54 protein-coding genes and 1 pseudogene (2 of these 55 cut by a window edge) are annotated in these 55,897 nt (G+C 62.1%); 25 read left to right on the forward strand and 30 right to left on the reverse strand.

What is annotated here, in order from left to right; translation table 11 throughout:
• A protein-coding gene (locus LUA85_RS07470) for a rod shape-determining protein (protein ID WP_231471796.1) crosses the window boundary here: on the reverse strand, positions 1-467 show its beginning. The gene continues 580 nt to the left of window position 1, outside the view; only the first 467 of its 1,047 coding nucleotides appear in the window; its start codon is at positions 465-467; the stop codon falls past the left edge of the window.
• Positions 468-656: 189 nt separating this feature from the next.
• On the opposite strand from LUA85_RS07470, the gene mutL reads away from it, so the two are divergent.
• Together mutL and LUA85_RS07480 are read left to right on the forward strand one after the other, a co-directional pair.
• The gene (gene mutL, locus LUA85_RS07475; RefSeq protein ID WP_231468365.1) at positions 657-2,444 is read left to right on the forward strand and encodes a DNA mismatch repair endonuclease MutL; all 1,788 of its coding nucleotides are present in this window, start codon (positions 657-659) and stop codon (positions 2,442-2,444) included.
• Positions 2,444-2,932, forward strand: coding sequence for a hypothetical protein (locus LUA85_RS07480; RefSeq protein WP_231468366.1), 489 nt, complete (start codon positions 2,444-2,446; stop codon positions 2,930-2,932). Before mutL ends, LUA85_RS07480 begins: the two co-directional genes overlap by 1 nt.
• 6 nt (positions 2,933-2,938) lie before the next feature.
• Here the strand turns inward: LUA85_RS07480 and LUA85_RS07485 are convergent, their stop codons facing one another.
• A complete protein-coding gene (locus LUA85_RS07485) occupies positions 2,939-3,730 on the reverse strand; it encodes a DUF1206 domain-containing protein (protein WP_231468368.1) in 792 nt (263 codons plus the stop codon).
• An 83-nt stretch (positions 3,731-3,813) separates the two neighbouring features.
• Positions 3,814-4,914 carry a redox-regulated ATPase YchF gene (gene ychF / locus LUA85_RS07490; protein WP_231468370.1) on the reverse strand — a complete coding sequence of 367 codons (1,101 nt, stop codon included), beginning with the start codon at positions 4,912-4,914 and terminating at the stop codon, positions 3,814-3,816.
• Between the two features lie 116 nt (positions 4,915-5,030).
• On the opposite strand from ychF, the gene LUA85_RS07495 reads away from it, so the two are divergent.
• A complete protein-coding gene (locus tag LUA85_RS07495; protein WP_231468372.1) occupies positions 5,031-6,548 on the forward strand; it encodes a tetratricopeptide repeat protein in 1,518 nt (505 codons plus the stop codon).
• 257 nt (positions 6,549-6,805) lie between these two features.
• The gene (locus LUA85_RS07500; protein WP_231468374.1) at positions 6,806-7,735 is read left to right on the forward strand and encodes an IS110 family transposase; all 930 of its coding nucleotides are present in this window, start codon (positions 6,806-6,808) and stop codon (positions 7,733-7,735) included.
• A 168-nt stretch (positions 7,736-7,903) separates the two neighbouring features.
• Here the strand turns inward: LUA85_RS07500 and LUA85_RS07505 are convergent, their stop codons facing one another.
• Positions 7,904-8,620 carry a cistern family PEP-CTERM protein gene (locus LUA85_RS07505; RefSeq protein ID WP_231468376.1) on the reverse strand — a complete coding sequence of 239 codons (717 nt, stop codon included), beginning with the start codon at positions 8,618-8,620 and terminating at the stop codon, positions 7,904-7,906.
• Between the two features lie 182 nt (positions 8,621-8,802).
• Here LUA85_RS07505 and LUA85_RS07510 point away from each other — a divergent pair, with 182 nt between their 5' ends.
• The gene (locus LUA85_RS07510; RefSeq protein ID WP_231468378.1) at positions 8,803-10,317 is read left to right on the forward strand and encodes a tetratricopeptide repeat protein; all 1,515 of its coding nucleotides are present in this window, start codon (positions 8,803-8,805) and stop codon (positions 10,315-10,317) included.
• 14 nt (positions 10,318-10,331) lie between these two features.
• On the opposite strand, the gene LUA85_RS07515 is transcribed toward LUA85_RS07510, so the two are convergent.
• The 3 genes from LUA85_RS07515 to LUA85_RS07525 form a co-directional block, all read right to left on the reverse strand.
• Entirely contained in the window at positions 10,332-10,712 is a 381-nt protein-coding gene (locus LUA85_RS07515; RefSeq protein ID WP_231468380.1) for a PEP-CTERM sorting domain-containing protein, read from the reverse strand.
• A gap of 154 nt (positions 10,713-10,866) precedes the next feature.
• Positions 10,867-11,436, reverse strand: coding sequence for an aminoacyl-tRNA hydrolase (pth, locus tag LUA85_RS07520; protein ID WP_231468383.1), 570 nt, complete (start codon positions 11,434-11,436; stop codon positions 10,867-10,869).
• Positions 11,437-11,698: 262 nt separating this feature from the next.
• Positions 11,699-12,304, reverse strand: coding sequence for a 50S ribosomal protein L25/general stress protein Ctc (locus LUA85_RS07525; protein WP_231468385.1), 606 nt, complete (start codon positions 12,302-12,304; stop codon positions 11,699-11,701).
• Positions 12,305-12,536: 232 nt separating this feature from the next.
• On the opposite strand from LUA85_RS07525, the gene LUA85_RS07530 reads away from it, so the two are divergent.
• The gene (locus LUA85_RS07530) at positions 12,537-13,793 is read left to right on the forward strand and encodes a tetratricopeptide repeat protein (protein WP_231468386.1); all 1,257 of its coding nucleotides are present in this window, start codon (positions 12,537-12,539) and stop codon (positions 13,791-13,793) included.
• Between the two features lie 36 nt (positions 13,794-13,829).
• Here the strand turns inward: LUA85_RS07530 and LUA85_RS07535 are convergent, their stop codons facing one another.
• Both LUA85_RS07535 and LUA85_RS07540 read right to left on the reverse strand, forming a co-directional pair.
• Positions 13,830-14,723 carry a TraB/GumN family protein gene (locus LUA85_RS07535; RefSeq protein ID WP_231468388.1) on the reverse strand — a complete coding sequence of 298 codons (894 nt, stop codon included), beginning with the start codon at positions 14,721-14,723 and terminating at the stop codon, positions 13,830-13,832.
• Positions 14,720-15,637, reverse strand: a complete 918-nt coding sequence (locus tag LUA85_RS07540; protein WP_231468390.1) for a TraB/GumN family protein — start codon at positions 15,635-15,637, stop codon at positions 14,720-14,722. Before LUA85_RS07540 ends, LUA85_RS07535 begins: the two co-directional genes overlap by 4 nt.
• Before the next feature lie 114 nt (positions 15,638-15,751).
• Between LUA85_RS07540 and LUA85_RS07545 the strand changes: the two genes are divergently transcribed.
• The 3 genes from LUA85_RS07545 (at position 15,752) to ppdK (ending at position 21,939) form a co-directional block, all read left to right on the forward strand.
• Complete coding sequence (locus LUA85_RS07545) at positions 15,752-16,669, forward strand: glycine--tRNA ligase subunit alpha (RefSeq protein ID WP_231468392.1); 918 nt, start codon at positions 15,752-15,754, stop codon at positions 16,667-16,669.
• Entirely contained in the window at positions 16,666-19,212 is a 2,547-nt protein-coding gene (locus LUA85_RS07550) for a glycine--tRNA ligase subunit beta (RefSeq protein ID WP_231468394.1), read from the forward strand. Before LUA85_RS07545 ends, LUA85_RS07550 begins: the two co-directional genes overlap by 4 nt.
• A 63-nt stretch (positions 19,213-19,275) precedes the next feature.
• Positions 19,276-21,939, forward strand: a complete 2,664-nt coding sequence (ppdK, locus tag LUA85_RS07555; protein ID WP_231468396.1) for a pyruvate, phosphate dikinase — start codon at positions 19,276-19,278, stop codon at positions 21,937-21,939.
• A gap of 4 nt (positions 21,940-21,943) precedes the next feature.
• Here the strand turns inward: ppdK and LUA85_RS07560 are convergent, their stop codons facing one another.
• Positions 21,944-22,735 carry a class I SAM-dependent methyltransferase gene (locus tag LUA85_RS07560; protein ID WP_231468399.1) on the reverse strand — a complete coding sequence of 264 codons (792 nt, stop codon included), beginning with the start codon at positions 22,733-22,735 and terminating at the stop codon, positions 21,944-21,946.
• 64 nt (positions 22,736-22,799) lie between these two features.
• On the opposite strand from LUA85_RS07560, the pseudogene LUA85_RS21700 reads away from it, so the two are divergent.
• From LUA85_RS21700 to LUA85_RS07580, 5 genes and pseudogenes are all read left to right on the forward strand, one after another.
• Positions 22,800-22,952 (forward strand): annotated as a pseudogene (locus LUA85_RS21700) (double zinc ribbon domain-containing protein); the annotation flags it as partial.
• Between the two features lie 475 nt (positions 22,953-23,427).
• Positions 23,428-23,568 carry a hypothetical protein gene (locus tag LUA85_RS21705; protein ID WP_371823712.1) on the forward strand — a complete coding sequence of 47 codons (141 nt, stop codon included), beginning with the start codon at positions 23,428-23,430 and terminating at the stop codon, positions 23,566-23,568.
• A gap of 423 nt (positions 23,569-23,991) precedes the next feature.
• Complete coding sequence (hisI, locus tag LUA85_RS07570; protein ID WP_231471797.1) at positions 23,992-24,327, forward strand: phosphoribosyl-AMP cyclohydrolase; 336 nt, start codon at positions 23,992-23,994, stop codon at positions 24,325-24,327.
• A 31-nt stretch (positions 24,328-24,358) separates the two neighbouring features.
• Positions 24,359-24,823 (forward strand): MerR family DNA-binding transcriptional regulator, encoded by a 465-nt coding sequence (locus LUA85_RS07575; RefSeq protein WP_231468401.1) that lies wholly within the window; start codon positions 24,359-24,361, stop codon positions 24,821-24,823.
• Positions 24,824-24,835: 12 nt separating this feature from the next.
• A complete protein-coding gene (locus tag LUA85_RS07580) occupies positions 24,836-26,638 on the forward strand; it encodes an acyl-CoA dehydrogenase C-terminal domain-containing protein (protein WP_231468402.1) in 1,803 nt (600 codons plus the stop codon).
• Positions 26,639-26,673: 35 nt separating this feature from the next.
• Here LUA85_RS07580 and LUA85_RS07585 read toward each other — a convergent pair whose 3' ends face one another.
• The 5 genes from LUA85_RS07585 to tyrS form a co-directional block, all read right to left on the reverse strand.
• Positions 26,674-27,378, reverse strand: a complete 705-nt coding sequence (locus LUA85_RS07585; RefSeq protein WP_231468404.1) for a dienelactone hydrolase family protein — start codon at positions 27,376-27,378, stop codon at positions 26,674-26,676.
• Positions 27,379-27,383: 5 nt separating this feature from the next.
• The gene (cysK, locus tag LUA85_RS07590; protein WP_231468406.1) at positions 27,384-28,301 is read right to left on the reverse strand and encodes a cysteine synthase A; all 918 of its coding nucleotides are present in this window, start codon (positions 28,299-28,301) and stop codon (positions 27,384-27,386) included.
• Positions 28,302-28,335: 34 nt separating this feature from the next.
• A complete protein-coding gene (locus tag LUA85_RS07595) occupies positions 28,336-29,661 on the reverse strand; it encodes an MFS transporter (RefSeq protein WP_371823658.1) in 1,326 nt (441 codons plus the stop codon).
• Positions 29,662-29,712: 51 nt separating this feature from the next.
• Positions 29,713-30,060 carry a PilZ domain-containing protein gene (locus tag LUA85_RS07600; protein ID WP_231468410.1) on the reverse strand — a complete coding sequence of 116 codons (348 nt, stop codon included), beginning with the start codon at positions 30,058-30,060 and terminating at the stop codon, positions 29,713-29,715.
• Positions 30,061-30,199: 139 nt separating this feature from the next.
• Positions 30,200-31,429, reverse strand: a complete 1,230-nt coding sequence (gene tyrS / locus LUA85_RS07605; RefSeq protein WP_231468412.1) for a tyrosine--tRNA ligase — start codon at positions 31,427-31,429, stop codon at positions 30,200-30,202.
• A gap of 47 nt (positions 31,430-31,476) precedes the next feature.
• Here tyrS and LUA85_RS07610 point away from each other — a divergent pair, with 47 nt between their 5' ends.
• Together LUA85_RS07610 and LUA85_RS07615 are read left to right on the forward strand one after the other, a co-directional pair.
• A complete protein-coding gene (locus LUA85_RS07610; protein ID WP_231468414.1) occupies positions 31,477-32,019 on the forward strand; it encodes a DOMON-like domain-containing protein in 543 nt (180 codons plus the stop codon).
• Positions 32,016-33,218, forward strand: coding sequence for an exo-beta-N-acetylmuramidase NamZ domain-containing protein (locus LUA85_RS07615; RefSeq protein ID WP_231468416.1), 1,203 nt, complete (start codon positions 32,016-32,018; stop codon positions 33,216-33,218). Before LUA85_RS07610 ends, LUA85_RS07615 begins: the two co-directional genes overlap by 4 nt.
• 62 nt (positions 33,219-33,280) lie before the next feature.
• Here LUA85_RS07615 and LUA85_RS07620 read toward each other — a convergent pair whose 3' ends face one another.
• Positions 33,281-34,462: a VWA domain-containing protein gene (locus LUA85_RS07620; RefSeq protein ID WP_231468418.1), complete on the reverse strand. Its 1,182-nt coding sequence runs from the start codon at positions 34,460-34,462 to the stop codon at positions 33,281-33,283.
• A 138-nt stretch (positions 34,463-34,600) separates the two neighbouring features.
• On the opposite strand from LUA85_RS07620, the gene LUA85_RS07625 reads away from it, so the two are divergent.
• The gene (locus LUA85_RS07625; protein ID WP_371823659.1) at positions 34,601-35,521 is read left to right on the forward strand and encodes a L,D-transpeptidase family protein; all 921 of its coding nucleotides are present in this window, start codon (positions 34,601-34,603) and stop codon (positions 35,519-35,521) included.
• A gap of 7 nt (positions 35,522-35,528) precedes the next feature.
• Here LUA85_RS07625 and LUA85_RS07630 read toward each other — a convergent pair whose 3' ends face one another.
• Positions 35,529-35,954 (reverse strand): GFA family protein, encoded by a 426-nt coding sequence (locus tag LUA85_RS07630; protein WP_231468420.1) that lies wholly within the window; start codon positions 35,952-35,954, stop codon positions 35,529-35,531.
• 77 nt (positions 35,955-36,031) lie between these two features.
• Between LUA85_RS07630 and LUA85_RS07635 the strand changes: the two genes are divergently transcribed.
• Positions 36,032-36,775 (forward strand): glutathione S-transferase family protein, encoded by a 744-nt coding sequence (locus LUA85_RS07635; protein ID WP_231468422.1) that lies wholly within the window; start codon positions 36,032-36,034, stop codon positions 36,773-36,775.
• A 132-nt stretch (positions 36,776-36,907) separates the two neighbouring features.
• Here LUA85_RS07635 and LUA85_RS07640 read toward each other — a convergent pair whose 3' ends face one another.
• Positions 36,908-37,753 (reverse strand): MoxR family ATPase, encoded by an 846-nt coding sequence (locus tag LUA85_RS07640; RefSeq protein ID WP_231468425.1) that lies wholly within the window; start codon positions 37,751-37,753, stop codon positions 36,908-36,910.
• Between the two features lie 244 nt (positions 37,754-37,997).
• Here LUA85_RS07640 and LUA85_RS07645 point away from each other — a divergent pair, with 244 nt between their 5' ends.
• Complete coding sequence (locus LUA85_RS07645) at positions 37,998-38,771, forward strand: hypothetical protein (RefSeq protein WP_231468427.1); 774 nt, start codon at positions 37,998-38,000, stop codon at positions 38,769-38,771.
• 294 nt (positions 38,772-39,065) lie between these two features.
• Here the strand turns inward: LUA85_RS07645 and LUA85_RS07650 are convergent, their stop codons facing one another.
• The 4 genes from LUA85_RS07650 to LUA85_RS07660 form a co-directional block, all read right to left on the reverse strand.
• A complete protein-coding gene (locus LUA85_RS07650) occupies positions 39,066-39,290 on the reverse strand; it encodes a hypothetical protein (RefSeq protein ID WP_231468430.1) in 225 nt (74 codons plus the stop codon).
• 35 nt (positions 39,291-39,325) lie between these two features.
• On the reverse strand, positions 39,326-39,544 hold the full coding sequence (locus LUA85_RS21590; protein ID WP_371823713.1) for a restriction endonuclease: 219 nt from the start codon (positions 39,542-39,544) through the stop codon (positions 39,326-39,328).
• A gap of 8 nt (positions 39,545-39,552) precedes the next feature.
• The gene (gene parE, locus LUA85_RS07655) at positions 39,553-41,565 is read right to left on the reverse strand and encodes a DNA topoisomerase IV subunit B (protein ID WP_231468432.1); all 2,013 of its coding nucleotides are present in this window, start codon (positions 41,563-41,565) and stop codon (positions 39,553-39,555) included.
• A 281-nt stretch (positions 41,566-41,846) separates the two neighbouring features.
• On the reverse strand, positions 41,847-43,028 hold the full coding sequence (locus LUA85_RS07660) for a penicillin-binding protein activator (protein ID WP_231468434.1): 1,182 nt from the start codon (positions 43,026-43,028) through the stop codon (positions 41,847-41,849).
• A gap of 50 nt (positions 43,029-43,078) precedes the next feature.
• Between LUA85_RS07660 and rsmI the strand changes: the two genes are divergently transcribed.
• Together rsmI and LUA85_RS07670 are read left to right on the forward strand one after the other, a co-directional pair.
• Positions 43,079-43,912 (forward strand): 16S rRNA (cytidine(1402)-2'-O)-methyltransferase, encoded by an 834-nt coding sequence (rsmI, locus tag LUA85_RS07665; RefSeq protein WP_231468436.1) that lies wholly within the window; start codon positions 43,079-43,081, stop codon positions 43,910-43,912.
• 8 nt (positions 43,913-43,920) lie between these two features.
• On the forward strand, positions 43,921-44,277 hold the full coding sequence (locus LUA85_RS07670) for a YraN family protein (RefSeq protein ID WP_231471799.1): 357 nt from the start codon (positions 43,921-43,923) through the stop codon (positions 44,275-44,277).
• A 10-nt stretch (positions 44,278-44,287) separates the two neighbouring features.
• Here LUA85_RS07670 and LUA85_RS07675 read toward each other — a convergent pair whose 3' ends face one another.
• Entirely contained in the window at positions 44,288-44,473 is a 186-nt protein-coding gene (locus tag LUA85_RS07675) for a hypothetical protein (protein WP_231468438.1), read from the reverse strand.
• Between the two features lie 122 nt (positions 44,474-44,595).
• Between LUA85_RS07675 and gshB the strand changes: the two genes are divergently transcribed.
• From gshB to LUA85_RS07690, 3 genes are read left to right on the forward strand one after another with little or no spacing between them, the layout of a single operon-like run.
• The gene (gene gshB, locus LUA85_RS07680; protein ID WP_231468440.1) at positions 44,596-45,543 is read left to right on the forward strand and encodes a glutathione synthase; all 948 of its coding nucleotides are present in this window, start codon (positions 44,596-44,598) and stop codon (positions 45,541-45,543) included.
• Positions 45,544-45,567: 24 nt separating this feature from the next.
• Positions 45,568-46,167, forward strand: a complete 600-nt coding sequence (locus tag LUA85_RS07685; protein ID WP_231468442.1) for a DedA family protein — start codon at positions 45,568-45,570, stop codon at positions 46,165-46,167.
• A gap of 58 nt (positions 46,168-46,225) precedes the next feature.
• Positions 46,226-46,462 carry a hypothetical protein gene (locus LUA85_RS07690; RefSeq protein ID WP_231468444.1) on the forward strand — a complete coding sequence of 79 codons (237 nt, stop codon included), beginning with the start codon at positions 46,226-46,228 and terminating at the stop codon, positions 46,460-46,462.
• Between the two features lie 59 nt (positions 46,463-46,521).
• Here LUA85_RS07690 and accC read toward each other — a convergent pair whose 3' ends face one another.
• The 7 genes from accC to LUA85_RS07725 all read right to left on the reverse strand — a co-directional run bounded on the left by accC (position 46,522) and on the right by LUA85_RS07725 (position 54,600).
• Positions 46,522-47,868 (reverse strand): acetyl-CoA carboxylase biotin carboxylase subunit, encoded by a 1,347-nt coding sequence (accC, locus tag LUA85_RS07695; protein WP_231468447.1) that lies wholly within the window; start codon positions 47,866-47,868, stop codon positions 46,522-46,524.
• A 9-nt stretch (positions 47,869-47,877) separates the two neighbouring features.
• The gene (accB, locus tag LUA85_RS07700; RefSeq protein ID WP_231468449.1) at positions 47,878-48,363 is read right to left on the reverse strand and encodes an acetyl-CoA carboxylase biotin carboxyl carrier protein; all 486 of its coding nucleotides are present in this window, start codon (positions 48,361-48,363) and stop codon (positions 47,878-47,880) included.
• Between the two features lie 102 nt (positions 48,364-48,465).
• The gene (gene aroQ / locus LUA85_RS07705; protein ID WP_231468451.1) at positions 48,466-48,933 is read right to left on the reverse strand and encodes a type II 3-dehydroquinate dehydratase; all 468 of its coding nucleotides are present in this window, start codon (positions 48,931-48,933) and stop codon (positions 48,466-48,468) included.
• Positions 48,934-49,017: 84 nt separating this feature from the next.
• Positions 49,018-49,380 (reverse strand): hypothetical protein, encoded by a 363-nt coding sequence (locus tag LUA85_RS07710; protein WP_231468453.1) that lies wholly within the window; start codon positions 49,378-49,380, stop codon positions 49,018-49,020.
• A gap of 93 nt (positions 49,381-49,473) precedes the next feature.
• A complete protein-coding gene (locus tag LUA85_RS07715; protein WP_231468455.1) occupies positions 49,474-49,887 on the reverse strand; it encodes a holin family protein in 414 nt (137 codons plus the stop codon).
• A 116-nt stretch (positions 49,888-50,003) separates the two neighbouring features.
• The gene (locus tag LUA85_RS07720; protein WP_231468458.1) at positions 50,004-51,590 is read right to left on the reverse strand and encodes an amidohydrolase; all 1,587 of its coding nucleotides are present in this window, start codon (positions 51,588-51,590) and stop codon (positions 50,004-50,006) included.
• 82 nt (positions 51,591-51,672) lie between these two features.
• On the reverse strand, positions 51,673-54,600 hold the full coding sequence (locus LUA85_RS07725) for a TonB-dependent receptor domain-containing protein (RefSeq protein ID WP_231468460.1): 2,928 nt from the start codon (positions 54,598-54,600) through the stop codon (positions 51,673-51,675).
• A 290-nt stretch (positions 54,601-54,890) separates the two neighbouring features.
• Here LUA85_RS07725 and LUA85_RS07730 point away from each other — a divergent pair, with 290 nt between their 5' ends.
• Positions 54,891-55,897 carry the 5' end (the start) of a zinc-dependent metalloprotease gene (locus LUA85_RS07730; protein ID WP_231468461.1) on the forward strand. 1,489 nt of this gene lie beyond the right edge of the window, so only the first 1,007 of its 2,496 coding nucleotides appear in the window; it begins with the start codon at positions 54,891-54,893; the stop codon falls past the right edge of the window.

Raw genomic sequence — 55,897 nt, forward strand, 5'->3', positions numbered from 1 at the left:
ACGGGCATGTCTGCACCGATTGCCGCCGCCATCGGTTCGAGGATGAGATAGACTTGGCTGGCGCCGGCATTGCTGGCCGCATCGCGAATCGCGCGCTTTTCAACCGACGTCGCGCCCGATGGTACGCAAATCACGATTTCGGGATAGCGCAGCAGGCTTTTCGATCCGTTCACCTTGCGGATGAAATGCTTGATCATTTCCTCGGCAACTTCGATGTCGGCGATCACGCCATCGCGCAAGGGGCGGATCGCTTCGATGTTGTCGGGCGTCTTGCCCATCATCATCTTGGCATCATCGCCCACGGCTTTGACACGCTTGATTCCGTTGATTGTTTCGATGGCGACGACGGAAGGTTCGTTCAGAACGATGCCGCGGTCCTGGACATATACCAGGGTATTGGCCGTTCCAAGGTCGATCGCGATATTCTGGGTGCCGAACTTGAAGAATCGGGAAAAGATCGAAGCCATCAGGAAATCCGTAAATAAACTGCGGCCTGGCGCACGGGCACGCGCCAGACCCCTCCAGAATGTGCGCCCGGGAAGGCGGCTCATTAGCAGGGGTGATTGGCAAAACCCATAGCCTTGTGCCGGATTGGATGGATAACTTCACCGCTTGTCTCGAAATAACGCGGGTTCGGCGCTAGGCTGGGTCGGACCATGCCCATGATCCGCCGCCTTCCTGAAACTTTGATCAACCGCATCGCCGCTGGCGAGGTGGTGGAACGGCCTGCCAGTGCGCTGAAGGAACTGGTTGAAAACGCCGTCGATGCGGGCGCAACGCACATCCATGTGCGCCTTTCCGAAGGCGGTCTGGCGATGATCGAGGTGTCTGACGATGGGTGCGGCATGCGGCCGGACGAGATCGAACTGGCGCTGGAGCGCCATGCCACATCGAAACTGCCTGACGAGGCGATCGAAGAGGTCGAAACGCTCGGCTTCCGCGGAGAGGCCCTGCCGTCGATTGCATCGGTCGCGCGGGTAACCATCGAGAGTCGCCCCCAGGGAATCGCTGATGGATGGAAGCGCGTCGTCGACAATGGCGCATTGCTGTCCGAAGGCCCTGCCGCCTTGCCGCCGGGCACCCGCGTCCGCGTTGAGCAGCTCTTCGAGAAGATACCCGCCCGCCGCAAGTTCCTGAGAAGCCCTCGCTCCGAATGGGCGGCGGCGCTGGACGTGGTGCGCCGTCTTGCCATGGCACGGCCCGATCTGGGTTTCACGCTGGAGCATGATGGCCGCCGCGCTTTGCACGTCCAGCCCGACGAGACACTGGAGGCGCGCGTGGCGCAACTGGTGGCGCGTGAACTGGCGGGCAATTCGGTCAAGGTCGATCTGGTGCGCGGCGATTATCACCTGACCGGTGTGGCAGGCCTGCCCACGTTCAATCGCGGCGTGGCCGATCACCAGTACCTGTTCGTCAATGGCCGGCCGGTGAAGGACCGCCTGCTGATCGGCGCGGTGCGCGGTGCCTATGCCGATATGCTGGCGCGCGATCGTCATGCGGTGCTGGCGCTGTTTCTGCAGGTTCCGGGCAGCGAAGTGGACGTCAATGTCCATCCGGCCAAGACCGAAGTGCGCTTTCGCGATCCGCAACTGGTGCGCGGCATGGTTGTTTCCGGCCTGCGCCATGCCTTGTCGAGCGGCGACCGGCGTTCAGCGCAAGCCCCATCCGCCAGCGCCATGGCAGCGTGGCAGGCAGAACCGATCGCGCCACCGCAGCAGGCGTCAATCTTTGCGCAACCGTGGAGGCCCGAAGCGCGCGTTGCCGATGCCGGGCAGGCATGGCGCGGTTATGAGCAATCGGTGATGGCACCGATGGCGGCGCGGGCGGAGGAGGCTTCGGAGCCGGTCGTGGCAGCGGCGCAGCATCCGTTGGGCGTGGCGCGCGGGCAGGTGGCCAACACCTATATCGTGGCAGAGGCCGAGGACGGGCTGGTGATCGTCGATCAGCACGCCGCGCACGAACGGCTGGTGCTGGAACGGTTGCGCGCGGGCGGGGCGGGGCAGGGGACTGCACCCAGCCAGGCACTGCTGATCGGCGAAGTCGTCGAACTTGAGGAAGTCGCCTGCGACCGGCTTGAGGAAGCGGCGGGCAAGCTGGCGGAATTCGGGCTGGTGCTGGAGCGCTTCGGCCCCGGCGCCATGCTGGTCCGCGCTATTCCCGCAGCGCTGACCAAGGGCGATCCGGCCAAACTGGTCGCCGATGTGGCAGACGATCTTGCGTTGCACGGCGATGCGCTGTTGCTGGGCGAGAAGCTCGATCTGATCCTGGCCACGATGGCCTGCCATGGGTCTGTGCGGGCAGGGCGGGTGCTGTCGGTGGCCGAGATGAACGCCCTGCTACGCGAAATGGAAGTGACGCCACGCTCCGGCCAGTGCAATCACGGACGCCCGACGTGGATCAAGCTGGCCCACGGCGATATCGAGAAACTGTTCGGGAGGAAGTGATGAAGGCTTTTGTTCGCAGTGCTTTGATCTGCCTCTGTCTTGCCGGGTGCGAGGAGAAGGCGCCGACCGACGCAGAGGCGATTGCGGCAGTGGAAGCCGCGCAGGACATCAAGCCGCCGGTCCAGCCGATGGCTCCGCAGCCGATCCTCTATCCCGATATCACCCAACACAAGCTGCACGGCACCGGCTGCGCATTTGTGGCGGATGGCGGCGGGATTGGCGCGGTGCTGCTGGCGCAGGACAAGCGCGGGGTGATCAAGGTTGAGGACGCGGTGATCGTCCTTGCCCCCGATACCGGCAGCGCCCGCATGCCGCTGGGCAGTTGGTCGCGCTATACCGGCAAGGAGAATGCGCTGACCCTTACTGCCTCCGGTCCGATTACACCGCTCGGCACCGGACAGCAGTTCAAGGGCAAGCTGGTGATCACCGACGCGTTCGAGAGGCCCGTCTATGAAGCATCCGGCGATGTGCAGTGCCGTTCCATCTGATGCCGATCACCTGAACGACCTGTCTGGCGATGGATCGGGGATCGTCCGATAGCGCGCAAGAATGATGCTGAACACGCCGAACAGCAATAGCCCTGCCGCTACCAGCGTGAACGTCCAGCCGGTGCCGCGCAAATCGTTGATCGCACCGCCCAGAGACAGCACTTCGCTGCTGCGTTCGAACCATGCTGAGCGGAGCAGCGACCAGCCGATCACCGCGAATACCACAGATCTTGCGGCATGTCCGGCGCGGCCGATCCAGCATGTTGCCTGCGGTGCGCGCGATGACACGTGCTTCATGAAATCGGCAGTGACAGCGTTCCTCGCCTGAAGCGCGGCTGCAATTATCAGCGCGATTCCGACAATGCCCAACGCCGTTGAGCCAAGGGAATATCCGAGGGCACTTTCGGCCCACCGTGCCGATTGGTCCTCGCCCGCGTGTCTGGCGCCACCGGCGAATTTTGCCGCTGTCCATGCCATACCCGTGTGGACCACGGCGCTAGCGAAGTAGCCAGCCCGGTGTGCCAAACCCTTCGCGCCGGTTCCCTTGCGTTCAATGTCGAACAGGGCCGCGGAAAAGCGGTAAAGCGCATAGCCCAGAAGCCCTGCCGCAGCGATGTAGAGCACGGCCCAGCCGACGGGCACTTCAGCCATCATCGCAAAAGCATCACCTGCCCCGTCATCAACCGTTTGATACTTTGCGGTGGTAAGAGCAAGGTATCCCAGCAGGACATAGACAACCCCGCGCGTGGCAAACCCTATACGCGCCAGCCACACGACTTTTTCCGACTTGTCGACCATGACCGTTCAGCGCCCCTCATAGCTGGTTGAGCCACGGGAACGTGCCGCGTCGAAAATCGTGCCCGGCTATTGCGGCCCGCAGATCAGACGTTGAACTTGAAGTGCAGGACGTCGCCATCCCGGATGACGTATTCCTTGCCTTCCTGGCGCAGCTTGCCCGCATCGCGCGCGGCTGATTCTCCGCCGAGTGAGACGAAATCGTCATAGGCGATGGTTTCGGCGCGGATGAAACCGCGCTGCATGTCGGAATGGATTTCGCCAGCAGCTTCAGGAGCCTTCGCGCCCTGATGCGTGGTCCACGCGCGCGCTTCCTTGGGACCTACGGTGAAGAACGTGATCAGGTGCAGCAGTTCGTAGCCTGAGCGGATCACGCGGGCGAGGCCCGTTTCGTGGAGGCCCATTTCTTCAAGGAACACGGTGCGTTCTTCGGGGTCCATGCCGACCAGTTCGGATTCGATGGCTGCTGAAACGATGACCGCGTTCGCGCCCTCTGCCTTGGCCTTTTCGAACACGCGGGCGGAGAAGGCGTTGCCGTTTGCTGCGCTTTCCTCATCGACATTGCAGACATACAGGACCGGCTTGGCGGTGAGCAATTGCGCCTGCTTGAACACGCGCTCCTCTTCCTCGTCCCTGGGCTTGGTCAGCCGAGCAGGCTTGCCTTCCCGCAGCAGGTCGAGTGCCTGACCGAGCACCGAGGCGATCAGCTTGTTTTCCTTGTCGCCCTGGGCAGCCTTTTTCTGCGCTGCCGGGACCCGCTTTTCGAGGCTTTCGAGATCGGAGAGCATCAGTTCGGTTTCGACCGTATCGGCATCGGATACCGGATCGACCTTGTTGTCGACATGCTGGATATCGTCATTCTCGAAACAGCGCAGGACGTGAACGATGGCATCCACTTCGCGGATATTGCCAAGGAACTGGTTGCCAAGGCCCTCTCCCTTGGAGGCGCCGCGCACCAGTCCGGCAATGTCGACAAAACCCAACTGCGTGGGGATGATCTTCTGGCTGCCGGCGATGCGCGCCAGTTCGTCAAGGCGCGGGTCGGGCACGCCGACATTGCCGACGTTGGGTTCGATCGTGCAGAACGGGTAGTTCGCCGCCTGTGCCGCCTGTGTTTCGGTCAGTGCGTTGAACAGCGTCGACTTGCCGACATTGGGAAGACCGACGATCCCGCAACGAAAACCCATTATCCACACTCCTTGTCTGGCTCGCGCCCTTAGCGATGGTTGGAGGTTTTGGAAACCTTCACGGAAGATTCAACACTTCACGGCAGAAAGCTCCGCAATGGAGGAGTGTTGCCGCAATGCTTAAGTACGCCGCGATTGTCGCCGCATTGACCCTGCTGGGGTGCAGCGAAAGCCCGCAGGAGCGTGTCGAGCGCGCGCGCAAGGCTTTCGGTGAGCATGATTATCGGGCAGCGCAAGTTGATCTGGCGGCGGCCTTGGCGACCAGTCCCGACGATCCCGCCCTGCTGGAACTCCATGCGCGCAATGCGCTGGCAATGGGCGATGGCATTGCCGCAGATGCTTCCCTGAACAGGATTGCCGCCGCGCGCCGACCGGCGGATTTCGGGCTGCTGCTGGCCGAAGCGGCGCTGCTGCGCAACCGCGCGGATGAGGCGCTGGCCGCGCTGGGATCGGATGCATCCTCGGCGGCACAGCGGTTGCGGGCTTTGGCCCTGCTGGCCAATGATGATCGCGAAGGGGCGGGGCAAGCCTTTGCCAAGGGCGCCCAAGGCGGTGTCAAAGGCAGGGCCGACGCACGGCAGCTGGCGGACTTTGCACGCTTCAGCCTGATGAACGGCAATACCGCGCAGGCGCGCGATCTGGTCAACCGGGCCAAAGCCGCCGATCGCGGCCTGATTGATACGCGGCTGGCCGATGCCGAAGTTTTCATAGCCGAAGGTCGCCTTGCCGAAGCGCTTGATGCTTATGATGGGGCCACCAGCGCCTATCCGGGCAATCTTGCGGCGCTTGCCGGAAAGGCGGCAGTGCTGGGCGATCTTGGGCGTATAAAGGAGATGGATGCAGTTCTGGCGAGCCTTGCCGATGTGCGCGGCGGTGCCAAGGTTGCCTATCTTCAGGCGCAAAGCGCTGCCGGGCGCAAGGACTGGAAGACCGTACGCAGCATCCTTCAGGCAAATGAGAAGGCGCTGGAAGGCAATGACCAGTCGAGTGTGCTTTATGCTCAGTCCCTTGTCGCCCTTGGACAGCCGGAGCAGGCCCGCGCAAGGCTCCAGCCGTTGCTGACCCGCAACCCGCAAAGTGCGCTGGTCCGCCGGGAACTCGGAAAGGCGCAACTGGCAGCAGGCGATGCCGCCGGAGCGCTTGAGACGCTGCGCCCATTCGGTAGTGCGCTGACCAGCGATCCAGCAGATCTGCGGCTGCTGGCGAGCGCTGCAACAGCCGCAGGCGATTCACAGGCCGCGCAGCTTGCCGAAAAGGCGAGGTATCCCACCCCGCAAGCGCTCGCGGCAACGCTGGCCGAGGCCGACACGGCGATGCGCCGCGAGAACTGGGGCAATGCGATCGCAGCTTATGAGCGGATTCTCGCCGTTACGGATGGCCGCAATCCGTTGGTGTTGAACAACATGGCGGTAGCGCAGGGCAAGGTCGGCAATACGCGCGTGGCCATCGATTTCGGCAACAGGGCACTGAAACAGGCACCTGGCAATGCGTCGGTAATGGATACCCTGGGCTGGTTGCTGATACAAAGCGGCGTGGACCGTGACCGCGGGCTGGCCTTGCTTACCGAAGCCGCACGAAAGGCCCCGGACAACGCAACGATCCGGGACCATCTCGATCAGGCACGGAAAGGCTAGGCGATTAAATCTTTTACATCTGTTGCAAATACAGCGGTCGTAAACCCACCCCCCGCCCCTTGTATCTGGACGTTGTTGGTTGATTGCGATGTAATCGGCTGATCGCCGGGGTGGGTGGCCACCCACCCCGGCGCTGCGGTGCTGTCGCCCGTCACCCCTCAGGCAGTAACCGTAAGGGAGCCTGGGACCAGCACCGCTTGTCACGCACGACCGAATAGTCGGCAGGTGTCTCAACCGTACGGACAAGGCAGGTTACCGTGATCGAAACGATTTGTGGAGTGGATGTTAGCAAGGCCTGGCTTGATGGCTGGATCGAGGCCGGCGGCTATCGCCGGTTCGCCAATGATGAGGCGGGAATTGCTGCGTTGGCGGACTGGGCCGGTCGCCATGGCGCGGGACTGGTGGTGATGGAATCCAGTGGCGGGCTCGAACAGGACGCATTCCTGGCGCTGTGGCGCGCAGGCATGCCCTGTGCCCTGACCAATCCCAGAGCGGTACGGCATTTTGCCGAGGCGATGGGGCGGCTGGAGAAGACCGACCGTATCGATGCAGAGGTCATCGCCTGCTTTGCTGCGGCACGGCGGCTACGGCCAACGCCGCCACCTTGCGACGAACAACAAAGGCTTAGCGCGCTTTCTGCCCGGTTGCGGCAAGTGACAGGCGACCTCACAGTGCAGAAGCAGCGGCTTCATTCTACCCGCGATCCGCTTGCCCTTGCCAGCTTGAAAGAGACTATCGCCTTCTTCAATACCCAAGCCAAAGCGCTGGCCCGTGAAATCGCAGGCCTGATCGAACACGATCCCGTCTGGACCGCGCTTGATCGCACACTGCGCTCGGTCAAGGGCGTGGCAGATCGCACCGTTGCCACCCTGCTGGCCGAACTGCCCGAAATCGGAACCCTGTCGAACAAGGCCATCGCCAAACTTGCAGGCCTTGCGCCCATCGCGAACGACAGCGGCAAACGATCCGGTGCCCGATCTATCCGTGGTGGAAGAAGCTCTGTCCGCTCGATCCTCTTCCTCGTCGCCGACATCGTGCGAAAATTCGATCCGGCCATGGCAGAGTTCCGCCAACGCCTGCTCGACCAAGGTAAACCCAAAATGGTCGTCCGCATCGCCCTCGCCCGAAAACTGCTCGTCCGACTCAACGCAAAAGCACGCGAAACAAGAGCTGAAATTGGTCAGTGACACTTGACCTGTCAGATAGTCGCTCTCTTAAGGGAGGGAGCGCGACTTATTGAGCCGACGGCGAAATTAGTGCAGCGGGGAGGGTGTGCTGCGCTCGTGTTTACAAGCGACATGACTGGCAAAGGCTGAACGCCGTGGGAGCGCAGCGGCCCCCACGGACGCGAGGCATCAGGCTGCGAGCGTGTGCCTTGCCGTTGTGCGACGGCGCGCCATCGCAAGGCCGATAAGTCCCGCGCCGAGCAGACCCAGCATGCCCGGTTCAGGCACTGGCGTACCGCCGGTCGAGCCGCCGCCGCTAGTCGAACTGATCGTGCCGGCACCGCTGGCTGACGAAATCCCCGGAACCCCGGCAATCGACTGATAACGCACGTAGAAGTCGCTCAGGGTCAGCGCGCTGACAGGGGATGAGAAGCTGAGCGTGAACGCGCCGGTTCCGCTCTCCCCAAGGGTCAAGCCTCCGCTGCCGCCGCCCGCACAGCTGCCGGTCGATGCGTCCTTGAAGCACACGTCCACCGTGCCGATGCCGTTGGGATAATTGGACGACAGCGTCGTATAGGCAAACGCGCCCGTGCTGGTGGCCGACGAAATGTTCGGATCGGTGTTGAACGCAAAGCTGGAAATGCGCGAACCCGTCACCGGCGCGGAGCTGGTGTTCGCCACGGCGTAATCGAAGGTATAATCGTTGCCCGACACGCCGGTCAGCGTGAAGGTGGTCGATCCGGTCAGGCCGGAAATCGCCGTGCCGTCAGAGAAGCCATCATAGTTGAGCGAAAAGCTCTTGCCGATGTCGGTCGATCCAAGCGTGATCGAATCCGCGAACGCCGGAGCGGCAAACGCGAGCGAGGCAGAAGCTGCAATTCCCGTAAGCATTTTCAAGGCGTTCATGGCTGGTCCCCTGTCTACTGTGACGTCTGGATATGGTTGACAGAAAGTTCAGCAAATATCGTGCCAATGGCGGATAACCGCCATTACGGATGATTAACAAAGTTGTGTTCGTAAACTTTTCCGACGCTTTTGGTGGCGCGGCGCTTCACCAAAATTTCAGGGGTTTTTGCGAGAATTGCCGCATGAAGAAGGCCCTGATTCTACCGCTCGCCCTGTTGATCGCATCATGCGGCGATGATCCTGCGGAGCGCATTGCGCGGGCGCGCGCGGAAATTGCCGCGATGGAACTGGGCGCGGCGCGTGTCGATCTGGCGGCAGCGCTGGCGGACAAGGGCGACGATGTCGAACTGCTGAAGCTGCTGGCCAGGGTGCAATTGCGGCTGGGTGATGGTGATGGCGCGCAAGCGAGTGCCGACCGGCTTGAACGGCTGGGCCTGAAGGGCGCAGAACTGGCGCGGATCAAGGCCGAGGCGGCGCTGTTGCGCGGCCATGCCGATGAGGCGCTGGCCTTGCTTGGTGCCGACGATGCTCCGTCTGCCTGGCGGGTGCGGGCGGCGGCAAAGATTGCGCTCAAGGACACGCAGGGCGGGCTTGAGGCGCTGAAACGTGGTGCTGCGGCGGGCGGCGATCCGCTGTTGCTGCGCGATTATGCCCGGTTCCTGATCGACGCGCAGGATCTTGACGGTGCGGACCGGCAGGTGGCTGCGCTTGCGCGTTTGCAGCCCGACAATTTCGACGCCCTGATGCTGGGCGCTGATATCGCGGTCCGGCGCGGCAAACTGGCCGATGCCCATGCCATGCTTGAACGTGCGGCAAAGCGCTATCCCAAAGTGCCCGATCCGTGGATCGCGCGCGCCACTGCCTATGACATCGAAGGCAAGTTGGACGATGCTGTCGCGATGACCGGGCGCGCCGCTGCCATCGCACCCGACGATCCGCGCGTGATCGACCTCAAGGTGCAGTTCGCTGCGATGAAGGGCGAATGGGATCAGGTGCGATCCGTGCTGGCAAAGCAGGAAAGCACACTCGATCCGGTCTCTGCCAATGGGCTGACCTATGCCGAGGCGATGTTGCGCACCGGCCATCCCGAACAGGCGCGGGCGATGTTCCAGCGCGCGCTCACGCGGTCGCCCAACAATCCCTATTCGCGGTTGATGCTGGCGCAGGCGCAACTCGCCACCGGCGATGCCGCTGCGGCCTATGCCACGGTGCGCCCGCTTTCGGACAGCATGCTGGCAGGGCCGCGTGAACTGGAACTGGCGGAAAAGGCAGCCCGCGCCATGGGCAGCGCCGATGCCGATCCCTTGCGTACAAGGCTGGCCTCTGCGCGAAACGGACAGGCGGCTGACCTGAACCGCAAGGGGCAGGCAGCGCTGGAACGCGAAGACTGGAACGGCGCGATTGCAGCCTATGGCCAGCTTGCGCAACAGGGCAAGGATGCTGAAGTGCTCAAGCGGCTGGCCCTTGCGTTGAGCCATGCTCGCCGGACCGACGAGGCCATTGCCGCCGCCGATCAGGCGAGGGCGCTTCGGCCCGAAGACCCGGACACCACCTATATGGCAGGCTATGTCCGGGCAGCGGGGGGCAAGGATCGCGCGACCGGCCTTGCGCTGTTGAAGCAGGCCAGTGACGCCGATCCGGGCAACGCCTTGTTCAAGCGCAGCCTGGCGAGGTTTTCTGCCGCACAGGGCGGCTGAGAACCTCGCGTCGTTCAGGCGCGCGGCTTGACCTTGCGCAAACGGGCAAAGCCGACGCCGAGCAGGCCGAGCGCCATCATGCCGAGCATGCCGGGTTCAGGAACCGAGGTGCCGCCCGAAGACGTGGTGGTGCCGCCCGACGTTGTGGTTCCGCCGGAAGTGGTGGTGCCACCCGAAGTGGTCGTGCCGCCAGAAGTGGTGGTTCCGCCCGAAGTCGTCGTGCCGCCCGATGTGGTGGAGCTGCTGGTGCTGGTGCCGCCGCACGACTTGGAACCGCCGCTGTGGCCGCAGTTGCAATAGTGCGTGTGGGTCGTCCACCAGGTTGCATGAGCCGGCGTGGCAGCGGCTGCGCCCAGAGCGGCGGTTGCGGCAATAGCGAGAGTGCGGATCTTCATAATAACCCCCATTGGTTAACTCGGTTCTGCCACTCTCTAAGCAAAAGTGGTGCCAGTTGTTATAAATCAATGAATTGGGTGGTTAATGATCGTGAAGATTTGGGGCCGTGTAAATCGCGCCGACAGTTTTTGATTGCTCGTTTGTTTCCGGCAGTCAGCCTTGCTGGCGCAAGGCCACATCGTTCATGAACCGCACACCATCGCCCCGCGCCAGCCATTCGGCCTCCGAAGCGACCGCGCCGAGCATGTCGACCAGATCGTCCTGTTCGGCCTTGGCGAAATTGCCCAGCACATACCCCGTCACGCGGTCCTTGTGGCCGGGATGGCCGATGCCCAGCCGCACGCGCTGGAAATCGGCACCGAGATGCTGGTCTATGGAGCGCAAGCCGTTGTGTCCCGCCGTGCCGCCGCCATGCTTCACCTTGACCTTGAACGGGGCAAGATCGAGTTCGTCATGGAACACCGTCAGCGCGTCCATGCCCAGCTTGTAGAAGCGCATCGCCTCGCCCACCGCGCGGCCGCTTTCGTTCATGAAGGTGGCGGGCTTGAGCAGCAGCACTTTGGTTGTGCCGATCCGCCCTTCCTGCAGCCAGCCCTGGAACTTCTTCTGGACCGGGCCGAAGCGGTGCACTTCGGCAATGGTATCGAGCGCCATGAACCCGACATTGTGCCGGTGAAGCGCATATTGCGGTCCGGGATTTCCGAGGCCGACCCAGAGTTGCATTGCGACGGGTTCCTTTGATTGGCGGGCGGGGGCGGTGATATAGCGCCCACCCCGCTGCGACTAGGGCTACTGCGTGCCCCAAGTCTCGCGGCCCTCCCGCAGGCGGGAGGGCGAAGTACAGCGCCTGTTCCCCCCTCCCGCTTGCGGGAGGGGTCGGGGGTGGGCATTGCGCAACGCTCAACCCAAAAAAGAACCCCTCCCGCGCGGGGCGGAAGGGGTATCCTTTCGCTCACCGCCGGGGCGGGAGCCGAACGTCAGGCGATCAGCCTGCGGTCGCCGTGTCGCCTTCTTCGCTCTTCAGCGCGGAAGGAGCAACGATCGTCGCGATGGTGAAATCGCGGTCGCTGATCGCGGGCTTCACGCCAGCGGGCAGGGTGACGGCGCTGATGTGGATCGAATCGCCCACTTCATAACCCGCAACGTCGACGATGATGTCGTCGGGGATCGAATCCGGTGCGCAGATCATTTCCAGCTCGTGGCGAACCACGTTGAGGATGCCGCCCTTCTTGAGGCCGGGCGACTTTTCTTCGTTGATGAAGACCACGGGCACATCGACGTGCACGACCGAATCCTTCGACACGCGGAAGAAATCGGCGTGGAGCGGACGGTCGGAAACCGGGTGGAACGCAACGTCCTTGGGCAGGGTGCGAACGGTCTGGCCGCCCACGGTCAGCTCGACGACGGAATTGAAGAAGTGGCCGGTGCCCAGCGCCTTGTTGAGCGCCTTTTCTTCCAGATGGATCGCAACCGGAGCTTCGTTGCCGCCATAGATGACAGCGGGGGTGCGGCCTTCGCGACGCAGTGCACGGGAGGCTCCCTTGCCTGCCCGATCGCGCGTCTCAGCCGACAGCGTAAGCGTTTCGCTCATGTGTCAGTACCTTTTCAAGATTTCTGTTTCAAAACTTCCTCCGCCACGCCTCCAGGGATGACCATGACAGGGAAGCGGCGGCCCTTAGCGGGTTTGCCGGGAAATGCAAGGGTTGTGGGGGTGGGCGTGTAGCGCTGATCCTACACGCAAAGACCGCAGACAGTGTGAGTATCCCCATATTGAGACAATACGGCACTTTACACGGAATGAAGGTCAGACCCATATGTGGAGGATGTTGCTTGCTCTTCTTCTCGCCAGTGCAGTTCCTGCGCCGAACGTCATCGTAAACCCTGCTGATCCTACAGCGCCGTTTCAGGGCGATGGCAAGGCGTTGAAATTTGACCCAGCATGCCGGGATTATACTGTCGAGTCAGTTCACGCCAATCCGGACTGTGCGGCAAGGGTGGAAAATGGCGAAGCTGGGCCTTCTTTGGCAATTGCAGCTTTGACGTTGGAGACCTTGCCCGCAAAAGCTGCCGAGGCTGTTAAAATTCTACGACGCTCGGCAGGTGTGACCGACAGCCCTGCCGTGCATTACTTTCTCGGCTCCGTACTTGGTACTGCTGAGCGATTTCAGCCAAACCATAAAGAAGCGGTTCAGCACCTCGAAGTTGCGGCTAGGCGTGGGAACCCGGCGGCGGCAGACCTGTTAGCGAATCTGTTGATCGCCGGGAAAGGTACATCGCGTGACGTGCCGCGCGCGGTGCAGCTTTTTGAACAGGCTGCTACTGGCGGGTTTCCATCTGCAGCGGTCAGCTTGGGCAAGCTTTATCTGGCTGGAAAGTATGTTCCCAAAGACGCAGCCAGAGGGCAGGCTTGGCTGGATGCGGCAGCATCAGTGAATGCCCCTGCGGCTGTAAAGCTTTCAGCGTTGGCGAGAAATCAATCCAAGGTCGAAAATTTCCAGATCATTCCTTCCGTTGATCCCGCTAAAGTGAAGGCTGTGTCATACGGTACATTTGACAATCCAGATATTCCGCCGAACTTCGGCTTCGACACTGATTTTCAAGCTGTGTTTGACAAACCTTACGATGATCCGGCCACCTTGGATTGGCTTGAGCGAAATGCCGCGACGCTGCCCACGCCGTACCTCTATGAACTTGCTAGGCGTTTGGCGGTAATTGACGGGCCTAGAAGCCTGAGAACCTTCCTCGTGGCACGCACGCGAATGGCCTATGATGCGAGCAGGTGCCTCGATCAGGCAAGCCTTGAGAGCTTGCGTGCATGGGATATGCTCATCATACCCGATTTGCGCTTTCTTTTTGCTTCCGGGCGGCTTCCTCCTGCTATCGCAATCGACGCATTGGCTGAAGAACAGAAACTTTCCGGTGAATTGGAGCCTTGGTGGGTTTGCAGGTCCGGAATGATCGCAATGACCAAAGCGCTGAGTGGAAACGCCGGGGCACTGCAGTTGAAACCCACAACCGAATGGCCAGCACTTCGCAAAGCCGCCCAGATGCGATTGGCTAGGCTAGCCGGAAATCCCTGAATCAGGGCATGGCACGAAAGGGGGGAACATTCCCCCTCAAGGCACCCGCTTGATCGTCCAACCCCGCGCCATCATCAGGCGTTGCAGGCTGTCCGACCCCGCGAGATGCGCGGCGCCCACGGCCACGAACGGTTTCGCGCCCGCCTTGAGCATCGCGTCAAGCTGATCGGCCCAGGCGCGGTTGCGGTTGGTCAGCAGGGCTTCGTGCAGACCGGAATCCGCGAGGAAACCGCGGCTTGCCTCGCGCGACAGGCCGAGGTCGTCGCCGCGCAGCCACATGGCGACCATGTCGGCTTCCTCGTCGCTGTTGCTCGATGCCTCGACGGCCACTTCCTGCAGCAGCACTTGCTGCTGGCGGGCGGGAAGGGTGTCGAAGATGCCGAACTGGCTGTTTATGGTTTCGAACCCGGCAATCGGTTTTGCGCCCGCCAGTGCGCGCAGCTTCGGCTCGACCCCGCTTTGTGGGTCGGCCCCGGCCTTTTGCCCGGCTATGGCTGCCAGTTGCAGCGCCACCGCCCAGCTTTCGGTATCGGCAAAATCCGCGTCCGAAAGGCCGAGTTTTCTGTAAACGGCGGCCAGTTCGTCGCGATAGGCCACCGGCAGGCGTTGCGATGGCGGGGGCAGGCCAGCCGTGCCCGCCAGCCGCGCCAGCGCCTCGCCCGCCACCGTCTGGTTCAGCGGTTCGGCGATTTCCAGCACCAGCCGGTCAGACTTTGCCAGCGCATCGGTGATCGCGGGGCGCAGCCACTGCGTGCCCGGCGGCAGCGCGTGGACCGTGCCGAACAGGTAACCGCGCACCGTCCCGGCCTTGTCCATCACCTGCCACAGCGCCACCCGCGCATCGACCTTGGGCTTGTCGTCATCCTTGCCCATGCAGGTGACGAGCATGCCCAGTGCAGCGAACAGTGCGAGGCGCAGGAGAAGCTTCACTGCACGCGCACCGTGGCAACGCCCTGACGCTTCAGCACATCCTGCACACTGTTGGTGCCCGCAAGGTGCCCCGCGCCGACCGCGACGAATACCTGTCCTGGTTGCTCCAGCCGCTTGCGCACCCAGACCGCCCAGTTGCGGTTGCGCTGGTACAGCAGCGTTTCGGCAAGGTCCGGGTCGTCCATTTCATCGTTGAGCAGTTTGGCCAGCGCATCGGGATCGCCCGCGCCCCACAGCCCGGTCATCGTCGCGATCAACGTAAACGATTCATCAAAACCGCTGACAGCTTCGCGCAGGAACCTGAGTTGCGCCTCGCGCGGCAGGCTGTCGAACAGCCCAAGCTGGAACTCGATGGTTTCCAGCGCGCCAGTCTGCTTGGCCTTGGCCGCCGCAGCCTTGCGCAGCACGCTTTCCGCGCCATCGCCCGTGCCGTATCCCGCCATCGCATAGGGCATCGTGCCGATGGTGATGCCGGCCAGCCACGGTTCTGCCCGGTCGAACGCCTCAGGCGAAATCTTCAGCCGCGCCAGCAGAGCTTCATAGGCAGCGCGGTCCTCGTCGGTCATCAGAGACCGCAGCGTTTCGCCTTCCAGCAAGCCGATGGCCTGCACCACTTTCTGCTGTTGCGCGGCGGGCACATCGGGAATTTCGGTTATGAGTTGATCCGATGCATTCAATGCATCGCCAACCGGGCCATCCAGCCACGCAAGGTTCTTCGGCAGGGCGTGGACGGTGCCGAACAGGTAGATCGTGGTATCCTCGTCCGCCACTTTCCACAGCGCGGGCTTCATCTGTCGCGCCGGGGCGGGGGCCGCAACCGCAGGCTTCGGTGCAGGAGCGCGGGCCTGCGCAGCGCCGCTCAGGGCGATGGCGGCAATGGCGATGGCCGTGGCAAAGGTCTGTCTGATCGTCATGGCCCTGTCCTTACCCGCCGGGCATGAACGAAGCCTTTTCACGATGCAACGGCGCAGTGAATTGCGCCCGAAAAGGTTGATTTGGCGCGCCCTATCGGCCAAAGCCGCGCGACCATGGTCGATACACTGAACACGCCGCCCAAAGCGCCCTTGTGCCTGCAGGACATGATCCTGCGCCTTCATGCGTTCTGGAGCGAGCAGGGCTGCCTGATCCTTCAGCCTCACGATATGCGGATGGGGGCGGGCACGTTCCACCCCGCCACCACGCTGCGCGCGCTGGGACCTGAACCGTGGAATGCCGCGTTCGTGCAGCCCTGCCGCCGCCCCACCGACGGCCGCTATGGTGAAAACCCCAACCGGTTGCAGCACTATTATCAGTATCAGGTGATCCTGAAGCCCAGCCCGGCGAACCTGCAGGAGCTTTACCTGCAATCGCTGGGCGTGATCGGCATCGATCCGCTGGTTCACGACATCCGCTTTGTCGAGGACGACTGGGAATCGCCCACGCTGGGCGCCTGGGGCCTCGGCTGGGAAGTGTGGTGCGACGGGATGGAAGTCACCCAGTTCACCTATTTCCAGCAGATGGGCGGGTTCGATTGCAAGCCTGTGGCCGGCGAACTGACTTACGGACTGGAACGTCTGGCGATGTATATCCAGGGCGTCGACAACGTCTATGACCTCGCGTTCAACAATCACGGAGTCACTTACGGCGATGTGTTTCTCGAAAACGAGAAGCAGATGTCGAAGTGGAACTTCGAAGTGGCCGATACCGAAAGCCTGTTCGAAGGCTTCCGCCGGGCCGAGGCCGAATGCCAGCTTTCTTTGGCGAACGATGTGCCGATTGCCGCCTATGAGCAGGCGATCGAGGCCAGCCACCTGTTCAACCTGTTGCAGGCGCGCGGTGTGATCTCGGTGCAGGAACGCGCCAGCTATATGGGCCGTGTGCGCGATCTTGCGCGCGGATCGTGCGAGGCATGGATGGCGAAGTTCGAAGACCAGTGGGCTGCCAAATACCCGGAGTGGACCAAGTGACCGATTTCCTGCTGGAACTTCTCTGCGAGGAAATCCCGGCGCGCATGCAGGCCGGTGCCCGTGCCGATCTGGAAAAGCTGTTCGTGAAAGAGCTTGCCGCTGCCGGGCTGAAGGCGGGCGAGGTGACGGTATGGTCTACCCCGCGCCGCCTTGCCCTGATCGCGCGCGACCTGCCTCTGGCGACGCAGGCTGTGTCTGAAGAGACCAAGGGGCCAAAGACCTCTGCGCCCGAACAGGCGCTCGATGGCTTCCTGCGCAAGACCGGGCTGACGAAGGACCAGTTGACCGAGCGCGGCGGCGTATGGTTTGCCGTGACCGAAAAGCCGGGCCGCGCGACGAAGGATGTGATGGCAGAGGCGATCCCGGCCATCATCCGCGCTTTCCCCTGGCCCAAGAGCCAGCGGTGGGGCGCGGCCTCGCTCGCTTCGGAATCGCTGCGCTGGGTGCGCCCGCTTTCCGGGATTGTCGCGATTCTGGGCGAAGACCTTGTCGAATGCGAACTGGGCGGCGTGAAATCCGGCTACGCCACGCGTGGCCATCGGTTTCACCACGATGGCGAAATCACCATCGGCGGGGCGAGCGACTACGCCGAAAAGCTGCGCGCCTGCCATGTGATCGTCGATCACGCCGAACGCGAAGCCCTGATCCGCGAAAAGGCCAAGGCCGTGGCGCAGGCCGCTGGCCTGGTGCTGGTCGAGGATGAAGGACTGGTGATCGAGAACACGGGCCTTACCGAATGGCCGGTGCCCTTGCTTGGCCGTTTCGATGAGACGTTTCTTGAGGTTCCGCCTGAAGTTATCCAGCTTACCGCACGGATAAACCAGAAATATTTCGTGTGCACGTATCCTCCCCAGAATGGGGAGGGGGACCATGCGCAGCATGGTGGAGGGGACTCTCCTTCCACGCAGCGCCATGACGATAGCCCCCTCCACCACCCTGCGCCGAAGGCGCAGTTTACCCAGAGCGACGCCGCAGGTGGCGTCGAAGGGGGCGGTCCCCCTCCACGTGCCGGGGAGGATGCGCGGCTGGCCAACGCTTTTGTGTGCACAGCCAATATCGAGGCGACAGACGGCGGCGCGGCAATCGTCGACGGCAACCGCAAGGTGCTGGCCGCGCGGCTTTCGGATGCCCGCTTTTTCTGGGAGCAGGACAAGAAGAAGCCGCTCTCGGTCCACGCCGAGAAGCTGGCGCGGATTACCTTTCACGAGAAGCTGGGCACGGTTGCCGATAAAGTCGAGCGCGTCGCCAAACTCGCCCGCTGGCTGGTGGAAGAGGGCATCGTAAATCCCTCTCCCCTTCAGGGGAGAGGGTTGGGTGTGGGGGCGGCAAGCGCTGTGCCCGGTGCCCCCCACACCCCGACCCTCTCCCCTGAAGGGGAGAGGGAGATTCTCGCCGATCAGGCCGAACTCGCCGCGCGGCTGTGCAAGGCCGATCTCGTCACCGAGATGGTCGGAGAATTCCCCGAACTTCAAGGCCTTATGGGCGGTTATTACGCCCGCGCCGAAGGTCTGCCCAACGCCGTAGCCGACGCCATCCGCGATCACTACAAGCCGGTCGGACAGGGCGATGATGTGCCGACCGCGCCGGTGACAGTGGCCGTGGCGCTGGCTGATAAGCTGGACACGCTTGCTGCGTTTTTCTGCATTTCGGAGAAGCCAACCGGGTCGAAGGACCCATTTGCACTTCGCCGTGCGGCAATTGCGGTTCTGCAACTGATCATATCTAACAGATTGAGGGTTTCGCTTACACAGCTTTTGCTCTCAGCGACCCACGGTTGGTATATTCAGGAAACAAGCCGCGAGGGCCAACAAGTTTACGCAGACGTCTATTTTGGTTTGGAATTGGTTGACGGCAAGGTGCCTAACTTAACCGAAGTCGAGCGAATTGCTAAAGAGCGGCTTCCTGTTTCTGACGAAATTCGAGAAAAAGCGTTTTCGGCGGTCCGTGACCTTCTTGCCTTCTTCGCCGACCGCCTCAAAGTCCAGCAACGTGAAGCAGGCGTCCGCCATGACCTGATCGACGCCGTGTTCGCGCTTGGCGGCGAGGACGATCTCGTCCGTCTGCTCGCCCGCGTTCATGCGCTTCAGGCGTTTGTCGGCACCGAGGATGGCGCCAACCTGCTCGCCGGGTACAAGCGCGCGGCGAATATCCTCAAAAAGGAGGGCTTCTCCGCCACTGACATCATCCCCGCCGATGGCGAGGAAGACCCGTTGGTGATGGTGGACGATCCGGCGTTCGAGGGCATTGCCGACCAGATGGCCAGCGCGCCATCTGTGCCGGCCTATGCGCCCGAACCGGCGGAGGCGGCGCTGATTGCCGCGCTTGAAAGCGCAGGCCCGCAAGCCGACAGCGCCATTGCCGCCGAGGACTTCACTGCCGCCATGGCGGCGCTGGCGAGCCTGCGCGCGCCGATCGATGCCTTTTTCGAATCCGTTACGGTAAATGACGCAGACGCTAACAAGCGATCCAATCGCCTTGCATTGCTTGACCGTTTCCGTGCTGCGGTGCACAAAGTGGCGGACTTTTCACGTATCGAAGGGTAAGGGACGGCCCGAATCCGGGCCGCACCCGGAAGAAGCGACACACGCAGGGAGCCTTGTTCGGGCATGAGCGCATACGTATTCCATTTCGGCGGTGGTGCAGTTTCAACCGAAGCGCGCGCCAAGGACAAGACAATTGTCGGTGGCAAGGGATCGAACCTTGCCGAAATGGCCGGGATCGGACTGCCGGTGCCACCGGGGTTCACCATCACGACTGAAGTCTGCACCTATTACAACGCCAATGGAAAGACGTTTGATGATGCATTGCGCGCGGGCGTTGCCGATGGCGTGAAGCATGTCGAGGCGGCAACGGGCCGCGTGTTCGGCGATCCGGTCAATCCGTTGCTGGTTTCCGTCCGTTCGGGCGCGCGCGTTTCGATGCCGGGCATGATGGACACTGTGCTCAACCTTGGCCTGAACGATCAGACGGTTGAAGGCCTTGCCGCCGGATCGGGCGATGCCCGCTTTGCCTGGGACAGTTACCGCCGCTTTGTGCAGATGTATTCGGACGTGGTGCTGGGTCTCGATCATCACAGGTTTGAAGATGCGCTCGAAATCGTCAAGGAAGACAATGGCTTCTTCAACGACGTTGAGCTTGGTGCCGAGCATTGGCAGGCGCTGGTCGGCGAATACAAGGCGATTGTCGAGGAGCAGCTTGGCCGCCCGTTCCCGCAGGACGTTCACGAACAGTTGTGGGGCGCCATCGGTGCGGTTTTCGATTCATGGGAATCGGACCGCGCGAAGGTCTATCGCCGGTTGAACGATATTCCCGCCGATTGGGGCACCGCTGTCAACGTGCAGGCCATGGTCTTCGGCAACATGGGCGAAACTTCGGCCACTGGCGTTGCCTTCACCCGCGATCCGGCGACGGGCGAGCGCGCCTACTATGGCGAATGGCTGGTCAATGCGCAGGGCGAGGACGTGGTTGCCGGCATCCGCACCCCGCAATACCTGACCAAGGCCGCACGAGACCGCGCCGGGGCCAAGCAATTGTCGATGGAAGAGGCAATGCCTGCCGCCTACGGTGAACTGGCCGCGGTTTTCGACCTGCTGGAAAAGCACTACACCGACATGCAGGACATCGAATTCACCGTTGAGCAGGGCAAGCTGTGGATGCTGCAAACCCGCGCGGGCAAGCGCACCGCCAAGGCTGCGCTGAAGATGGCGGTGGACATGGTGGGCGAAGGCCTGATCGACGAGGCAACCGCGATCCGTCGGATCGATCCGATGGCGCTCGACCAGCTGCTTCATCCCACGCTCGATCCCAGGGCTGTACGCGATGTGCTGACCAAAGGCCTGCCAGCCTCGCCCGGCGCAGCATCGGGCGCGGTGGTGTTCGATGCGGATACCGCACAAACGCTGGCCGAACGCGGCGATGCCGTGATCCTCGTCCGAGTTGAGACTTCACCTGAAGATATCCACGGAATGCACGCTGCGCGCGGCATTCTTACCGCGCGTGGCGGGATGACCAGTCACGCTGCCGTGGTGGCGCGCGGCATGGGTCGTCCGTGCGTTTCGGGTGCGTCGGCGCTGTCGATCGACATGGCCAGCCGCACCGCGCGCATCGGCAATCGCGAGATCAGGGAGGGCGACGTAATCACGCTCGACGGATCGAACGGCGATGTGATGGCGGGCAAGGTCGCAACGGTAGAGCCTGAACTTGTCGGCGATTTCGGAACGCTGATGGTCTGGGCAGACAAGCACCGCCGCATGAAAGTGCGTACCAACGCCGAAACCCCGCTCGATTGCCAGGTTGCGCGCCAGTTTGGCGCAGAGGGCATCGGCCTTTGCCGCACCGAGCACATGTTCTTCGATGCGGGCCGCATTTCGGCTGTGCGCGAGATGATCCTTGCCGACGATGAAGCGGGCCGCCGCAAGGCGCTCGCCAAGCTGCTGCCCGAACAGCGCAGTGATTTCCAGTCAATCTTCGAGGTCATGGCCGGGCTTCCGGTAACGATCCGCCTGCTCGATCCGCCGCTGCATGAATTCCTTCCCCATGCCGACGCTGAATTTGCAGACCTTGCCGCGGTAACCGGGCTGGGGGTCGATCACCTCAAGCGTCGCGCCGGGGAACTGCATGAATTCAATCCCATGCTGGGTCATCGCGGATGCCGTCTGGGGATCACCTTCCCGGAAATTTATGAGATGCAGGCGCGCGCCATTTTCGAAGCGGCGTGTGACGTGGCTGAAAAGAGCGGTGATGCGCCGATCCCCGAAGTGATGATTCCGCTTGTCGCCACGCGCAAGGAACTGGAAATCCTGCGCGCGCTGGTGGACCGCGTTGCGCTGGAAGTGTTTGCCGAGAAGGGCCGGACGCTCGAATACATGGTCGGCACCATGATCGAACTGCCGCGCGCTGCGTTGATGGCGGGCGAAATTGCCGAAGAGGCAAAGTTCTTTTCGTTTGGCACCAATGATTTGACGCAGACAACTCTTGGCGTTTCGAGGGATGATGCCGCCCGCTTCCTTAACCCTTACGTCGATCAGGGCATCTATCCGCGCGATCCGTTCGTCAGCCTTGACATCGAAGGGGTAGGCCAACTGGTTGAACTGGCGGCAGAGCGCGGCCGCAAGACGCGGCCTGACCTGAAACTGGGCATCTGCGGCGAACACGGCGGCGATCCCGCCTCGATCGCATTCTGTGAGAAGACCGGTCTCGATTACGTGTCGGCCAGCCCCTATCGCGTACCGATTGCGCGCCTTGCGGCGGCGCAGGCCGCACTGGGCTGACGCATCAGAACTTGGGTGGGCGAAGCGGCTTTGCCCACCCGCTCAGCGTCAGGATTTCGAACCGTTCGGTTACTTTGCCATCGGCGTCGGCGCGGGCGGCAAACGCTGCTCTGGCGCGGGCGAGGGCGGCCTTGCCCAAGGGTGCACCTGGCCGGGCAAGGCAATTGCCAAGACCTTGCGCGCGCAGATCGCCGATCATCCGGTCTAACGAACTGAAGCGCACATCGATGTGATGGCTGTCGATCACCGGATCGGCAAAGCCGCACCGCTGAAGCAGTTGTCCGCCGGCGCGAACATCGACTTGCGGGTGAATACGCGGGGATGGGCGGTCGGCATCGGCTTCCAGCATGATCGCGCGCAACGCGCCAAGCGAGCCTGCGCCCATGAAACAGGCAATCATCAGTCCGCCGTCGGCAAGTGCGCGGCGCAGATGAACCAGCGCTCCGGGCAGGTCGTTGACCGTATCCAGCGTCCCCAGGCTTGCGATAAAATCGTATCCAATACTGTGAGTTAGTGGTGCTTCTTCATCGATGGTTGAAGCTCCAAGAGCCGGATCGCGCCGATCAACTGCCGTGCCTGTCTGCGTCAATGTGCGACCGACCGCACCGGTCCAGTCACCAATCAGCAGCGCCGATTTAGGGTCATGGCGGAGGAAGGACAGGCGGTCGATGACATCATCAGCCATATCGTCGGCGATGTAGCGCGGCGCCTGTGAGTCTGCCTGCAGGCGCTCCATCCGGCGACGGATTGCATTGCGCCGTTTTGGCGCGAAAATTTCAGGGGGCGAAGTGACCATTCCCCGCCACTGCCCTTCCATGAGGCTCTTGCCAAGAGGGCGGGCGCACCGGACAAGCAAAGCCATGCGAGGTACTGCCGCTCTCACGCCGATCCTGGACTTCGTGTTCCCTCCACGCTGTCCGCTGTGCGGTGTGCCCGTGGCACAGCATGGCGGCTTGTGCCTTGATTGCTGGGGAAAGCTGGCGGTCCCATCGGGCACATGCTGCACCTTGTGCCAGCGCCCACTGGGTGAGGGGTATGATCCCGGTGCGGAACTGGTGTGCGCGCCGTGCATGGCAGAGCCTCCGCGCCATTCCGGCATCGCTGCGGCAACGCTCTATAACGATACGTCGCGCGCGCTGGTGCTGGCGCTGAAGCATGGGCGGCGAATCGGGCTTGCGCCGATGATGGCGCGCATGATCGCTCCGCGTCTTCCCGCGCTGGATGGCGATTGGCTGGTGGTGCCGGTTCCGCTGCACCGATGGCGCATTCTTTCGCGGGGTTACAACCAGTCGGCGTTGCTCGCCGATGGAATCGCCCGCGCCACCGGACAGAGGCTTGTCGTCGACGGGCTGGTACGGCGCAAGCCGACGCCGTCACTGGGCGGATTGAACCGAAAGGCGCGCGCGCGCGCTGGCCGGCGCAATCGCCCCACATCCGCGAAGGCTGGCTGCGCTGCAGAACGCAAACGTCCTGCTGGTCGACGATGTGATGACCAGTGGTGCGACGACAAATGCCTGCATCGTCGCCCTGCGCAAAGCGGGAGTGGCGCAAGTGCATATCGCCTGCTTTGCGCGGGTGCTGGACGAAGCGCTGGGGGCGGTGCGGGGTTCGCAGGGCATACCTGCCTGAAAATGAAACGCCCGGAACCAGAAGTTCCGGGCGTCCATCGTGACGAATGTCAGTGGCGTTCGCGTGTTCCGCGATAGCGATGGCCCCCCGACCATCTCGCCGTTTCCCTCACCAACCGGGCAGGTTTTCCACGCGGCCCTTTCGGCCTGCTGCAGATGGCCCGCCGGCCCCTCATGTATGTCCCTGAACATTGGCGCTTATGCACTGCCTTGCGGCTGCTCAGTCTGCGATTCCCTCAAACCGCACAGGCTTAATCGTTCATTCACGCTGTCTGCGGAAGTCGATTGTTTCACGATCGTGGATTTTGCCGCCTATTGTGGTTATCATGCAACAAGATCCGCTGTCTCGCAGGCGCAAGGAAAGGCCGATAATCCGTTGAGCAATACCCAGGAAACTGCCCGCCGTGAGCAGGGCACGGAGTTCATGCCCAAGTTCGATGGAAATGGATTGCTGACTGCCGTGGCGATCGATCACCGCAACGGTGCGCTTTTGATGCTGGCGCACATGAATGCCGAGGCTTTCGCAAAGACACGTGAAACCGGGTTTGCGCACTTCCATTCCCGTTCGCGCGGCAAGCTGTGGATGAAAGGCGAAAGTTCCGGCCACGTCCTCAAGGTCATCGAAATCCGCGTGGACTGCGATCAGGATGCGGTTGAACTGCGGGTCGAACCTGCTGGACCGGCATGCCACACCCTCGCCGCCACATGCTTCTATCGGCGCATCGCCGATGACGGAACGCTGGAACGGATCATCGATTGACGTTTACGTAAAGGTTAGGTAATTTGAGGGAATGTCACATGGCAATCCCGCAACGAATCGCGATCATACGGGGCATCTCGATCAACCCGATGTGCTCAAGCGTGACCAGTTCACCATTTCCGACCTTTCCGGCGAATTCGGCGTAACGGCGCGCGCCTTGCGTTTTTACGAGGACGAGGGGCTGATTTCGCCAACGCGGGTCGGGCTTTCCCGCCTCTATTCACGGCGGGATCGCGCGCGCCTTGCGTGGATCATGCGCGCCAAGAACGTCGGGTTCAGCCTGTCGGAAATCCGCGACATGATCGACCTTTACGACATGGACGATGGCCGTGCCGAGCAGCGTCGGGTCACCATCCTGAAGTGCCGTGAAAGGATCGAAAACCTTCGCCGTCAACAGGCGGACATTGCCGCAACTATCGATGAACTGACAAGTTTTGTCGAACTCGTCATCCAGAAAGAGCGGTCGGAAGGCCGCGAGCCAGACCCAAGCCGATAAGGGACAAGAGAGATGCCCGTTTACAACGCCCCGACGCGCGACACGCGTTTCGTCATCAATGAAGTCTTGCAGCTTGCGTCCTATGGTCATCTGGCCGGATTCGAGAATGCAACGCAGGAAATGACCGACACCATCGTGGAAGAAGCCGGGCGCTTCGTTTCCGAAGTGGTCGCGCCGCTCAACCTGTCGGGCGACAAGGAAGGGTGCACCCGCCATCCCGATGGCAGCGTCACCACACCGGCCGGTTTCAAGGAAGCCTACCGCCAGTATGTCGATGGTGGCTGGGGTACATTGTCCGCGCCAGAGGCGTTTGGCGGGCAGGGCCTGCCGCATGTGCTGGGCTTCACGATGGAAAGCTATCTCGCTTCGGCCAACCAGGCATTCGCGATGTACCCCGGCCTTGCCAACGGCGCAATTTCGGCAATCCGGGAAAAGGGTTCTCCCGAACAGCAGGCGATGTACCTGCCCAAGATGGTCAGCGGCGAATGGCTGGGCACCATGAATCTGACCGAGCCGCACTGTGGCACCGATCTTGGCATGATCCGCACCCGCGCCGTGCCAGCCGCCGATGGGTCCTATGCGATCACCGGCACCAAGATATTCATTTCGGCAGGTGATCATGACCTGACCGAGAACATCATCCACCTCGTGCTTGCCAAAACGCCGGGCGCGCCGGAATCGAGCAAGGGCATTTCGCTGTTCATCGTGCCCAAGTTCATCGTCGGCGCCGATGGTTCGCTGGGTGAAAGGAATGCGGTGTCGGTTGGTTCCATCGAGGAAAAGATGGGCATCCACGGCAATGCCACCTGCGTGATGAATTATGACGGTGCCAAAGGCTGGATGGTCGGCGAGGAGAACAAGGGTCTGGCCGCGATGTTCATCATGATGAACGCGGCCCGCCTTGGCGTGGGCATGCAAGGACTGGCGCAGGCCGATGTCGCTTACCAGAACGGGCTCGCCTATGCGCTGGATCGCCGTCAGGGCCGCGCCTTGACCGGGCCTGCCGAGCCGCAGGAGCGCGCCGACCCGATCATCGTGCACCCGGACGTGCGCCGTATGCTGATGGATGCCAAGACCTTCATCGAGGGCATGCGCGCATTGTGCCTGTGGGGCGCCTTGCAGGTGGACCTGACGCACAAGGCCGCAACCGAGGCGGAACGCCAGGAAGCCGATGACCTGATCAGCCTGCTGACCCCTGTGATCAAGGGTTATGGCACCGATATGGGTTACAAGGTTGCCACGAACATGCAGCAGATCTGGGGTGGCCACGGCTATATTGCCGAAAACGGCATGGACCAGTTCGTGCGCGATGCCCGCATCGCGATGATCTATGAAGGTGCCAACGGCGTCCAGGCGATGGACCTTGCCGGGCGCAAGCTGGCGCTTAATGGCGGCCGGGCGGTGCAGCGCTTCTTTGCACTGGTGGATGGCGAATGTGCGCAGCCATCTGATGATGAAACCGTGACGCTGGTGGCCGGACGCTTGTCAAAGGCGGTGGGCGAAATGAAGGCGGCGACCATGTGGTTCATGCAGAATGCGCCTGCCAATCCCAACAATCTTGGGGTGGGGGCCTATGCCTACATGACCCTTACCGGCATCGTCTCGCTTGGCCTGATGTGGTTGCGTATGGCGAAAGTCGCGAGTGCGGCAATTGCCGCCGAAGCCGGCGACACGCCATTTTATGAAGCCAAGCTGGCTTGTGCGCGCCACTGGGCGACGCGCTATACCACCGAGGCCGGAGCGCTGCGTCGCGAGGTCGAGGCTGGCAGCGAGACGATCATGGCGCTGACACCGGAACAACTCGCGATTGCATGATGCAGGAATGCCGGGGGAGGGCCGCTTCCCCGGCGTCACCCGACAACTTCGTCCAGCAATCCAAGAAGCGCCGCCCAGCTTTGCCGGTCGGCGCTTTCGTCAAAACCGATGGCGGGCATACCGCGTGAATCGCTTTCCGGGTCAGTGAACCCGTGCTTCACGCCGCTATAGGCATGGAAGTGCCAGTTTGCTCCCGCTGCGTCCATTTCCTCCCAGAAGGCCATGACCTGCGTTCGCGGGACCAGCGGGTCGGCATCTCCGTGACACACCAGAATACGGGTTCTGACCGCTCCATTTTGCGCCGGTGCCTGAGTGTCGAGCAGGCCGTGGAAGCTGGCGGCAAGCACCAGATCGGCGCCATCACGCGCCAGTTCGAGCGCAGCCTGCCCGCCCATGCAATAGCCGACGACTGCGACCGGCAGGCCGTGGGCTTGCGGAAGGCCGGTCAGCGCCGCAAGGCCTGCGCGCAAACGCTGGCGATAACCGCCAACGGTCGATCGCAATGGTCCCGCCAGTTCCAGCGCATGGTCGAAATCGCGGACTTGCACACCATAGAAGTCTGCGATCATTACCAGATATCCTTCCTGCGCCAGCATATGCGCGCGGCGGATCATCGGCGAATTGCAGTTGGCAATGGTCGGCAGGATCAGGATTGCCGCACGAGGAGCCACTGCCGGCTTCGCGAGGAAGCCGGTGAGAGCCACGTCGCCATCGGCATAATCGACTTGTTCGATGGGCATCGCGCTCACTCCGGCAGGAAGTCCGGCACTGAAAGGTAGCGCTCGCCCGTATCGTAATTGAAGCCCAGAACCCTGCTTCCTGCGGGCAGGTCAGGCAGCTTCTGCGCAATCGCGGCCAGGGTGGCGCCCGAAGATATGCCAACGAGCATTCCTTCTTTCGATGCGCAAAGGCGCGCCATTTCCTTGGCATCGGCCGGATCGACCTGAATCGCGCCGTCGATGGACTGGGTGTGCAGGTTGCCAGGAATGAAGCCCGCGCCGATGCCCTGAATGGGGTGCGGGGCAGGCTGGCCGCCGGAGATGACCGGGGAAAGCGTCGGTTCCACCGCATAGGCCTTCAACTTGGGCCAATGCCGCTTCAGTTCTTCAGCACAGCCTGTCAGGTGGCCACCCGTGCCGACGCCGGTAATCAGCACGTCGATCGGGTCGCTGGCGAAGTCGCCGAGGATTTCCTGTGCTGTGGTCCGCACGTGGACGGCCACGTTGGCCGGGTTATCGAACTGCTGGGGCATCCATGCGCCTTCGGTCTGCTCCACGAGTTCCTTCGCGCGTTCGATGGCGCCCTTCATCCCCTTTTCACGGGGGGTAAGATCGAATGTGGCGCCATATGCGAGCATCAGGCGACGGCGCTCAAGCGACATCGATTCCGGCATGACCAGCACGAGCCTGTAGCCCTTGACCGCTGCCACCATGGCAAGGCCGATGCCGGTGTTGCCCGATGTGGGTTCGATGATCGTGCCGCCCGGTTGCAGGCTGCCGTCAGCTTCGGCGGCCTCGATCATGGCAAGACCGATCCTGTCCTTGATCGAGCCGCCGGGATTGGCACGCTCGCTCTTCACCCATACCTCGTGGTCGGGAAACAGGCGGGACAGGCGAACGTGCGGGGTGTTGCCAATAGTGGCGAGGATGGAATCCGCTTTCATTTCGCTTGGCTCCTTCAGGTGAACGGGGGTGAACCTAGGATGATCTGTATCGCGCTGCAAAGGTTCGCGCGTTTTTCAGTTCCGGGAAAAACACGAACCAGATGGCGGTTACCGCAATTGCCCCGACGCCGCCCACGATGACAGCGCCCACCGCGCCGAGCAAGGCCGCTGCAACCCCCGATTGCATCTCGCCCAGTTCGTTGGAGGCCGAGATGGCAAGGCCTGAGATAGATGAGACCCGCCCGCGAACGCCATCTGGGGTGTGAAGCTGCACCAGTGTCGAACGAATGAATACCGAAACCATGTCGCCTGCGCCAATGCCTGCCAGCATCAAAAGCGAAAGGTAGTAATTGGTGGAAAGGCCGAAGCCGATGGTGAACACGCCGAAAACTGCCACGCCGAGCAGCATCTTGTTGCCGACGTTGCTGGTGATCGGCCGTCGTGAAAGGATGAAAGCGACCAGCGCGGCGCCTGCTCCCGGCATGGCGCGCATGATGCCCAGCCCGTCGGCCCCCACCGGTTGCCCGTTCACCATCAGGATATCGCGCGCGAACACCGGCAGCAGCGCTGTCGCGCCGCCGAGCAGCACGGCAAACAGGTCGAGCGTGACGCAGCCGAGCAGGAAACGATCGTTCCATACGAACGACAGTCCTTCGCGAATCTGGCGCACAGGGTGCGTGTCGCGATTTCCCGGTGGCGGCGGGATGCGGCGAATGCCGAAAACGGCTGTTGCCGACAAAGTGAGCAGCACTGTCGACGTCCAGTAGGGCAGGGACGGGTGACCGGAAAACAGGAGGCCGGCAATTGCCGGTCCCCCGACCGAACCGATCTGCCACGCCATCGAATTGATGGCGATGGCCTTTGGCATCAATTCGGCCGGCACGATGTTCGGCGCAATCGATGACAAGGCCGGCCCGATGAATACACGGGCGGTGCCATGCAGCGCAGCCAGCCCGAACAGCAGCGGAAGCGTAAGCATCCCCGATTGCGTCGCTATGGCGAGCGCAAGCGCAATCATCATATCAAGGCACAAGGCAAGCCCGGCCACCATGCGCCGGTCAAACCTGTCGGCGACAACACCGGCAACCGGGGTCAGCAGGAAAAGCGGCAGGAACTGCGCAAGGCCGAGCAGGCCCAGCTGGAATGCCGCTCCGGCTATCGACATGCCATAATCGCTGCGCGCCAGATCATAGAGCTGATAGCCCAGAATCACGACCATCCCGGAGGTCGCGACCACCGAGAAAAGCCGGGCAATCCAGAAGCGCCGGTAATCAGGGATGGCGAGGGGCGTCGTCGGGATCAATTTGACGTTGGGGGCGGTGTCGGTCACGCCCGGTGCAATGCCAGCCTTGCACTGCATTGCCAAGAAAGCAAAAGTTGCCTGTGGTGGTGGCTAACTGCCAACCGGCGATCAGTGGTCCTGGCGGTCCTGGCGAGCCTTCAGGTTCGGTTGCAGGGCCTTGATCAGTTTGGCGAAATCATCCAGCCGCACGATGCGTTCAAACTGGAATCCAGCCCTGTCGCCATCGATCCAGACCAGAAAGGCCTCTATCCGGCCAATGTGGGGCAGGCGGATCGTCACGCGCTCACCCCGCGTCAGGCCCTCGATTCCCGTGGCCATGAAACCCGTGGTCGAAACATTGGCGAGTTGCAGCATGATATCGCCCCGCGCCCGGTGCTCGCCGATAATGGGCAAGTTCACCGGGTGGCGAGTCGAACGGCGCAAGTCGGTCACTGAAAGCTGGGCTCCGCCGCGCATCGTTCCTCCTTGGCGTCCGGTGTGGAAGCCGTGGTATAGGTCCAAATTGGTGAATAATTGGTAAATTTCCGGCAATTACCTGCCGGAGGCGGCAAGCCCTTGCCGTTAGGACGCGGTTAGTATTGCCGAAACCTTGCTGTCAGGTCCGGCGCAGGATGCCGTGCTTCTTCTTGCCTGAAGAAACGCGGATTTCAGCGGTTTTCAGCACGATCCGATAGGCTTCGTCGGTCACCGAAACACCATCGACGCGCGCGCCTCCACCGGCGACAAGGCGCTTGGCCTCGCCCCGGCTCGCCGCAAAACCAAGGCCGACCAGCGCATCGACAAGGCCGATGCCATCTTCAGCGACTTCCAACGTCGGCAGGTCCTGACCAAGTCCTCCGCCTGCAAATGTCGCCGCCGCTGTTGCCTCGGCCGCCTTGGCCGCTTCTTCGCCCCGGACCAGCCGGGTCACTTCATTGGCCAGCACAATCTTGGCGCTGTTGATCTCGCTGCCTTCCAGCGCTTCGAGTCGCGCGATTTCTTCGAGCGGCAAGTCGGTGAACAGGCGCAGGAACTTGCCGACATCGCGGTCATCGGTATTGCGCCAGTACTGCCAGAAATCCCACGCAGGCAACGCATCTTCATTGAGCCACACCGCACCGGCTGCGGTCTTGCCCATCTTCTTGCCGTCAGCCGTGGTCAGCAGCGGGGTCGTCAGCCCGAACACTTCGCGGCCATCCTTGCGCCGCGTCAGTTCGATGCCGTTGATGATGTTGCCCCATTGATCCGATCCGCCCATCTGCAGCCGCACGTCCATCGCCTTGTTCAGGTGGCGAAAGTCGTAACCCTGCAAAATCATGTAGTTGAATTCGAGGAAGGTCATCGGCTGTTCGCGGTCGAGCCGCAGCTTGACCGAATCGAACGTCAGCATGCGGTTGACGGTGAAATGCGTGCCCACTTCCTGCAACAGTTCGATGTAGCCAAGCTTGCCCAGCCAATCGTGATTGTTGACCATCACGGCATCGGTCGGCCCATCACCGAAATTCAGCAGGCGCGAGAATACCTGCCGGATCGACGTGATGTTGTCTTCAATCGTCTGATCGGACAGCATCTTGCGGCTTTCATCGCGCCCGGTCGGGTCGCCGATCCGCGTGGTCCCGCCGCCCATCAGCACGACCGGCTTGTGGCCGGCCTGCTGCAAGCGCCGCAGCATCATGATCTGCACCAGGCTGCCGATATGCAGCGATGGCGCGGTAGCGTCGAACCCGATATAGCCCGGCACCACGCCCTCGCTGGCCAGCTTGTCCAGCCCTTCGGCGTCGGTAAGCTGGTGGATATAGCCGCGCTCGTCGAGCAGGCGGAGGAGGGTGGACTGGTACTGGGTCATCGGTGCCTTCTTTCCTGTGGCGGCGCGCCTAGCACGGAGAACAGCGCTTGGAAACGCATGAGCTTGTCCCCCATCCCGATCATCCACCGCTGGGCGTAACCGGCGTGACCGCGCGCATCCTGTCGCTGGACCAGCGCTGGCTGACCTTGCGCTGGCGGGTGGAGGGGGCCGCGCAACTCGTCGTGCCGCCTTTCACCGGCAAGCGCCGCAGGGACGGGTTGTGGCAGACAACGTGCTTCGAACTGTTCGTGAAACCAGACGGCGGCGAGAGCTATGCCGAGTTCAACCTTTCCCCGTCGCAAGGCTGGGCTGCTTATGATTTCAGTGCTTACCGTGAAGGCATGGCGGAACGTCCGGTCCCGCGCGATCCGGTATGTACGCCGCGCCGGGGGCAATCGGTGCTGATCTTCGACGCGGCCATTCCCACGCCTGCGCTGCCGCCGCTGCCGAGTGCTTACGGCCTGACTGCGGTGATCGAGGAGGAGGGTGGGCGCAAGTCCTTCTGGGCCATCGCCCACCGGCCCGACCGCCCCGATTTCCACAGCGAGGCTTGCTTCGCCGCGCGGCTTGCGGCACCGACGACGCCATGAAATTCGGTATCGACCGGCTGCTGGCCGACCCCACCCTGCGCGCGCCACTGGAAGGCAAGCGCGTCGCCCTCGTCGCGCATCCCGCCTCGGTTACGGAAGGGCTGGTCCATTCGCTCGATGCGCTGGCGGCGTGCCCTGGAATCAGGCTGTCGTCTGCCTTCGGCCCGCAACACGGGCTGAAGGGCGACAAGCAGGACAACATGGTCGAGACGGCGGATGAAGTCGATCCGGTCTACGGAATCCCGGTGTTCAGCCTTTACGGAGAGGTGCGCCGCCCCACCGGCCAGATGATGAGCACGGCGGATGTGTTTCTGTTCGACCTTCAGGACCTCGGTTGCCGCATCTACACCTTCGTCACCACGCTGCTCTATCTGCTTGAGGCGGCGAGCGGCACGGGCAAGGCGGTGTGGGTGCTCGACCGGCCCAATCCGGCGGGCCGCCCGGTAGAGGGGACCACGCTCCTGCCGGGTTGGGAAAGCTTCGTCGGCGCAGGGCCGATGCCGATGCGCCACGGCATGACGCTGGGCGAAATGGGGCGCTGGTTCATCCGGCATTTCAATCTCGATGTCGATTACCGGGTGATCGCCATGGAAGGCTGGCAGCCTGAGCAGGCACCCGGTTTTGGCTGGCCGCCAAGCCGCATCTGGATCAATCCTTCGCCCAACGCCGCCAGCCTCAACATGGCCCGCGCCTATGCCGGAACGGTGATGATCGAGGGGGCGACCGTGTCCGAGGGCCGTGGCACCACGCGTCCGCTGGAAGTGCTGTTCGGCGCACCCGATCTGGATGCCAAAGCGGTGCTTGCCGAAATGCGGAGCTTCGCGCCGCAGTGGATGGAAGGCTGCGCCATCCGCGAATGCTGGTTCGAACCGACTTTCCACAAACACGCAAAAACGCTGTGCAACGGACTGATGATTCACGCCGAAGGCGCATTCTACGATCACCACGCGTTCAGCCCGTGGCGCCTGCAGGCCCTCGCATTCAAGGCGATCCGCAGGCTCTACCCCGATTACCCGCTGTGGCGCGATTTTCCCTATGAGTACGTGTTCGACAAACTTGCGATCGACGTGATCAACGGCGGCCCGGCGTTGCGCGAATGGGTGGACGACGCGGGGAGCGTTGCGGGCGATCTGGACGCGGTAGCCGGGCCGGATGAGGCGGCATGGGTGGAAGAACGCAGGCGCTTCCTGCTTTATTGATTTTCGTTCAGGTCGAGCGGAGGTTTGCATGACAATGTGATGCCCCGCTTCGGGGAGGAACTTTAGTGCTTCTTCCGCGTCAGTTCCCGCATTGCGCCGTCCAGCCCTTCCAGCGTCAGCGGGTACATCGATCCGCCAAGGATATCCTTGAGCATGCGGGTGGACTGCGAATAGCCCCATTGCTTTTCGGGCACCGGGTTCAGCCACACCGTCGCCGGATAAGTCTGGGCCACGCGCTGCATCCATACGGCGCCGGATTCTTCGTTGAAGTGTTCCACGCTGCCGCCGGGGTGAGTCACTTCATAGGGACTCATCGCGGCGTCGCCGACGAACACCACCTTGTAATCGTGGCCGTATTTGTGGAGGATGTCCCAGGTACTGGTGCGGTCGGTCCAGCGACGCTTGTTGTCCGTCCACACGCCTTCATACAGGCAGTTGTGGAAGTAGAAGAATTCCATGTTCTTGAATTCGGCGGTCGCGGCGCTGAACAGTTCTTCCACCAACTTGACGAACGGGTCCATCGATCCGCCGATGTCGAGGAACAGTAACAGCTTGACCGCATTGCGCTTTTCCGGGCGCATCCTGATGTCCAGCCAGCCCTGCCGCGCGGTGCCTTCGATGGTGCCTTGCAGATCAAGCTCATCGGCCGCGCCTTCGCGGGCAAAGCGGCGCAGGCGGCGCAGGGCGATCTTGATGTTGCGGGTGCCGAGTTCGCGGGTGTTGTCCAGGTTCTGGAATTCGCGTTTTTCCCAGACCTTGATCGCGCGCTTGTGCTTGCTATCGCCGCCTATGCGGACGCCTTCCGGGTTGTAGCCGCTGTTGCCGAAAGGGCTGGTGCCTTCAGTGCCGATCCATTTGTTGCCGCCCTTGTGGCGGTTCTCCTGTTCGGCCAGCCGCTTTTTGAGCGTGTCCATGATCTCGTCCCACGATCCAAGGGATTTGATCTTTTCCATCTCTTCTTCAGACAGAAACTTCTCGGCGATGGCTTTGAGCCAGTCTTCTGGAATGTCGACCGGACGCTGGCCATAATCGGTCAGGATGCCCTTGAAGACCTTGTTGAACACCTGATCGAAACGGTCGAGCAGGCCTTCGTCCTTCACGAACGTGGCGCGCGACAGATAGTAGAATGCCTCAGGCGTCTGTTCGATCACGTCCTTCTCCAGCGCTTCCAGCAGCACGAGGTGCTCCTTGAAACTGGCAGGAATGCCCGCAGCGCGCAGTTCGTCGACGAAATTGAAAAACACTTGTGCCCGCTCCTTTGGCTTAACCGTGGGATTAAGCGGTGAGCAGCGGTTGGACAAGGGCCACAGCGGTCGAAAAACCTGTTGAGTGCGAGCGCCTCTGCCCTCATGACTGAAAGACATGGTTAAAGGGTGGTTACCGTGATCCGGCTTGCGAGCGCTTTGGGCGTGATTGTTGCCCTGTTGCTGATCGTGGTTGCGGTCGTGCCGGCTGGATTGCCGTTTGGCGGAGCGCCAGCGGCGCAGGCGCAAGCAGCCGCTGTTTTCAGTCCTGAACCACAGGTTGCCGCGCCCGCGCCATCGGGACCACCGCCTGTCAAAGTGCCACCGCCGGTTGCCGACGTGCTGCAATCGGGCGTGTTGATCGTGATCAGCAAGGCGTCGCAGCGGATGTATGTGTTCAAGGACGGCGTGCCATGGGCGTCATCGCCAGTGTCGACGGGCAAGCGCGGCCACGGCACACCGGCGGGGGTATTCCCGATCCTGCAAAAGCGTGTTCACCACCGCTCGAACCTCTACAGCAATGCGCCCATGCCCTATATGCAGCGGCTGACGTGGCGCGGGATTGCGATCCACGCCGGAAGATTGCCGGGCTATCCTGCATCGCATGGCTGCATCCGGCTGCCCTACAGCTTTGCCCGCGCGCTGTTCTCGCTCACTCGCGCGGATTCGACCACGGTGGTAGTGACCAATGAGGCCGTCGGGTCTGACGATACCGCGGTCACCCTGGCGCTGAACACGCAGCATCCGCAGTCGATAAATCCCGTGCCACCGCCCTTGCAGAAGCCCGAAGCAGCGCTTGCCGCCGTTACGCTACCGGTGACGATGACGGGGGCAGGGCAGACGATCCAACTGGCCGCTGCGACCAGCGCGGATGAGGCCGAAGCCCGCTGGACGGCGCTGGTGGCGCGCTATCCGGCGCTTGCGGGCTTCCGAAAGTCGGTTGTTCCCGCCGTGGAGCAATCGCGCCAGTATTACAGGCTCCGCGCAAGCGCGCCGGGCGCGCATGCCTATTGTGCATCACTCAAGCGTGCCGGTCAGGATTGTTTCAAGGTCAGCTAGGGCAGGATCACGACTTGGCTGGTGGTGGGGGTGGTGGCTGCTGCGGCCAGGCCTCCAGCGTCGGGTCGATCTGCGCCCATGCGGGCGCATCTTCGGTCCAGATCACCATTTCGGGCTTCAGGCCGTGCGGTTCGTCGATCACGCCGAAGCGCACGGTTTTCAGGTACATTCTGGCCGAGCTTTGGGCGTAGACTTGTGTGCCGCACGATGGGCAGAAGTGAAACGTGAGCGTGTTGCCGCTGGCTGCGGTCCACTGGCACGATGCAAGCGTGCCCTGGATAGAGACGTGATCGTTCTTGAAAATGGCATTTTGCGTAGGGCCACCTGCCGCGATCTGCTGGCACTGGCGACACCAGCATTGCCGCGTCGCGATGGGCTTGGCCAAGAATTCAAGGCTTATGACCCCGCAGGCGCAGCGTCCGGTATATGACATCAGGGCAACCTCCAATTGGGTATTGTTAGGTTGGCAAACAATTGCCTATGGTGCGTCCGTTCGGAGAGGATACCATAATGACGCTCAAACTCTACAGTTTCGGACCCGCCGCCAATTCGATGAAGCCGCTGCTGACCGTGTTCGAAAAGGGCCTGCCGGTAGAGAAGCACCGGCTGGACCCGTCGAAGTTCGAGCATCACACCGATTGGTTCAAGGCGATCAATCCGCGCGGGCAGGTTCCGGCACTTGTCGATGGTGACAAGACCATCACCGAGTCGACCGTGATCTGCGAATACCTTGAGGACGAATACCCCACCGCAGTCTCACTGCGCCCGGCGGACAGTTATGGCCGCGCGCAGATGCGGGTATGGACTAAGTGGGTGGACGAATACTTCTGCTGGTGTGTCTCGACCATCGGCTGGCACCGCTACATCGGCAACATGGTGAAAGGGTACAGCGACGCCGAGTTCGAGGAGAAGGTGGCGGCGATCCCGGTCGTCGAACAGCAGGTCAAATGGCGCCGCGCGCGCGAAGGCTTCCCGCAGGACATGCTCGACGAGGAAATGCGCAAGATCGCCTGGTCAGTCCGCCGCCTCGACGATCATCTGGCCGACCACGAATGGCTGGTGCCGGGGCAATATACGCTGGCCGACATCTGCAACTTCGCCATCGCCAACGGCATGCAGTTCGGCTTCCCGGACCTCGTCAACAAGGACGTGACGCCGCACCTGCTGCGCTGGATCGAGCAGATCAACGCCCGGTCTGCGGTGAAGGAGATGTTCGCGCAAGTCGAACTGGAGCAGCTTGGGCGGCGCGAGTAAGGCTGCAGGTTCGCGCAAGGTTCGCAAGGACTGCAAAGAGAACGCGCTCAAATCGGCCTTTAGCCGTTGCTATTTTTCTCTGCGATTTTTGCGAACTTTGCGCGAACCAATCTTACTCGGCCTCGGAGAACATCAGTTACCCGAACGGCGCGACATGAAGGCGAGGCGTTCGAAGAGCATGATGTCCTGTTCGTTCTTGAGCAGGGCGCCATGGAGCGGGGGGATCGCCTTGGTCGGATCGCGGTTTTGTAGGACTTCCAAGGGCATGTCCTCGTTGAGCAGCAGTTTCAGCCAGTCGAGCAGTTCGCTGGTGCTAGGCTTCTTCTTGAGGCCGGGCACTTCGCGCACCTCGTAGAAGATCTCCATCGCCTTGTTGATCAGCGTCTTCTGGATGCCGGGGAAGTGGACGTCGATAATCGCCTGCATCGTCTCGCGATCGGGGAACTTGATATAGTGGAAGAAGCAGCGGCGCAGGAAAGCGTCGGGCAGCTCCTTCTCGTTGTTCGATGTGATGACGACGATCGGGCGTTCCTTCGCCTCGACCCGCTCCTGCGTTTCGTAAACGTCGAAGCTCATGCGGTCGAGTTCCTGCAACAGGTCGTTGGGGAACTCGATGTCGGCCTTGTCAATCTCGTCGATCAGCAGGACGGGCAGCTTGGGCGCGGTAAAGGCTTCCCAGAGCTTGCCTTTCTTGATGTAGTTGCCAATGTCGTGGACGCGTTCATCGCCCAGCTGGCCATCGCGCAGGCGGGCGACGGCGTCATATTCATAGAGGCCCTGTTGCGCCTTGGTGGTGGATTTCACGTTCCATTCGATCAGCGGCGCGCCGACGGCCTTGGCGATTTCATGCGCCAGCACGGTCTTGCCGGTGCCGGGTTCGCCCTTGACCAGCAGCGGGCGGCGCAGCAGAACGGCGGCATTGACCGCAACCTTGAGATCATCGGTAGCGACGTAATTGCTGGTGCCTTCGAAGCGCATCGGTATGTCCCGTGTGATTAATCGTGCGGTTAGGCGTTATGGCTTGAGGCTGTTCAGTGCAAGAGGGTGTGCGTTTCTGACGCCGGTGTCATTAAACAATTAGTTTGGTGACGCATGTGTCAGATTCGGCCCGCATTTCTGACGTCTGCGTCATTATGGCCTCCGGGTAACAAAGTGTCGCATTCGTGCCAATGCGCTACTGGCGTAATTGCGGGGCGCGGCGCGGGCGTGTAGGCCCCGCGCGATGTTTTCCCTGCGCCAGGTTACGGACACTGACGGCTACCAGACCTCCCCGCGCAGCCGCGTCGCGTCTTTCGTGCTGGCGCTGGTCACGAGCGCGCTGGTTTTCGTGATCATGATCCGCATGGGCGCGTTCACCCAGTTCGGCGAGCCGGGAGGGGCACGGCTGGTGGCGATCGATCTGGGGACTGAGGCGGAGCAAGGCGCGAAGGACAGCGCCCAGCCGGAAAAGGCGGAGCAGAAGTCCGACAGCGCCACCGCAATGCCGCAGACCGCTCCGGTCGTGCCGCCGCGTGTGCCGATACCGGGCAAAGTGCAATGGCCCGAAGGGTTTATCGAGCTATCGTCCAAGGACTATGCCGCCGCCGACATCACCAAGATGAAGCGCGGATCGGGATCGGGCGATGCGGGCAGCGCAGGCGGCAGCGCTGGCGGAGAAGGCGCGGGCGAGGGACCGGGCGGTGTGCGGCTATACAATGCGCAATGGTATCGCGAACCGACCGACGCCGAGATGGCCCCCTACATGCCCCGAAATCGCATGCCCGGCGAATGGGCGATGATCGCCTGCCGCACCATCGAGAAGTACCACGTCGAGGATTGCCAGGAACTGGGTGAAAGCCCTCCCGGCTCAGGTTTGGCGCGGGCGCTGCGGCAAGCCTCGTGGCAATTCCTCGTCCGCCCCCCGCGCGTGAACGGTAAAAGTCAGGTGGGCGAATGGGTGCGGATCAGGTTCGATTTTCGGGCGCCGAAGAAGAGGGAGTCAGAAAATGACGGGTGAAGGCTCTTCAGGTTGACCTGTCCTGAAAGCGGAACACGCCGACAATTGCCACCGACTTCTCGTCGATCAGATAGGCAATCTTGAAATGGTAGCGCCGCGTAACGATGCGCCGGTTGTTCGATCCTGCAATTGGCGCCCCTGATCGGGGAAAATGCCGTACCTGCCGGATGAACGATCAATGTCTACGAGGATTCGCGGGACGCTTTCAGGCGCAATCTCGTCAAACCACGAGATGATCGCGTCAATGTCAGCGCGGGCACTGTCGAGAAAACGGACTTTCAGCAAGGGCTGACGTCAGTCGTCGAAGGTATGACCAAAAATCCGCCGGATGTCTTCATCGCTGGCATAAGTTCGGTGAGGCTCAGCCACGCGGCGCTCAATCTCGGCCAATTCCGCCGGACTGAAATCGAACTTGGGATCGCAGGACGCCATCAGATCGGCCAATGCCTCTTCCACCGACTGGCGTTCACTCTCCCCAAGCCGGGAAGCGAAGGACAGGAAGGAGTCGATGACCGTCATTTTGCCAGATTACCATGCTGTGTGGGCAGATGGAACTATGTCCGACTGTAAGGCTTGAAAAAGGCGAGATCGAGTTTCAACGCCTTGGTTTCAGATACGCCAAGACGTTCTTCGATCAGCAGCGTGATGATGTCGTCGATCTCGACCAATTCGATCGGCGTTGCGTTCTCTCGTGCTGCTGCTTCCTTTGCGGCGCGCGTGAAGTTTGCTGTTGTAAGAAAAATACCACGTATTTGATGCAGCCACGAGCGGATGTATCGCGCTAAGCATCAATCAGCTCCGGGTCCAACTCTCCCGCCCGGTTCTGGATGAACATGAACCTCTGCGCAGGGTCGCGGCCCATCAGGCGGTCGACTAGGTCTTTCACCGCCGCACGGCCTTCATATTCCGGCGGCAGGGTGATGCGGATAAGGCTGCGGGTGGCGGGGGCCATGGTGGTTTCGCGCAGTTGCTGCGGGTTCATTTCGCCGAGGCCCTTGAAGCGGCCGACGTCGACTTTCTTGCCCTTGAATTTCGTGGCTTCGAGTTCGGCGCGGTGGGCGTCGTCCTTGGCGTAGGCCGAGGTGCTGCCGTGGGTCAGGCGGTAGAGCGGGGGCTGGGCGAGGTAGAGGTGGCCGCGCCGGACGAGGTCGGGCATTTCCTGGAAGAAGAACGTCATCAGCAGCGTGGCGATGTGTGCGCCGTCAACGTCGGCGTCGGTCATGATGATCACGCGGTCATAGCGCAGCGCGTCGGCGTTGCAGTCCTTGCGCATGCCGCAGCCAAGCGCGAGCGCGAGGTCGGCGATTTCGGCGTTGGCGCGGATCTTGTCAGCCGTGGCGCTGGCGACGTTGAGGATCTTGCCGCGGATGGGCAGGATCGCCTGCGTCTTGCGGTCGCGCGCCTGCTTGGCACTGCCGCCTGCGCTGTCGCCTTCGACGATGAACAGTTCGGTTTCGCCGCTGCCTTCGCCGGTGCAGTCGGTGAGCTTGCCGGGGAGGCGCAGTTTGCGCGAATTGGTGGCGGTCTTGCGTTTGACCTCGCGCTCCGCCTTGCGGCGCAGGCGGTCATCCATGCGCTCCATCACCGCGCCGAGCAGGGCCTTGCCGCGCTCCATATTGTCGGTGAGGAAGTGATCGAAGTGATCGCGCACGGCGGCCTCGACCATGCGCGCGGCTTCGGGGCTGGTCAGGCGGTCCTTGGTCTGGCTCTGGAACTGGGGATCGCGCACGAAGACCGAGAGCATGATTTCGCTGCCGGTGATCATGTCCTCCGGCGCGATGTCCTTGGCCTTTTTCTGGCCGATCAGATCGGCGAAGGCGCGGATGCCTTTGGTCAACGCCGCGCGCAGGCCCTGTTCGTGAGTGCCGCCATCGGGGGTGGGGATGGTGTTGCAGTACCAGCTATAGGAACCATCGGACCACAGCGGCCACGCGATGGCCCATTCGACGCGACCCATCTCCTGCCCTTCGGGGCCTGCCGGGAAGTCCTGACTTCCCGCGAAGGGGACACTGGTGACGCATTCGCGGCCCGATACCTGTTCGGCCAGATGATCGGCCAGACCGCCGGGGAACTGGAACACGGCTTCGGCGGGGACGTCGTCGCTCACCAGCGAAGGCGCGCATTTCCAGCGTATTTCCACGCCTGCGAAAAGGTAGGCCTTGGAACGCACCAGCCGGAACAGGCGGGCGGGCTTGAACTTTGCGTCGGCGCCGAAGATTTCGGTATCGGGCACGAACGTAACCTGCGTGCCGCGCCGGTTGGGCGCGTTGCCGACCTTGAGCAGCTTGGTGGTGGGCAGGCCACGCGAAAATTCCTGCGCGTAAAGCTCCTTGTTGCGCGCCACTTCGATACGGGTGAGCGAGGACAGCGCGTTGACCACCGAGACGCCAACCCCGTGGAGGCCGCCGCTGGTGGCATAGGCCTTGCCGGAGAACTTGCCGCCCGAATGGAGCGTGGTGAGGATCACTTCGAGCGCCGATTTGCCGGGGTATTTGGGGTGTTCATCAACCGGAATGCCGCGACCGTTATCGGAAATGGTCAGGCGTCCGGCGCTGCCGGGTTCATCTTCAAGATAGACCTCGATGCGGTTGGCGTGACCTGCGACCGCTTCGTCCATCGCATTGTCGAGCACTTCGGCGGCAAGGTGATGCAGCGCGCGCTCGTCCGTGCCGCCGATGTACATGCCGGGGCGGCGGCGGACGGGTTCGAGGCCTTCGAGAACCTCGATTGCAGAACCGTCATAGATTTCGGAAGCACTGGTAGCTGGTAGCTTGTCGAAAAGGTCATCGGACATGCGAACGGGTATAGAACGCCCGCGATTCCGGGCGCAAGCGCCGATGCCGCCTTATCCGGCGTTTTCGGGTGTTTTAGGGTCTTGCACTAAGTAAGGGGACGATAGGGGCAGGAAACAAGGTTTGTTTCGCGCAGAGATCGCAAAGAGCGCAAAGGGCCGTGCGATGCGGCAACGCCGCGCTTCAAACTGTTGCCAGCCTTGGCCTGGCCATGGTTTGTCGGGAGTGCCTACGGCCTTGAGCAATCCTCTTTGCGCCCTTTGCGATCTCTGCGCGAACCAAATCAAAACTTTGCAGGGGCGGGCGAAACTGTGGTGAACGTCCCCGCCGCCACTTCGCGCACTTCCATCGCGCGTTCGGCCATGCCGCTGGCGGTGAAGCGGAATACGCCGTCGAGGCCGATGAAGCCTTGCGGATCGTAGAGTTTGCCGGTGGGGAAGGTGCTGCCGGGCTTCCACGTGCGCGCGACGTTGAGCGTGAGCAGGACGCTGTCATAGCCCAGCGTGGCCAGCCGCGAGGGGACGGCACCGAAACGGCTGCGATAGGAGGTTTCAAACTTGCCAAAGCGCGCGTCCGATACGGCGGCGAACCAAGCCCCGCGCATGGCGGCAGAATTGGCGATGGTGGCCTCACCGCTCCACAGTTCGGTGCCGAGCAGCCTGGTGCCCTTGCCTGCCGCGGTGGCGGCCTGCAACGCGATGCGGCTGCCATCGGCAATCAGCAAGGCATCGAATTTGCCCTTGTCCTTTGCCCGGCGAACCGCGCTGGCGACCGAGGTGTTGCCGCGATCATAAGTTTCGATCGAGGTGACGGTCATGCCCTGTGCGCGCGCGGCTTCGGCAAGACCTGAGGTGGCGCGCTGGCCGTAATCGCCGGTGGGGATGATTGCGGCGACAGACTTCATGCCCTTCGACCTGGCAAAGCCGAGAACGCGGGCGATCGATTGCCCTGGAGCCTGCCCCATGACGAAGACATCGCGCGCAGCGACCGCGCTGTCATTCGAATAGGTGATCATTGGCACTTTGGCCGCGCGCGCGACATTCGAGACGAGCACGACATCGTCGGACAGCAAGGGGCCGAGGATCAGCTTGTTGCCATCCGCAATCGCCTTGGACGCGGCAAGGCCCGCGCCGCCTGCGGTATCATAAGTGGTGATGCGCAGGTTGGCGGCGTTGGTATCGAGCAGGGCCATGGTGGCCGCATTGGCGATGGATTGACCCACCGCGCCGCTGGCACCGCTCATCGGCACGAGCAGGGCGACGCGGTGACGACCGGCGTCGGTGGGCAACTGGTTGGCATCGGGCGCGGTTTCGGTGGCGTCGGGCGCAGGCGCGATGCCGCCCTTGGGGATCACGGTACAGCCCGCGAGGAGGGCCAGCGTTCCAGCCGTGATGCCCTTGAGGAGGTAGCGTCGTGATCGGGGAAGGCTCTTTTCGTGCCATCCGCCTTCATGCCTGTTCATCATTCCCGGCTCACCCTCTTGTCGCACATTATTGCCCGGTCCATGGATGTCCCATGGAAACCCCACCGCTCGAACCCGGCCTGTATATTGTAGCCACCCCGATTGGCAATCTTCGTGACGTAACCCGTCGCGCCGTAGAAACGCTTGAGCGCTGTAGCGTGGTCGCATGCGAGGATACGCGGGTGACCGGCAAGTTGCTGAATCTGCTGGGCCTGCACAAGGTCATGCGGCGTTATGACGATCACGCCAGCGATGCAGCGCGTGAGGCGTTGCTTTCGGAAATGGCGCAAAATCCCGTGGCGCTGGTTTCGGATGCCGGAACCCCGCTGATTTCCGATCCGGGATACAAGCTGGTCCGCGAGGCGCGGGCGCGGGGGATCATGGTGACTTCCGTGCCGGGGCCGAGCGCGCTGGTGGTGGCGTTATCGATGGCCGGGCTGCCGACCGACCGTTTCATGTTCGGTGGCTTTCTGCCATCGAAGGACAAGGCGCGGGCCGATGTGCTGACCGAACTGGCAGCGGTTCCGGCAACCTTGGTGTTCTATGAAACCGGGCCGCGGCTGGTGGCATCACTGGTGGCACTGGCTGAACGGTTGCCGGGGCGCGAAGTGGCCGTGGCGCGCGAACTGACCAAGCTGCATGAGGACTGCCGCAGCGGCAGCGCAGAGGACCTGGCGGCGCATTACACCGCACATCCTCCACGCGGCGAAATCGTGCTGCTGGTCGGCCCGCCGCTGGCGCAGGTGGCTCCGGCGGACGATGTGATCGAGGCAGAATTGCGCGCGGCGCTGGCGGAGATGTCAACGTCGCAGGCAGCGGGCAAGGTGGCAAAGGCGCACGGCCTGGACCGCAAGACGCTCTACGCGCTGGCGATGACATTCAAGTGAGCCGGCAAGTGAGCCGGGCCGAGGCCGAACGACGGGGCCGCAAGGGCGAGGCGCTGGCGGCCTGGTGGCTGCGGCTTGCCGGCTGGCGCATTCTGGCGCGGCGGGTGAAACTGGCGGTGGGCGAAGTGGACATTGTCGCGCGGCGCGGGCGGACGGTGGCGTTCATTGAGGTGAAGTGGCGGCGCGATGCGGCCGGGCTTGCGGGCGCGATTGACGCTTATCGGCTGCGGCGGGTGGCGCGGGCGGCGGAAGCGATTGCGCCGAAGTTCGTGCATCACGGCGATACGATGCGGATCGATGTGATCCTGATTGCGCCGCGATGCTGGCCGCGCCGGATCGCCAATGCGTGGCAACCCGGCGCTTGACCTGTACGGTTTAGTGGGCAGGCGGGGTGTGGTGATCGTCCTTGTGCTCATCCTTGTGATCGTCGGCCTTTTCGTCCTTCTTGTGCTCGCCATCCTTCGGTGCCGGGGCAGGGTGCGGATCGGGATTGGCGACGGCCATGCCCGACCAGCCGAGAACGGCGATTCCAGCGGCTGCGGCGGTGATCAGTTTGCGCATCAAGGATCCCTTGTGATGAATTTGGTTATGCGCTTGGTCAGCGCTGCCATGAAAATGGTCGCGCACCCCGTAATTCGGCATTAAGGCGCGGGTCAGAGAAACCCCTGAGGTGAACGTAAGCCATGACTCTGCGCGTCGCGGTCCAGATGGACCCGCTCCATTCGATCAATATCACCGGGGATTCGAGCTTTGCGCTGATGCTTTCGGCGCAGGAGCGCGGGCATGAGGTTTACCACTACGATGTCGGGTCGCTCTCGCTGGACGAGGATGACCGCCTGATCGCGCACGCCACGCCGGTAACGGTGCAACCTGTGGTGGGCGATCACTACAAGGCGGACGAGAAGCGGCGGCTGGACCTGGGGCGTGACATCGACGTGGTGCTGATGCGGCAGGATCCGCCGTTTGACATGGGCTATATCACCGCCACGCACCTGCTTGAGCGGATTGAAGCCGAGACGCTGGTGGTGAACAACCCCCGCAGTGTGCGCAACGCGCCTGAAAAGGTGATGGTGCTCGATTATCGCCGGTTCATGCCGCCTACGCTGGTGACGCGCTCGGTCGAGGAGGTGCGGACGTTCCAGAAGCGCCACGGCGCCATCGTGATCAAGCCGATCCACGGTAATGGCGGCAAGGCGATCTTCCGCGTTTCGGAACAAGGGGAAAACCTCGCTGCCCTGTTCGAGGTGTTCAACCAGACCTGGCCCGAACCGCACATGGTGCAGGCGTTCCTTCCCGAAGTGGCCAAGGGTGATAAACGCATCGTGCTGGTCGATGGCGAGATCGCGGGCGCGATCAACCGTCGTCCGGGCGAGGGCGAGTTCCGCTCCAACCTTGCGGTGGGCGGTTATGCCGAGAAGACTGAACTGACCGCACAAGAGCAGGAAATCTGCGCCGCGCTTGGACCGGAACTCAAGCGGCTGGGGCTGATCTTTGTCGGCATCGATGTGATCGGCGGAAAGTGGCTGACCGAGATCAACGTGACGTCGCCCACCGGAATCGTGGCGATCGACAAGTTCAACGGCACCGATACGGCGGGCATGATCTGGGATGCGATCGAGGGGAGACTTTAACGCACCCCGTGCGTTACCCATCCCATGAATGACTGGATTATCCACCTGATCGAAGGCGGGGGCTATTGGGGAATCGCCTTCCTTATGGTCATCGAGAACGTGTTCCCGCCGATCCCTTCGGAATTGATCATGGGTCTTGGCGGAATTGCCGTGGCGCGGGGCCGGATGGAGTTCTGGCCGCTGATGCTGGCAGGAACGGTGGGTTCGACGCTGGGCAATTACTGTTGGTATCTGCTGGGGCGCAGCCTTGGTTATGAGCGGTTGCAGCCGTTCGTCGACCGCTTCGGGCGTTGGCTGACGGTGGACTGGACCGATGTGGAGCGGATCGTGCGGTTCTTTCGCGGGCATGGGCAGTGGGTGGTGTTCGGAGTGCGGTTTGCACCCTTCATGCGTACGATGATTTCGCTCCCCGCAGGGCTAACCCGCATGGGGCATGTAAAGTTTCTTGCGTTCACCTTTGCCGGGGCGGCGATCTGGAATGCGATCCTGGCGGGTGCAGGATATTATCTGGGCCGTAATTTCGGCGATCTGGAAAAGTACACCGGGCCATTTGCCACGGTGACGCTTGGGATGGTATTGATAGCGTATCTGTGGCGTGTGGTGACATGGAAGCCGCGATGTTAATGGCGATGATTGTATATTATCAGTAATTATCGATGATGTTTTGTGTATTATTCCAAAGGTGCTGAATATGGCAGTAAAAGCGATGTGTATTGTGGTCCGCAGTGAAGAAGGCCGTGGCGCCATCGGTGTAAGGGTGGACAATGATGAGAACGTCTATTTTCCCTTGAGCGTGACCGAGGCGCTTGAACTGGAAGAATTCGAGGAAGTTGAAGCCATCATGGTGCGCAATGATCGGACCGAACCTGCGTGGCGGGCGATCAGGGCGCGATTGCCGGGCGCTGAGCGTCCACAATAGGCGCATGAAAAAGGCCCCCGTGTTGGCGGGGGCCTTTGCGTTGCAGGTTCCGTGGACGGTCAGGCGTCTTTCGCCAGCCATTCCTCCAGCCATTTGATCGTGTAATCGCCGCTGAGGAAATCGGGTTCGTTCAGCAGGCGCTGGTGAAGCGGGATCGAGGTCTTGGGACCTTCGATCACCATTTCCTGCAACGCCCGCTTCAGCCGCATGATACAACCCTCTCGCGTGCGGCCATAGACGATCAGTTTGGCGATCATCGAATCGTAATAGGGCGGAATCCTGTATCCGGCATAAAGCCCTGAATCGACACGCACATGCATGCCGCCTGCCGCGTGATAGCTTTTCACCAGGCCGGGCGAGGGCGCGAACGTGAACGGGTCTTCCGCGTTGATCCGGCACTCGATCGCGTGGCCCTTGAACTCGATTTCGTCCTGCCTGACCGAGAGCGGCTTGCCATCGGCAATGCGGATCTGTTCGCGGACGAGATCGACCCCGGTGATCGCTTCCGTCACCGGATGTTCGACCTGCAGCCGGGTGTTCATCTCGATGAAGTAGAATTCACCGTTTTCCCACAGGAACTCGATCGTGCCCGCGCCGCGATAACCCATTCCGGCCATGGCGGTGGCGACGATGCTGCCCATCCGATCACGTTCGGCAGCGGAAATGACCGGTGATGGTGCCTCTTCAAGCACCTTCTGGTGGCGGCGCTGGAGCGAACAATCGCGTTCACCCAGATGGATCGCATTGCCGTTGCCATCGCCGAAGACCTGGAATTCGATATGGCGCGGATTGCCGAGGTATTTCTCGATATAGACCGTGGCATCGCCGAACGCGGCCTTGGCTTCGCTGCCGGCCTGCTGGATCAGCGTTTCCAGCTCGTCCGGCCCGGTGCACACTTTCATGCCCCTGCCGCCGCCGCCCGAAGCGGCCTTGATGATCACAGGGTAGCCGATTTCATCGGCAATCCGCCGTGCCTCCTCGATTTCCGAAACGGCACCGTCCGAGCCGGGCACCAGCGGCAGGCCGAGCGCGCCAGCGGTACGCTTGGCCTCGACCTTGTCACCCATGGTGCGGATGTGTTCGGGCTTCGGCCCGATCCAGGTGATGCCGTGGGCTTCGACGATTTCGGCGAACTTGGCATTTTCCGAAAGGAAGCCATAGCCCGGATGAATCGCATCGGCCTGCGTGATTTCCGCCGCCGAAATGATCGCCGCGACGTTGAGATAGCTGTCCTTCGCCGCAGGCGGGCCGATGCAGACGGCGTGATCGGCCAGCCGCACATGCATGGCATCGGCATCGGCGGTGGAATGCACCGCCACTGTTTCTATGCCCATTTCATGCGCGGCGCGGTGGATACGCAGCGCAATTTCGCCGCGATTGGCGATCAGCAGGCGCTTGATGGCCATGACCGCCCCTTACGCGATCACGACCAGCGGCTGGTCGAATTCGACCGGCTGCGCGTTTTCGACGAGGATGGCCTTCACCACGCCAGCGGCAGGCGCGACGATCGGATTCATCACCTTCATCGCTTCGATGATCAGCAGCGTATCGCCCGCTTTCACGGTCTGGCCGACCGAGATGAAATTGGGAGCGCTGGGTTCGGCAGCGAGATAGCAGGTGCCAACCATTGGCGATTTCACGGCATCGGCGTTCGCGTCAACCGGCGCTGCCGCAGGTGCGGTTGCGGCAGGAGCGACCGCCGAGGCGGCGGCAGGGGCCGGAGCGACAGCATATTGCTGGACGGGCGCTGCGGTAAGCTGGCGGGCAACGCGGATCTTGCGATCGCCATCTTCGACTTCGATTTCGGACAATCCGGTTTCGGCAAGCAGTTCAGCCAGTTCGCGCACCAGCTTGGCATCGATTGCCATGTTTTCGGCCTTTTCGCCGCGGTCGTGCCCCATTTATCATTCCTCGCGGGTGGTAATTGCAGGCCTTGCGCCATGCCCGCATGACTGCATGCTGGCAAGGGGGTGCGTGGCCAGAGCGTGGAAAAGCCCCGGTTCCTATAGCCGTGCGGCGGCTTCCAGTGCGATGATATAGCTGTTCGCGCCGAATCCGGCGACCGAGCCTTTTGCCGCCATGCCGACGAACGACTTGTGCCGGAACGCCTCGCGCGTGTGCGGATTGGACAAGTGAACCTCGATCACCGGAACCTTGATCGACTTGATCGCATCGTGGATCGCGACGGAGGTGTGAGTATAGGCCCCGGCATTCAGCAGGACGGCCTTGATGCCATCGGCCTGCGCCTCATGCAGCCAATCGATGAGGTGACCTTCGTGGTTCGACTGGCGCAAATCGACGTCGAGGCCGAGTTCGCGCGCGCGATCCTCAAGCATCCCGGCGATATCGTCGAGCGTTTCGTAGCCGTAGATCTGCGGTTCACGCAGGCCGAGCAGGTTGAGATTCGGTCCGTTGAGCACGAACACGGTCGTGCTCGCGCCGGATTGTTCGGACTGTGCAGTATCGGACAAGGCAGGTCCCCGGAAAGGTGGAAATTGCCAGCCCTGATAGACGGTGCCCGCGTCGAAGCAAGCCGTTGCGACGCTTCGGGCCGGTCAGTTGCCCGGCATCGGGGGCGGGGCTGGCGGCACTTCGGGATTGTCGGAGACCTGCCCATCGGAGGAATCCTCGAATCCTCCTTCGTCACTCATCGCATCGCCATCGACGATATCGGGCGCGTTCATGGCATTGGGATCTGACGAGCCGCCGCTGGTGACCGCCAGGGACAGGGCTTCCTTTGAACGCTTGTCCGCCGCATCGGCCTTGGCTTCGGCGGCGGCAATGCGCGCTTCGAGTTTTTCATCGGCCGCCGAATCCCCGCACCCTGCAAGCAGGAGGAGGGGCAGAAGTGCGGCGCTGGCAAGGCGCGATGTGCGCCTGTACGGGCTGGAGGGTTTGAAATCGCTGTGCCTGGGCATGTTTCTGGACGACCTGATCGTTTGCAGGCCTGTCAATAGCAGCCGGAAGTTACCATAAACTAACCAAACCCTCCGCGAAGTGAACGGCGAGGCTTAGCGATCGGTGCCTTTGGCTTTGCCCCATTGGCGGGCGACGGTGTAGCCAAGGTAGCCGGTGCCGAAGAGCGCGTAGAGCGGTTCGGGCAAGCCGCCGAGGTAAGCGTTGATACCGGCGGCGATGCTTTGGGCGGCCTGGGGACGGAAGGCCGCGATAAGGCCCATGGGCAAGGCCCACAGGATCATCACATACATCACATAGAGAAAGCCGGGGCGGGCGCGGCTGGTCCACGGATCGGCCGAATTGGCCTCTGCGACGATGGCCGACATGCGGGTGCGCAATTGTTCGAGTTCCTGCGTGCCTTCGAGCTTGAGCAGTTCGAGCTTGGCACGATCGCGCGCCTCCTTGTCGGGGATAACCTTGTCGAGGATTTTGGCGACGGGGGAGATCAGGGCTTCGAAGAATGACATGGCTTGTGCGCCTTTCCTGCTGGAGACGCGCACTCAGATAACCATATCGGTTCATGTAGGAAAATGGTTTGCGGTTCGGGCAGCCCTTCGCCCGGTAGCGAGGGCTGCCCTGCGCCTTACTTCGACGGCGTCAGCGTTGGGTACTTGATGCCAAGCTGGTCGAGATAGGTGGGGTATTTCGCCGGATCGTAATTGTACTTTTTCAACTCCGGCCGGATGCGCTCCATCAGGTCCTTGTTCAGATGGATGGCGGGCTGGTCTTCCGGGGTCAGGACCGGATCGTATTTCTGGTCCTTGGTCTGCACGGTCTTGAAATAGGTCTTCGCGTCAGTGACGAGCTTGGGCGTGGTCATCACATCCAGCACGGTCATCGCCACGGCCTTGGCCCCTGCCACCGCGCCTTTGTGCGCGACCGGGGTCGCCATGGCGATGGCCGAGGTCACGTTGTGCCCGATCATGCTGGGAATGTTCGACGGGAAGCGGATGGTGATGGTTGGCACGGTCCACATGATATCCCCGATATCGTCCGATCCGCCACCCATCGAGGGCGTACGTGTGTCTGGCGACGACAGTGCATCGACCTCTGTCTTCAAGGGCGCCACCTTGAACTTGAGCGATTCCTGCACCGCCTTGGTGAACGCCTGATCGTCTGCCGACCATTTGGGCATGCCGACCAGCTTGATATTTTCATAGGCGGCTTCGGCAAGCGGCTTGTTCCCGTAATTGGGCGCGGCATAGCCAAGGACGCGCTTGCTCACCGTGGTGCCGGTGGCCTTGGCCGCCGCATCGGCAATTTCGGTGCCGGTGTTGTAGAGCTTGCGGATGGAATCGAAGGTCTGTTCGCGGAAATAGTACCACACCGTCGCTTCGCCGGGCACGATGTTGGGCTGCCCGCCGCCGTTGGTGATGACATAGTGCGAGCGTTGTGTGAGCGGGAGATGTTCACGCCGCATGTTCCACGCAATGTTCATCAGTTCCACGCCATCGAGCGCGCTGCGCCCTGCCCACGGCGCGCCCGCGGCGTGTGAAGTGATGCCCTTGAAGTTGTATTCGACCGAAACCATGCCGTTGTTGCCGCTATCGCCATAGCTTGTGCCGAAGCTTGAGGCGACATGCGTGAAGATCGAGACGTCCACGTCCTTGAACATGCCTGCGCGCACGTAATAGGCTTTGGTTGCGAGCAGTTCTTCGGCAATGCCCGGCCAGAGCATCAGCTTGCCCTTGATACCGTGCTTGATCATCACTTCCTTGGTGGCCAGCGCAGCGGCCACGATCAGCGGCATGCCCGAATTGTGGCCTTCGCCGTGGCCGGGTGCGCCAGGGATCAGCGGCTTGATTTCGGGAACGCCCGGCACCTGCGAAAGGCCGAGCAGGCCATCGACATCCGAACCCAGCGCGACGACCGGGCCATCGCCATTGCCCCATGTGGCGGTCCACGCCGAGGGGATTCCGGCGACGCCCTTGGTGATGGTGAAGCCGTTCTTTTCAAGGATGCCGGTCAGGTAATCGGCGGTCTGGAATTCCTGGAAGCCCGGCTCCTGAAAACTGAACACAGAATCCACCATTTCCTGGACGAGCTTGGCGTTGCCATCGATCAGCGTGGCCGCCTCTTTCTTGAGTGCAGGCGAGGCATTGGCGTGGGCCGCGAGCGGCGTTGACGCCAGCAGCAGTGCGGTGATGGCTTTGGCAGAAGTCTTGAACATCGCGATGGCTCCCAAGGTGGAGGCTGTTATCCAATCCGGGGCGGCAGGGCTTCCTGCACCGCCCCGGTCATTATCAGGCGTACTAGATGCGGAAGCGGACCCCCATGCGGAAGACGCGGCCGAGCACGTCGTAAAGTGTGCGGTTGGTTTGCGGATAGGCAGGGGTGTTGTTGCCAGTAGGACCATTGGCGACCAGAACCGGGTCCTTGTTGGTGATGTTGCGGATCGACAGGAAGACCTGGCTGTTCACGTTGGCGACTTCGAAATTGTAGCTGGCGTTGAGATCGAAGTAGAACGCGCCGGGGATCGAGTTGAGGTTGACGGTGCGGTTGTCTGCCGTGGAGAGCGGGCAATCATCGCTGCAGACGATGTAGTTGTTGTTGTAAACACCGCCCGACACGCCGCGCGCCACGCCCTGAATGCCGAAGCCGGAAGGAAGATCGTAAGCGGCGGTGAAGCGGTAGGTCCATTTTGGCAGGCTGCCGGTGTTCTGTCCGGCGGCGTCGGTTTGCAGGGTAACGCCGTTGTCGGTGGTCAGTTCGATGGCATGGCTGGCCAGCGCGCGCAGGCTGAGGCTGCCGGGACCGACCTCACCCCGATAGCTGGCTTCAAGATCGATGCCGCTGGTCTTGAGGCTGACGAAGTTGGTCGGCTTGATCTCGATACTGGTGACGGCAAGGCCTGGCGTAACCACCCCGCGACCGCCCGTGGTGGAAATGGCCGAGCAGGCCGTCGCGATGCTTTGCAGGTAGCATTGATCAGTAAGGGTTTGTGCTGTCAGCGAATCGATCGAGCCATCGAGATCGATCTTGTAGTAATCGATCGACATGGCCAGCCCCGGAATGAAGGTGGGGGTGAAGATCAGGCCTGCGCCGTAAGTCTTGGCGACTTCAGGCCGCAAGTCGGGATTTCCGACGGTGGATTCGTTGAACTGGTTGGCTGCGATCGAGCCGCCCGGTTGCGGCACGTTGACGGTGTTGGTGCGGCCGGTGCCGGGGGCGAACAATTCCGACAGGTTGGGCGCGCGAATGTCACGCGAGATCGTGCCCCGGAACTTCACGTCGTCGATGACCTGCCAGGTGAGACCCGCCTTCCAGGTGGTGACAGTGCCCGACGTCGAATAGTCCGTGACGCGGACCGCGCCGTTGAAATCCATACCCGACATCAGCGGAATAATAGTTTCGACGTAGCCTTCCTTGACGTTGTACGAGCCGACGGTGGGCAGGTAGTTGCCGTAGATCCATGTGCCTGTGGTGACGCCGTTGGCCACGCGCGGGCGGAACAGGTCATCGACCGATCCGGTCACCGATTCCTTGCGATACTCAGCGCCGAACGCCAATGAGACCGGCCCTGCCCATAGATCGATCAGGTTGTTCGTGGAGAAGTTTACCGCAGCGACTTCCTGCTTCAGCTCCTGTTTCCGCAAGGGCTGGAGGCCATCGTAGAGAACGTACTTGATGGCTTCGGCCGAAGCGCCATTGGTGCCGATGCGGTTGAGCGGGACGCAGCCGCGATCATCGTTGGTCGTGTTGGCGTCCACGTTGATGCGGCAGACGATGGTGCCGGGAGCATAGCCGCCGACATTCCCGGCCAGCGCCACGACGGAATCGGTTGCCGCAGCCATCCGCGCAATGTTCCAGGCGTTGGTCAGCAGTTCGCTCGTCTTGGTCTTGCCGAGCTGGTAATAGCCGTCCCACTGCCATTCGATGCCGCCGGTGCCGAACGCGCCCTTGCCGCCCAGCACATAGCGATAGACTTCGCGGGTATTGTTGCTGCCCTGTGGCGGCAGGAAGATGTTGCTGGTGCCGATCTGGACCGAAGTGAGATTGGCGTTGACCATCGCCGTGCGCACCGAGTCCGGCAGAAACGCGTTATCGCGCTGTATGGTGACGCCGGTGGAGGGCGTCTGCTGGTAAAAGCTCTGGCCGTTGTAGCGACTGTAGGAAAACTGGCCGAACACTTCGATGGCAGGCGAGAATTCATAGCTGAGGCGACCGAACGCCGATGTGCGCTTTTCCGATGGCAGCAGCGTGGCGCTGCCACGATGGCCTTCGGTGGTGATGTCGGTATCGCCGCCGACCATCCATTGGCCGCTGGTGGTGCCGAACGCCAGCTTGTTGACCGTCGCCTTGCCGGTGGCGGGATCGATCGAGCCGAAATAGGTGCCTTTAAGTGCGCCGGTGCTGATCAAGCCGCCGGGTGTGAACTGGCCCGTGCCGATGCCCGATGCGATCAGGTATTCGTTGACGCAGAGTGTGGACGCCGACGTATCCCTGCAAGCGGCTGAAGAATAGGCCGGGTTGTTGGCGAGGAAGAAGCCGCTGTCGTTCCAGTCACGATCGATCGACTGTATACCTTCCTGGCTGAAATGTTCGACCGAGGCGAGGATGTGTCCGCGCCCGTCCATGAACGATGCGCCGCCGGTGCCGGAAATCTTGTGGTTGGGACCATCGCCATACGTGGTGACGCCATATTCATATTCGGTCTTGAAACCGGTAAATTCCTTGTCGAGAATGAAGTTGACGACACCAGACACAGCATCGGACCCGTAAGCCGACGATGCACCGCCGGTGACAACTTCCACGCGCTGGATCAGCGCCTGCGGGAAGGTGTTGACGTCAACCGATCCGGTGGTGGTCGAGGCGACCGAGCGCTGGCCATCGAACAGCACAAGCGTACGGTTGGCACCCAGCGCGCGCAAGTTGACGCTGTTGATGCCTGCTGCGCCGTTGGACAATGAACCGTTCGTGCTGGCAGCCGTGGTCGATCCGCGCACGGCGGGAAGCGTGTTGACGAAGTCCGACACGTTCGCCGGGGCTTCCGACTTCAGTTCCTTGGTGCTGATCACGCTGACCGGGGTTGGAGCATCGTACCCATCACGCACAATGCGCGAGCCGGTGACGGTGATCTGGGCGGCGGCGTCGCTATCGGCGGGCTGCTCCTCAAGTGCGGGGGCAGGTTCCGGCGCGGCCTGGGCCAACGCTGTCGATGCAAGTGACGTGCAAGACAAGGATGCGGTGCAAAGAAGAATCTTTCGTATATCGAAGATCCGATTCGCTTTATTGACTTGAATAGGCCCCATGAAATGCCCCCATGTTATGGATTAGCCGGACCTTTAGTCATCCCCTTATTTGAAAGCACAAAGTATTCTTGCTGATACTTGTTGAACTTGCTTGACAAATGTGATCCTATGACAGCCAGTCGGCGAAGGCAAAACCCTTTTCGGGCGGCATCGGATTTGATGTTGACTCACGAGAATGGCCTCTTCGGCGAAGCGGGTTCGACATAAGGAAGCAGCACATGGCGGTATCAGATTTCGGCGCGCGCGTTGCCGTTCGACGGGCGTGGGCGGCCAGTTCGATCGCCCTGGCGCTGATCCTTTCCGCAACCCCGGCGCAGGCCGCCCCCGCGCGTTCGACATCTGCGGGAGCGGCCGCTACGGTAAAGATGGACGGTTTCGTCCCGCTGGTATGGGATGCCTCGCGCGGACGGCTTTTATTCGAAGTGCCAGCGTTCGATAGCGACATTCTTTACTATGTTTCGGCGGCGAGCGGCGGGGGATCGGTGGAACTGCCGCTCGATCGCGGGATCATGGACAGCATGGTGATCCGTTTCCAGCGGGTTGGCCAGCGGGTGCTCGTGGTGGAAGTGAACACGGGTTACCGCTCCACGACAGGCACCGGCGCCACGGCTGAGGGTGTCGCGGATTCCTTCCCCACATCGGTCATCGCAAGCCTGCCGGTGGAATCCGAGGCTGGGGGCAAGGTCCTGGTCGATGGCACAGGCTTGTTCATGCGCGATGCCGCCGGGATCGAGGCGACGCTCAAGCGCGCAAACCAGGGCACGTTCAAGTTCGATGCTGCACGCAGCGCGTTCCATCTGCCGCGCACCAAGGCATTCCCGGAAAATTCCGAGGTGGAGACGATTGCCACCTTTGCAACCGATGGACCCGGCCCCTTGGTCCGCAACGTCACCCCTGATCCGCGCACGATGACGCTGCGCATCCATCACAGTTTCCTCAAGGCGCCGCAGGGCTATGTTCCCCGACTGGGCGATGTGCGGATCGGGGTGAGCGAGATGCGCTTCCGCGATTATGCGAAGGATTTCAGCGAGCCGACCGATGCCGCATGGATCACGCGCTGGCGGCTGGAGAAGAAGGACCCGGCCGCCGCGATGAGCGAGCCGGTCAAGCCGATCACGTTCTATTTCGATCCGGCAATCCCCGATCCGATCCGCACAGCGATGAAGCAGGGTACGCTATGGTGGAACAAGGCGTTCGAAGCGGCGGGATTCGTCAATGCCGTGCG

The sequence above is a fragment of the Novosphingobium sp. CECT 9465 genome (genome assembly GCF_920987055.1).
In the GTDB taxonomy this organism is placed as follows: domain Bacteria; phylum Pseudomonadota; class Alphaproteobacteria; order Sphingomonadales; family Sphingomonadaceae; genus Novosphingobium.

What these genes read in the sequence shown, in the direction of transcription:
- LUA85_RS07580 (WP_231468402.1), top strand. Translation starts at nt 24,836, where the DNA reads ATGCCCGTTTACAACGCCCCGACGCGCGACACGCGTTTCGTCATCAAT.
- accC (WP_231468447.1), bottom strand. Translation starts at nt 47,868, where the DNA reads ATGGCCATCAAGCGCCTGCTGATCGCCAATCGCGGCGAAATTGCGCTG.
- LUA85_RS07640 (WP_231468425.1), bottom strand. Translation starts at nt 37,753, where the DNA reads ATGCGCTTCGAAGGCACCAGCAATTACGTCGCTACCGATGATCTCAAG.
- cysK (WP_231468406.1), bottom strand. Translation starts at nt 28,301, where the DNA reads ATGAAAGCGGATTCCATCCTCGCCACTATTGGCAACACCCCGCACGTT.
- LUA85_RS07560 (WP_231468399.1), bottom strand. Translation starts at nt 22,735, where the DNA reads ATGGTCACTTCGCCCCCTGAAATTTTCGCGCCAAAACGGCGCAATGCA.
- LUA85_RS07710 (WP_231468453.1), bottom strand. Translation starts at nt 49,380, where the DNA reads ATGCCCAGGCACAGCGATTTCAAACCCTCCAGCCCGTACAGGCGCACA.
- LUA85_RS07515 (WP_231468380.1), bottom strand. Translation starts at nt 10,712, where the DNA reads ATGAAGATCCGCACTCTCGCTATTGCCGCAACCGCCGCTCTGGGCGCA.
- LUA85_RS07635 (WP_231468422.1), top strand. Translation starts at nt 36,032, where the DNA reads ATGACGCTCAAACTCTACAGTTTCGGACCCGCCGCCAATTCGATGAAG.
- mutL (WP_231468365.1), top strand. Translation starts at nt 657, where the DNA reads ATGCCCATGATCCGCCGCCTTCCTGAAACTTTGATCAACCGCATCGCC.
- LUA85_RS07545 (WP_231468392.1), top strand. Translation starts at nt 15,752, where the DNA reads ATGGTCGATACACTGAACACGCCGCCCAAAGCGCCCTTGTGCCTGCAG.
- LUA85_RS07630 (WP_231468420.1), bottom strand. Translation starts at nt 35,954, where the DNA reads ATGTCATATACCGGACGCTGCGCCTGCGGGGTCATAAGCCTTGAATTC.
- LUA85_RS07540 (WP_231468390.1), bottom strand. Translation starts at nt 15,637, where the DNA reads ATGACGATCAGACAGACCTTTGCCACGGCCATCGCCATTGCCGCCATC.
- accB (WP_231468449.1), bottom strand. Translation starts at nt 48,363, where the DNA reads ATGGGGCACGACCGCGGCGAAAAGGCCGAAAACATGGCAATCGATGCC.
- LUA85_RS07480 (WP_231468366.1), top strand. Translation starts at nt 2,444, where the DNA reads ATGAAGGCTTTTGTTCGCAGTGCTTTGATCTGCCTCTGTCTTGCCGGG.
- ychF (WP_231468370.1), bottom strand. Translation starts at nt 4,914, where the DNA reads ATGGGTTTTCGTTGCGGGATCGTCGGTCTTCCCAATGTCGGCAAGTCG.
- LUA85_RS07585 (WP_231468404.1), bottom strand. Translation starts at nt 27,378, where the DNA reads ATGCCCATCGAACAAGTCGATTATGCCGATGGCGACGTGGCTCTCACC.
- LUA85_RS07720 (WP_231468458.1), bottom strand. Translation starts at nt 51,590, where the DNA reads ATGTTCAAGACTTCTGCCAAAGCCATCACCGCACTGCTGCTGGCGTCA.
- LUA85_RS07600 (WP_231468410.1), bottom strand. Translation starts at nt 30,060, where the DNA reads ATGCGCGGCGGAGCCCAGCTTTCAGTGACCGACTTGCGCCGTTCGACT.
- pth (WP_231468383.1), bottom strand. Translation starts at nt 11,436, where the DNA reads ATGCAACTCTGGGTCGGCCTCGGAAATCCCGGACCGCAATATGCGCTT.
- LUA85_RS07675 (WP_231468438.1), bottom strand. Translation starts at nt 44,473, where the DNA reads ATGCGCAAACTGATCACCGCCGCAGCCGCTGGAATCGCCGTTCTCGGC.
- hisI (WP_231471797.1), top strand. Translation starts at nt 23,992, where the DNA reads ATGCCCAAGTTCGATGGAAATGGATTGCTGACTGCCGTGGCGATCGAT.
- LUA85_RS07525 (WP_231468385.1), bottom strand. Translation starts at nt 12,304, where the DNA reads ATGAGCGAAACGCTTACGCTGTCGGCTGAGACGCGCGATCGGGCAGGC.
- LUA85_RS07510 (WP_231468378.1), top strand. Translation starts at nt 8,803, where the DNA reads ATGAAGAAGGCCCTGATTCTACCGCTCGCCCTGTTGATCGCATCATGC.
- LUA85_RS07530 (WP_231468386.1), top strand. Translation starts at nt 12,537, where the DNA reads ATGTTGCTTGCTCTTCTTCTCGCCAGTGCAGTTCCTGCGCCGAACGTC.
- LUA85_RS07575 (WP_231468401.1), top strand. Translation starts at nt 24,359, where the DNA reads ATGTCACATGGCAATCCCGCAACGAATCGCGATCATACGGGGCATCTC.
- LUA85_RS07650 (WP_231468430.1), bottom strand. Translation starts at nt 39,290, where the DNA reads ATGACGGTCATCGACTCCTTCCTGTCCTTCGCTTCCCGGCTTGGGGAG.
- LUA85_RS07685 (WP_231468442.1), top strand. Translation starts at nt 45,568, where the DNA reads ATGAATGACTGGATTATCCACCTGATCGAAGGCGGGGGCTATTGGGGA.
- ppdK (WP_231468396.1), top strand. Translation starts at nt 19,276, where the DNA reads ATGAGCGCATACGTATTCCATTTCGGCGGTGGTGCAGTTTCAACCGAA.
- LUA85_RS07595 (WP_371823658.1), bottom strand. Translation starts at nt 29,661, where the DNA reads ATGCAGTGCAAGGCTGGCATTGCACCGGGCGTGACCGACACCGCCCCC.
- LUA85_RS07715 (WP_231468455.1), bottom strand. Translation starts at nt 49,887, where the DNA reads ATGTCATTCTTCGAAGCCCTGATCTCCCCCGTCGCCAAAATCCTCGAC.
- LUA85_RS21705 (WP_371823712.1), top strand. Translation starts at nt 23,428, where the DNA reads ATGACCAGTGGTGCGACGACAAATGCCTGCATCGTCGCCCTGCGCAAA.
- gshB (WP_231468440.1), top strand. Translation starts at nt 44,596, where the DNA reads ATGACTCTGCGCGTCGCGGTCCAGATGGACCCGCTCCATTCGATCAAT.
- parE (WP_231468432.1), bottom strand. Translation starts at nt 41,565, where the DNA reads ATGTCCGATGACCTTTTCGACAAGCTACCAGCTACCAGTGCTTCCGAA.
- tyrS (WP_231468412.1), bottom strand. Translation starts at nt 31,429, where the DNA reads ATGACCCAGTACCAGTCCACCCTCCTCCGCCTGCTCGACGAGCGCGGC.
- LUA85_RS07615 (WP_231468416.1), top strand. Translation starts at nt 32,016, where the DNA reads ATGAAATTCGGTATCGACCGGCTGCTGGCCGACCCCACCCTGCGCGCG.
- LUA85_RS07505 (WP_231468376.1), bottom strand. Translation starts at nt 8,620, where the DNA reads ATGAACGCCTTGAAAATGCTTACGGGAATTGCAGCTTCTGCCTCGCTC.
- LUA85_RS07485 (WP_231468368.1), bottom strand. Translation starts at nt 3,730, where the DNA reads ATGGTCGACAAGTCGGAAAAAGTCGTGTGGCTGGCGCGTATAGGGTTT.
- LUA85_RS07495 (WP_231468372.1), top strand. Translation starts at nt 5,031, where the DNA reads ATGCTTAAGTACGCCGCGATTGTCGCCGCATTGACCCTGCTGGGGTGC.
- LUA85_RS07660 (WP_231468434.1), bottom strand. Translation starts at nt 43,028, where the DNA reads ATGATGAACAGGCATGAAGGCGGATGGCACGAAAAGAGCCTTCCCCGA.
- LUA85_RS07645 (WP_231468427.1), top strand. Translation starts at nt 37,998, where the DNA reads ATGTTTTCCCTGCGCCAGGTTACGGACACTGACGGCTACCAGACCTCC.
- rsmI (WP_231468436.1), top strand. Translation starts at nt 43,079, where the DNA reads ATGGAAACCCCACCGCTCGAACCCGGCCTGTATATTGTAGCCACCCCG.